The 57,671-nt window shown below is 36.9% G+C and carries 45 protein-coding genes, 2 rRNA genes and 1 pseudogene (1 of these 48 running past the window's edge); 27 read left to right on the plus strand and 21 right to left on the minus strand.

What is annotated here, in order from left to right; translation table 11 throughout:
• The 5 genes and pseudogenes from ND811_RS14185 to ND811_RS14205 form a co-directional block, all read right to left on the minus strand.
• Nucleotides 1–566: pseudogene (locus ND811_RS14185) on the minus strand (apolipoprotein N-acyltransferase); the annotation flags it as partial.
• On the minus strand, nucleotides 535–1,584 hold the full coding sequence (locus tag ND811_RS14190; protein ID WP_265352834.1) for a lipase secretion chaperone: 1,050 nt from the start codon (nucleotides 1,582–1,584) through the stop codon (nucleotides 535–537). The pseudogene ND811_RS14185 and the gene ND811_RS14190, both read right to left, overlap by 32 nt.
• Nucleotides 1,585–1,679: 95 nt before the next feature.
• Nucleotides 1,680–2,609, minus strand: coding sequence for an esterase/lipase family protein (locus tag ND811_RS14195; protein ID WP_265352833.1), 930 nt, complete (start codon nucleotides 2,607–2,609; stop codon nucleotides 1,680–1,682).
• 186 nt (nucleotides 2,610–2,795) lie between these two features.
• Nucleotides 2,796–3,266 carry a GNAT family N-acetyltransferase gene (locus ND811_RS14200; protein ID WP_265352832.1) on the minus strand — a complete coding sequence of 157 codons (471 nt, stop codon included), beginning with the start codon at nucleotides 3,264–3,266 and terminating at the stop codon, nucleotides 2,796–2,798.
• A complete protein-coding gene (locus ND811_RS14205; protein WP_265352831.1) occupies nucleotides 3,267–4,667 on the minus strand; it encodes a glycine--tRNA ligase in 1,401 nt (466 codons plus the stop codon). It lies immediately after the preceding gene.
• Nucleotides 4,668–4,730: 63 nt separating this feature from the next.
• Here ND811_RS14205 and ND811_RS14210 point away from each other — a divergent pair, with 63 nt between their 5' ends.
• Entirely contained in the window at nucleotides 4,731–6,539 is a 1,809-nt protein-coding gene (locus ND811_RS14210) for an energy transducer TonB family protein (protein WP_265352830.1), read from the plus strand.
• Nucleotides 6,536–7,312 carry a PrsW family glutamic-type intramembrane protease gene (locus tag ND811_RS14215; protein WP_265352829.1) on the plus strand — a complete coding sequence of 259 codons (777 nt, stop codon included), beginning with the start codon at nucleotides 6,536–6,538 and terminating at the stop codon, nucleotides 7,310–7,312. Before ND811_RS14210 ends, ND811_RS14215 begins: the two co-directional genes overlap by 4 nt.
• A 29-nt stretch (nucleotides 7,313–7,341) precedes the next feature.
• On the opposite strand, the gene ND811_RS14220 is transcribed toward ND811_RS14215, so the two are convergent.
• Nucleotides 7,342–7,806, minus strand: coding sequence for a GyrI-like domain-containing protein (locus tag ND811_RS14220; RefSeq protein ID WP_265352828.1), 465 nt, complete (start codon nucleotides 7,804–7,806; stop codon nucleotides 7,342–7,344).
• Nucleotides 7,807–7,897: 91 nt separating this feature from the next.
• Here ND811_RS14220 and rrf (ND811_RS14225) point away from each other — a divergent pair.
• A 5S ribosomal RNA gene (rrf, locus tag ND811_RS14225) occupies nucleotides 7,898–8,014 on the plus strand.
• 274 nt (nucleotides 8,015–8,288) lie between these two features.
• On the opposite strand, the gene ND811_RS14230 is transcribed toward rrf (ND811_RS14225), so the two are convergent.
• The 3 genes from ND811_RS14230 to ND811_RS14240 all read right to left on the minus strand — a co-directional run bounded on the left by ND811_RS14230 (nucleotide 8,289) and on the right by ND811_RS14240 (nucleotide 10,415).
• A complete protein-coding gene (locus ND811_RS14230) occupies nucleotides 8,289–8,918 on the minus strand; it encodes a hypothetical protein (protein WP_265352827.1) in 630 nt (209 codons plus the stop codon).
• A gap of 97 nt (nucleotides 8,919–9,015) precedes the next feature.
• Nucleotides 9,016–9,492, minus strand: coding sequence for a VOC family protein (locus ND811_RS14235; RefSeq protein WP_265352826.1), 477 nt, complete (start codon nucleotides 9,490–9,492; stop codon nucleotides 9,016–9,018).
• Nucleotides 9,493–9,785: 293 nt separating this feature from the next.
• Entirely contained in the window at nucleotides 9,786–10,415 is a 630-nt protein-coding gene (locus tag ND811_RS14240) for a TetR/AcrR family transcriptional regulator (RefSeq protein WP_265352825.1), read from the minus strand.
• 188 nt (nucleotides 10,416–10,603) lie between these two features.
• On the opposite strand from ND811_RS14240, the gene ND811_RS14245 reads away from it, so the two are divergent.
• From ND811_RS14245 to ND811_RS14300, 12 genes are all read left to right on the plus strand, one after another.
• On the plus strand, nucleotides 10,604–12,109 hold the full coding sequence (locus ND811_RS14245; protein WP_265352824.1) for a phytoene desaturase family protein: 1,506 nt from the start codon (nucleotides 10,604–10,606) through the stop codon (nucleotides 12,107–12,109).
• An 80-nt stretch (nucleotides 12,110–12,189) separates the two neighbouring features.
• Nucleotides 12,190–13,374 carry an FAD-binding oxidoreductase gene (locus ND811_RS14250; protein ID WP_265352823.1) on the plus strand — a complete coding sequence of 395 codons (1,185 nt, stop codon included), beginning with the start codon at nucleotides 12,190–12,192 and terminating at the stop codon, nucleotides 13,372–13,374.
• 266 nt (nucleotides 13,375–13,640) lie between these two features.
• Nucleotides 13,641–14,588: a hypothetical protein gene (locus tag ND811_RS14255; RefSeq protein ID WP_265352822.1), complete on the plus strand. Its 948-nt coding sequence runs from the start codon at nucleotides 13,641–13,643 to the stop codon at nucleotides 14,586–14,588.
• 56 nt (nucleotides 14,589–14,644) lie between these two features.
• A 5S ribosomal RNA gene (gene rrf, locus ND811_RS14260) occupies nucleotides 14,645–14,761 on the plus strand.
• 553 nt (nucleotides 14,762–15,314) lie between these two features.
• Nucleotides 15,315–17,285 carry a PAS domain-containing hybrid sensor histidine kinase/response regulator gene (locus ND811_RS14265; RefSeq protein ID WP_265352821.1) on the plus strand — a complete coding sequence of 657 codons (1,971 nt, stop codon included), beginning with the start codon at nucleotides 15,315–15,317 and terminating at the stop codon, nucleotides 17,283–17,285.
• Between the two features lie 38 nt (nucleotides 17,286–17,323).
• The gene (locus tag ND811_RS14270) at nucleotides 17,324–18,571 is read left to right on the plus strand and encodes an NRAMP family divalent metal transporter (RefSeq protein WP_265352820.1); all 1,248 of its coding nucleotides are present in this window, start codon (nucleotides 17,324–17,326) and stop codon (nucleotides 18,569–18,571) included.
• A gap of 3 nt (nucleotides 18,572–18,574) precedes the next feature.
• Nucleotides 18,575–19,954: a Na+/H+ antiporter NhaC family protein gene (locus ND811_RS14275; RefSeq protein WP_265352819.1), complete on the plus strand. Its 1,380-nt coding sequence runs from the start codon at nucleotides 18,575–18,577 to the stop codon at nucleotides 19,952–19,954.
• A 90-nt stretch (nucleotides 19,955–20,044) separates the two neighbouring features.
• Entirely contained in the window at nucleotides 20,045–20,863 is an 819-nt protein-coding gene (locus ND811_RS14280) for an RNA polymerase subunit sigma-70 (protein ID WP_265352818.1), read from the plus strand.
• 63 nt (nucleotides 20,864–20,926) lie between these two features.
• Nucleotides 20,927–21,268 (plus strand): STAS domain-containing protein, encoded by a 342-nt coding sequence (locus tag ND811_RS14285; protein WP_002989181.1) that lies wholly within the window; start codon nucleotides 20,927–20,929, stop codon nucleotides 21,266–21,268.
• Between the two features lie 21 nt (nucleotides 21,269–21,289).
• Complete coding sequence (locus ND811_RS14290; RefSeq protein WP_265352817.1) at nucleotides 21,290–24,322, plus strand: LIC_11026 family protein; 3,033 nt, start codon at nucleotides 21,290–21,292, stop codon at nucleotides 24,320–24,322.
• Nucleotides 24,323–24,329: 7 nt separating this feature from the next.
• Nucleotides 24,330–24,917, plus strand: a complete 588-nt coding sequence (locus ND811_RS14295; RefSeq protein ID WP_265352816.1) for a DUF1318 domain-containing protein — start codon at nucleotides 24,330–24,332, stop codon at nucleotides 24,915–24,917.
• Between the two features lie 83 nt (nucleotides 24,918–25,000).
• Complete coding sequence (locus ND811_RS14300; protein ID WP_265352846.1) at nucleotides 25,001–32,860, plus strand: biopolymer transporter TolR; 7,860 nt, start codon at nucleotides 25,001–25,003, stop codon at nucleotides 32,858–32,860.
• On the opposite strand, the gene ND811_RS14305 is transcribed toward ND811_RS14300, so the two are convergent.
• Nucleotides 32,857–33,942 carry an aminopeptidase gene (locus tag ND811_RS14305; RefSeq protein WP_265352815.1) on the minus strand — a complete coding sequence of 362 codons (1,086 nt, stop codon included), beginning with the start codon at nucleotides 33,940–33,942 and terminating at the stop codon, nucleotides 32,857–32,859. The genes ND811_RS14300 and ND811_RS14305 overlap by 4 nt on opposite strands.
• Before the next feature lie 3 nt (nucleotides 33,943–33,945).
• Here ND811_RS14305 and ND811_RS14310 point away from each other — a divergent pair, with 3 nt between their 5' ends.
• The 4 genes from ND811_RS14310 to purM are packed head-to-tail and all read left to right on the plus strand — an operon-like array spanning nucleotide 33,946 to nucleotide 38,208.
• Entirely contained in the window at nucleotides 33,946–35,073 is a 1,128-nt protein-coding gene (locus ND811_RS14310) for a S1C family serine protease (RefSeq protein WP_265352814.1), read from the plus strand.
• Between the two features lie 5 nt (nucleotides 35,074–35,078).
• Entirely contained in the window at nucleotides 35,079–36,380 is a 1,302-nt protein-coding gene (locus ND811_RS14315; protein ID WP_265352813.1) for a pyridoxal phosphate-dependent aminotransferase, read from the plus strand.
• Nucleotides 36,381–37,190, plus strand: coding sequence for a glutamate racemase (gene murI, locus ND811_RS14320; RefSeq protein WP_265352812.1), 810 nt, complete (start codon nucleotides 36,381–36,383; stop codon nucleotides 37,188–37,190).
• Entirely contained in the window at nucleotides 37,183–38,208 is a 1,026-nt protein-coding gene (purM, locus tag ND811_RS14325) for a phosphoribosylformylglycinamidine cyclo-ligase (RefSeq protein ID WP_265352811.1), read from the plus strand. Before murI ends, purM begins: the two co-directional genes overlap by 8 nt.
• Here purM and ND811_RS14330 read toward each other — a convergent pair.
• The 11 genes from ND811_RS14330 to ND811_RS14380 all read right to left on the minus strand — a co-directional run bounded on the left by ND811_RS14330 (nucleotide 38,201) and on the right by ND811_RS14380 (nucleotide 50,227).
• Nucleotides 38,201–40,687 (minus strand): PAS domain-containing sensor histidine kinase, encoded by a 2,487-nt coding sequence (locus ND811_RS14330; protein ID WP_265352810.1) that lies wholly within the window; start codon nucleotides 40,685–40,687, stop codon nucleotides 38,201–38,203. The genes purM and ND811_RS14330 overlap by 8 nt on opposite strands.
• Nucleotides 40,674–41,054, minus strand: coding sequence for a response regulator (locus ND811_RS14335; RefSeq protein WP_265352809.1), 381 nt, complete (start codon nucleotides 41,052–41,054; stop codon nucleotides 40,674–40,676). The genes ND811_RS14330 and ND811_RS14335 overlap by 14 nt, the downstream gene beginning before the upstream one ends.
• Before the next feature lies 1 nt (nucleotide 41,055).
• Entirely contained in the window at nucleotides 41,056–41,421 is a 366-nt protein-coding gene (locus tag ND811_RS14340) for a response regulator (protein WP_265352808.1), read from the minus strand.
• 2 nt (nucleotides 41,422–41,423) lie between these two features.
• Nucleotides 41,424–42,680: a hybrid sensor histidine kinase/response regulator gene (locus ND811_RS14345; RefSeq protein WP_265352807.1), complete on the minus strand. Its 1,257-nt coding sequence runs from the start codon at nucleotides 42,678–42,680 to the stop codon at nucleotides 41,424–41,426.
• Nucleotides 42,677–43,720, minus strand: coding sequence for a protein-glutamate methylesterase/protein-glutamine glutaminase (locus tag ND811_RS14350; RefSeq protein ID WP_265352806.1), 1,044 nt, complete (start codon nucleotides 43,718–43,720; stop codon nucleotides 42,677–42,679). Before ND811_RS14350 ends, ND811_RS14345 begins: the two co-directional genes overlap by 4 nt.
• Nucleotides 43,717–45,549, minus strand: a complete 1,833-nt coding sequence (locus ND811_RS14355) for a chemotaxis protein CheA (RefSeq protein ID WP_265352805.1) — start codon at nucleotides 45,547–45,549, stop codon at nucleotides 43,717–43,719. The genes ND811_RS14350 and ND811_RS14355 overlap by 4 nt, the downstream gene beginning before the upstream one ends.
• A 3-nt stretch (nucleotides 45,550–45,552) precedes the next feature.
• Nucleotides 45,553–46,056 (minus strand): chemotaxis protein CheW, encoded by a 504-nt coding sequence (locus tag ND811_RS14360; RefSeq protein WP_265352804.1) that lies wholly within the window; start codon nucleotides 46,054–46,056, stop codon nucleotides 45,553–45,555.
• Between the two features lie 7 nt (nucleotides 46,057–46,063).
• A complete protein-coding gene (locus ND811_RS14365; protein WP_265352803.1) occupies nucleotides 46,064–47,020 on the minus strand; it encodes a methyl-accepting chemotaxis protein in 957 nt (318 codons plus the stop codon).
• A complete protein-coding gene (locus ND811_RS14370) occupies nucleotides 46,992–47,813 on the minus strand; it encodes an MCP four helix bundle domain-containing protein (protein WP_265352802.1) in 822 nt (273 codons plus the stop codon). Before ND811_RS14370 ends, ND811_RS14365 begins: the two co-directional genes overlap by 29 nt.
• Nucleotides 47,814–47,913: 100 nt before the next feature.
• Nucleotides 47,914–49,242, minus strand: a complete 1,329-nt coding sequence (locus ND811_RS14375; protein ID WP_265352801.1) for a hypothetical protein — start codon at nucleotides 49,240–49,242, stop codon at nucleotides 47,914–47,916.
• The gene (locus ND811_RS14380; protein ID WP_265352800.1) at nucleotides 49,202–50,227 is read right to left on the minus strand and encodes a hypothetical protein; all 1,026 of its coding nucleotides are present in this window, start codon (nucleotides 50,225–50,227) and stop codon (nucleotides 49,202–49,204) included. The genes ND811_RS14375 and ND811_RS14380 overlap by 41 nt, the downstream gene beginning before the upstream one ends.
• Before the next feature lie 19 nt (nucleotides 50,228–50,246).
• Between ND811_RS14380 and ND811_RS14385 the strand changes: the two genes are divergently transcribed.
• The 8 genes in view from ND811_RS14385 to ND811_RS14420 are tightly spaced (at most 52 nt apart) and all read left to right on the plus strand, a layout consistent with a single transcriptional unit that may run on beyond the window.
• Nucleotides 50,247–50,588, plus strand: coding sequence for a hypothetical protein (locus ND811_RS14385; RefSeq protein WP_265352799.1), 342 nt, complete (start codon nucleotides 50,247–50,249; stop codon nucleotides 50,586–50,588).
• The gene (locus tag ND811_RS14390) at nucleotides 50,589–51,956 is read left to right on the plus strand and encodes a PP2C family protein-serine/threonine phosphatase (protein WP_265352798.1); all 1,368 of its coding nucleotides are present in this window, start codon (nucleotides 50,589–50,591) and stop codon (nucleotides 51,954–51,956) included.
• Nucleotides 51,957–51,961: 5 nt separating this feature from the next.
• On the plus strand, nucleotides 51,962–52,738 hold the full coding sequence (locus ND811_RS14395) for an enoyl-CoA hydratase-related protein (RefSeq protein WP_407658912.1): 777 nt from the start codon (nucleotides 51,962–51,964) through the stop codon (nucleotides 52,736–52,738).
• A 3-nt stretch (nucleotides 52,739–52,741) separates the two neighbouring features.
• Entirely contained in the window at nucleotides 52,742–53,206 is a 465-nt protein-coding gene (locus ND811_RS14400; RefSeq protein WP_265352796.1) for a DUF192 domain-containing protein, read from the plus strand.
• Between the two features lie 52 nt (nucleotides 53,207–53,258).
• A complete protein-coding gene (locus ND811_RS14405) occupies nucleotides 53,259–55,772 on the plus strand; it encodes a glycogen/starch/alpha-glucan phosphorylase (RefSeq protein WP_265368951.1) in 2,514 nt (837 codons plus the stop codon).
• Between the two features lie 49 nt (nucleotides 55,773–55,821).
• Nucleotides 55,822–56,289, plus strand: coding sequence for a response regulator (locus tag ND811_RS14410; protein WP_265352794.1), 468 nt, complete (start codon nucleotides 55,822–55,824; stop codon nucleotides 56,287–56,289).
• Between the two features lie 22 nt (nucleotides 56,290–56,311).
• Nucleotides 56,312–57,349, plus strand: coding sequence for a HEAT repeat domain-containing protein (locus ND811_RS14415; RefSeq protein WP_265352793.1), 1,038 nt, complete (start codon nucleotides 56,312–56,314; stop codon nucleotides 57,347–57,349).
• Nucleotides 57,346–57,671 carry the 5' portion of an LIC_11959 family protein gene (locus ND811_RS14420; protein WP_265352792.1) on the plus strand. It continues 172 nt past the right edge of the window, so 326 of the gene's 498 nt are visible here — the first part of the coding sequence; its start codon is at nucleotides 57,346–57,348; the stop codon falls past the right edge of the window. Before ND811_RS14415 ends, ND811_RS14420 begins: the two co-directional genes overlap by 4 nt.

The following is a 57,671-nucleotide window of genomic DNA, read 5'->3' on the forward strand; positions in this document are numbered from 1 at the left end:
ATTAAATATAAAAGTGAGGTAGAGAAAATCGAAACAAATCCTAATACTTCAACGCCAAATCTTGCCATTTGACGCCAAAGGATCTGGTTTCGAAATAAATCTCCCCAATATACGGGAAAGATCATTGGGCAAATCCAATCTGAAATTAAAAAAAGAGAAGGGATTACTAATAAAAAAAAATAGGAATCTTTTACGTTTCTTTGTTTGGTGAGAAAAACAGAACCAAAAAAAATAATCCCAATTTTATAAAATGAAAGAAGGGCATATACGATAAAAAGCAAAAAGGAAATGACAAGTCCGTGGCCAGATATGTTTCTTATCGCGTTCCATATCCAATAGAAACTGGTCAAAGTCACAAGTCCTGAAAATAATACGGTCGCGACGATCGTTTGTTTCCAGTTAGATAAGATGGTAAGTTGTTTAGTAAGATAGAGTAGTAAAAAAAAACAAAGGAACCCAGCGGATGAGAATCCGAAGGGCTCTAGTGCCAAAGCAAAAAAGATTGCTACTGGAAAAATTAAAAGAACGGGATATTTAATTTTCGGAATTTTTGAGTGTTTTCTCATATTCCATTCTTCTTGTATATTCCTCGGCTAATTCCTTACTTCCTAAGGTTTGGATTCTAAGTTCCATTATTTTTTTTTCGCGCTCTGATTCAGAAAGATTGGGATAGTTTTTTAGTAGGTTTTTTTCTGCTACTTGAAGTTTAGAAATCTTTTCCTCTTCTTCTTTCATTTCTTTGAGAACCTTTTCCATTCGATCATTTCCATCTTTCCCAAAGTAACGAATTCGAACTTCTTTTTCTTTTGATTCTCTCTCTAATCCAGATAACTTTGAAAGTTCAGCCTGCCGTAAATCCATTTCATTTTCAAACTTATCATATAATGGTTCTCTTGCGACTACAGCGTTGTAAAAGTTTCCAAAAGATTTTTTTCGATAGTCTTCATACAATCTCAGTCTTTCGTCTGCTTTTAGATTTTTAGTTTCATCGAGGAAATTTTTTCTGTTAAAACTAAAATCAGCAGTAGCTTCTTCCAATCCGAAGATGAGTTCTGCATCTTCTTTGGAAAAATACTTTCTACGTAGCTGTTTGATTTGTTCGTATCTTTCTTGGTTTGAGTAGGATTTGCTGGATGGATCTAATTGAACCATTGCCTCCTCGTATTTTAAATAGTTGGAAAGCATGTTGATCAGTCTTTTGGCATCATCTCCACTATATTCGTTTTTAAGAAACGCTTTGATATATTCATGACATTGTTCTCTAGTGCTTCCTTCTGGACATTGCCTGCGCAAATTCCAAAGTTCGGAAACTAAATTGAGTTCACCTGATTTAGCTCGTCCCAATATTTCATCGAAACGAAGGAATCGTCCGTCAGCAGAAAAGATTGTTTTTGCTGATTCTAGGTAGAATGGATCCACGGAGAATCCATCACTTTGCGTTCTAAAATAAGATTCGGCAATGTCATTTGGATTCTCCTCATTCGTAGTTTCCAATGTGTTTGGATTAATGATTCGATATACAATATAAATAAGGAGTAGGGCACCAAAGGCCATACTTAGATAACGGAAATTTTTAAAGTTCATAGGAGATGGTTCGTAGTAAAGGATGGATTGATACTTCTGGAAACAAAAAAACCCAAGCGAGTGCTTGGGTTTTTTAAAAAAACATCAGGAGTGAACTATTGGTTTGCCTTCATGTTAGAAGCCATATTCAAATAAAAACCTTCCACATCGTACCAAAGACTTCCAGAGCGGAGAGTGTTTGATACTTGTAAGTGATCGATTCCTGTTGTCAAGATTCCATAAGATGGGCCACCTTTCCAAGTTCCCCATTTTTGAGAAGAAAGTGGAACAAGTCCATCGTTAGTAAATCCTTGTCCTTGGAAAAGTCCACCAGCGCCACAAGCGGGATGAAGGATGCCCATAAGAGGGTGTTGGATGAGGTCTGGAATTGTGATCGAAGATCCGTATGAGAAATACTTCACTGCAGAATTGTTAGGAGTATAGGCATTGAAAGAACTAAGTCCTTCTTTACTTAGAGAAGAGAGTGCAGCAAGGGCATTTTGTTGGTTGGTTCCACCGTATACAATTTTTACGAGTGTTTCGACGATACTTGCAACAAATGGTTGGATCCAACTAGGAAGGACAGTCTTTACAATATCAGCAATTGGTGATCCGTAGTGCGGAGTGTTTAGAGTTGTGAGCGTAGCAGTGCGACCAGCAAGTCCTAAGTTAGAAACCATATAACGGCTATCTAGTCCACCCTGGGAATGGCCAAGGATGTGAAATTTACCGTTGTAGTTTGTTGCAGCTGCATAAGTAAGAATGGCTGCTTTTAGTTCCTGAGCACGCACTTCATTGGAGTTAGCCGCTGTTTTAGTTGGAGCAAAAACAGTTGCCCCTTGGCTTCTGAGGTAATCATCGGTTCCGCCCCAATAGTTGACGATGCTGATGATGCCACCAGAGTTTTCGCCCCAACCAAAAAGACCATGTGAAAGGATAATGGGATAAGTGCCTGCAAGCGGTTTGGAGGAAGAACCAGAACTAGCTTGGACGGAAGTTGCCATAACGGCTGTTACAAAAAAGGCTAAAAGACTTTTTCGGATCATAAATATTTCACCTCTGAATTTTCTAAGATAAAACTGTGTCAAAATGACTTATTTGAGGCAAGGATATTTTCACTACAAATTAAAAAAAAATGGGTAAATCCTGTATATAGGGAGACTCTTGAATTTAGATAGGGCTGTTAAGGAAGTTTGTGGTCAGCGGCAGACTGGTAGAAAATCGGTAGGAACTTAGTCGCCCACTCGCTTGCGGTACCGAATGTAAAACCTTTCAAAGGAGGATTTGTCCCAGAATTTTACGGCTTCTTCGTTTTGTAAGATCGCCCGGAGTTCGATCGAAGGAATCGAAGTTTCTTTGCACCAAAGATCGACATCTTTTAAAAGGGCAGACATATAGCCTTTTTTCTTTTTACCGAGTTTGGTGACAGCAAGATCGATAAATAGGCTTCTTTCTTCTTCGAGATGTGGTTTTTCCTCCACCCGTCCAATCAGTAAGGATACAAGCTCCTTCTCTTCAAAGTAACCACGCATATAGACTTTTCCAGTTCCAATGAGTTTGAAATATATGTCGGTGAACTTTGTGGCAGCGCGGGGGCGTATGCGAAACAAACCATCTAACTCGAGTTCGTTTACTTTGCGGTAAAACTGATTTACAAGTTCGATGGTTTGGTTTCTATCGGATTCTGTTAATTCTCGAATCACCTATACTATTCGATTGATGAGGTAACTTTTTAGCTCTGTTACTGGGATTCGTTCTTGTTTCATAGAATCTCTTTCCCTAACCGTCACTGTTCCATCATTCATGGTATCGTAATCTACAGTGACACAGAATGGAGTTCCAATTTCATCATGACGACGATACCTTTTCCCAATGGCTCCACTATCATCGTAGTCTACATACCAGTGATTGCGAAGGTCAGCATAAATTTCTTTGGCTTTGGAATCGAGTCCGTCTTTTTTCATCAAAGGGAAAATGGCCACTTTCATAGGGCTCACTCTTTTTCCAAAACGTAATATGGTTCGTACTTCGTCTTTTTCCAACTTTTCTTCTTCGTAAGCATCACATAAAACTGCTAAAAACAGTCGGTTAAGACCAAGTGCAGGCTCTACTACATAAGGAAGGTATTTTTTCTTTCCATCCAAATCATGATACTTAAGATCTTCGGAAGAAAATTTTTCATGTTGGGTGAGGTCATAATCGGTTCTGGAAGCAACACCCCAAAGTTCGCCCCATCCAAAAGGGTATTTGTATTCGATATCGCTTGTGGAATCACTATAAAAAGAAAGTTCTTCCTTGGCATGTTCTCTCACACGTAGGTTTTCTTTTTTTAGTCCTACCACATTGACAAGCCAGTCCATACAATAGTCCACCCAATACTTGAACCATTCTTTTTGAGTGCCTGGTTCACAGAAAAATTCCATTTCCATTTGTTCGAATTCACGGGTTCGAAATATAAATTGGCGGGCCATAATTTCGTTACGGAATGATTTTCCCACTTGGGCAATGCCAAAGGGAACTTTTTTCCGAGCAATTTGAGTTACGTTTTTAAAGTTAATAAAAATACCTTGGGCTGTTTCCGGGCGAAGGTAAATGTCTGTGGCTCCTTCTTCCGATGCGCCGTGAGATGTTTTAAACATTAAATTAAACTGACGAGCATCAGTGAAACTACCTACAGTTCCACAAGTGGGGCAGGCGTAGGCTTTATCTCGAATGATACTAGTCAGTTCTTCTAAACTTTTGCCTGTGGCTGCTCCGTCCCCTTCTTTATCCTCCAAAAACTTATCCACTCGCACCCGAGTTTTACATTTTTTACAATCCATTAAAGGATCATTAAAGTTGGAGATATGGCCTGAAGCTTCCCAAACGCGAGGGTGGAGGAGAATTGAGGAATCAAGGCCCAAAACATCGTCACGTCTATGCACAAAGTATTCCCACCAAAGCCGTTTTAGATTGTTTAATACTTCAATTCCATTTGGGCCATAGTCAAAGGTATTGGAGAGGCCTCCGTAAATTTCGGAACCTGGGAAAACAAATCCCCTTCTTTTGGAGACTGCGACGATGGGTTTTAGCGACTGTTCTTCTTTCTCTTTCGGCTGTGCCATATCCGCCAAATTTTTTGTTTTCCACGAAAATTCAAAGTATTTTCCTTGAGATAAGACTAAAGAATGGATTCGGCAAACTTAAAATCACTCTCTCCTTGGGCTAAAAAATCCTTAACCTTCTTTCTTTGGATGTCCCCTCTATTTTCTCTTGGACCATTTTTGGCTTTGGGTGTTCTTTTTGCATTCCCTGGAGAATTTCGTCTCCGACTTCGGGCTTTAGCAGTAATGGCTGTTTATATCCTTTCTTGGGTTATTTTTTATCCAATAGAACTTCTGCACAGGTCGGGGTTGGAATGGGAAGCAGTGATCAACGAATTTTTGGCAAAGGATGCAAGAAGTCTTCAGCTAAAAATTGGATTTGTATTAGTTTGTTTTTTCCTCCTGTTTGCCAACTACATTCATAGCCGAAAACGAAACAGAAAAAGAGAATCGATAAGATCGGCACGATTACAAACGAAAAATCCTTATGATACAATCCGGACAGATATGCGGATTCGTGATGCTAAGTTTGATACAATATTACTTGTTTTGTTTCTTGCTCTTTTACTAAATTTTGGATTTCAGATCCTTTCAGAAAAATTACATCCTAATAAATCTCTTTCGCCACTGGCACCACTTGTGGATGTATACCAATTTGTATTTAATTATTCTATTTCTTTGTGTATTTTGCTTTTGAATTTCAATCGAAACAAAATCCCTTCTCTTGTTGCAGGAGCTTACTTGCGTTATATGGAGGGAATTCGTATTCGCGAACGTTGGAAAAAAGCGGTAACTTCCCAGACAAGATTCCCATTCCGTTTAGAACTTGTTGTAAAAGAAAAAGCAAAATTTCGTGACCGTATCCTTCCTGGTTTTGGACATGTTTACGTTTATGAATACTGGCGAGGATTTCCGATTTTATTTTTGACCTTACTTTTGTTTTTATTCTCTGCTGTTTGGGTCTTTTCTTACCTAAGCCCCATTTTTGGGATTCAGTTTTTGGCTGGATTTGGATTAAAACCCGGAGTTCCCGATAAAGATTTTTTTATCTCCTCACAAAACATTGCCTATGCGGTATTTTCGGTTTCAGCACTTATTGGAATTTATTTTTATTCTTCTTACCTTCTAGAAAAGTCGTTTAGTTTAGAAAACTTAGGAGTGAAAGAAGATAAAGTTGGTGATTCCGAACCTTTTTTTAAACCAGGTTTACGAAAAGGCTTTCGAAATATATTACCACTCTCTTTACTCTTCCATTTGATTCTAATTTGTCTTGTTTTTCTAATTCCAATCACACTCCAGCGGACCAAAAAGAAAGACCAGTCTTCACAAAAAAATAACCACTTCCAACCAGAAAAAATGGAATTCTATTTCATCGATCCCAATGTCCCAGAGGATACAAAGGGATTAAACGGGGGAATCGTTACTGGAAACGAAACGGAAAACAAAGAAAAAGGGGAAAAAATCTCCAATGAAAAAGTGGCCGATAGTGGCCCGGTCAAAGGATATATCAAAAAAATTCGGGGTAAAAAAGTTCCTCCTACTTACTCAAATTATATTTCTGCAAAGATGCGTATCCCTGAAAGTTATATGGATTATTGGGCTAAGGCACCACATCCATATTCATCTGTGGTTGCTTATACCATTACCCAAGATGGGGATGTGATCGATGTGGAAATTGTGGAAGCTTCGGATTATCCAGACCAAGATTTACGGACTTTGCAGCTTGTAGAAAGTTTAGGACCACTCATGCCACCACCAGGAACTAAAAACGACATTCGTGTGACGGAACTGTTTTGGAATGGTCCTATCGACCCAGAATTTGTTCCCACACCTTTGCAAAAAGAAATGATCAACTTATTTGACGGCCGTTATATGGAAGAGTTACCAGAATGAAAGAAGTGGATATATTCGATTATTTCATTGGATCTTTGACAGTTGTTCCTTGGGCCATTGTGATTTGGAAAGCGTACAAACCGAAAAAGGGATGGCAGGAAATTTTAGGTATTTTTTTAGCTTTGTTCTTTGGTTGGCTTTCGACTGATTTAATCTTAAGACTTCACCCGATCCTTTGGCCTGAAACAGATTTTATGCCAAAAAAAAAGGTAAGTATGTTAACACAAACTGCACATTTGGCTTTTATACAAGCAGGGATAATGGAGGAGACATTTAAAATCTTTTTTATTATGATTTTGTCTTTCCTATTCGGTTATGACAAAAAGTCAAAATTGTTTTCTCCCGCAGTTGTTTTGTTTGGTGCTTTTGTTGCAATGGGATTTTCTTTTATCGAAAATACTCATTATATAGCTAGGGAACCTGAAGAAAAGAAATTAGATCTATTTTTTGCAAGAACGATTCATTCCTCAAATATACACTTACTGATCAATCTTTGTTTTTCATTATTCCTTTTAAAGAGTAATACTAAAACGGATAAAACGATGAAAAAACTATATATTGGTTTCGGATTTGTATTAGCCGTATGGCAACATGGGGTCGTAGATTTCCTTTTAATTCCTGGTTCCACGATCGGTCTTTGGATTGCTACCTCACTTTTTGTCGGAATTTGGGTTTGGGTTGTAAATGATTGGCGGGAACAAGTTTTGGAAAAAAAAGTAGAGGTTTCAAAACTAGAGGAAGATTCAAAAGATTCTGTTATCAATACAATTTAACAATTGTCCTAAAAAAACCTTTCGTTAATTTATTTTGTCGAAAGAAAAACTCGAATCCCCGCTTCTGAATATTCTTCCCAATCCATTTGGTAGGTTCTAATTTTGGGAATTTCCGGATGGTTCCAAATTTCTGCCCAGAATTTAGGAACTACTTCTTCTGGTGCTCCTGGTTGGATTTGAAAATAACGACCGTTTTGTGGAACTATTTCTACCTTCTCCATTCCTGGTAGCGGATTTGCATCCGGTTCCACGGCATAACCTAACAAAAAATCGTAAGCCCCATTTTCATCCGATGCATAATTGAAATACACACCAAAAAGGGGATCAAATTTTCTTAAAACTTCCATTTGTTTCGGTATGTCTTCTTTATAAAACCTGGAATACACGGCTGGTATTTTAACATCGGCATCACCAGCAACGTTGGAAGTCCGAATCCGAATTCCCATTACCGTGAAAGTCTTCGTTTTTACTAGTGGTTCTGTCAGTTCCGACATAAAGAAAAAGTTTCAGTTTGCTAAAAAAACGCAACCTTTTCTTAAAGAAGAGTTTGACTAACCGAAGCTCTCTGTACACATGGTAATTACTCCTGGTGATTATGGAGAGAAGGCCATACCCGTTCCCATTCCGAACACGGAAGTCAAGCTTCTCATCGCCGATGGTACTATTGGGTTCGCTCAATGGGAGAGTAGGACATTGCCGGGTTAGCACTTATAATCCTTTAAAAAGCGTTTGCGAAAGTGAGCGCTTTTTTTATTTGTAGAGCGTTGTGTGAGCCGGCTAATGTCCGCGACTCGCAGTAGCGGTCGCTACCTCAAATATAGAGCAAGGTGTCTTGCTCTATTTTTTCCGGCATGATTGCCGGGTGAATCTGTTCTTTTTATTAAATATTTTTATAAAGCCCAATAGTACGACGAGTATAAACTGTTCGCGAAATGACAGACTTGCGGCCCATAGGGAGCAAGGTTTTCGAATCTTGTTAGGTGGCACTAGATAATTCTATCGAATACTTAATGTTTTTTTGTGATTTTATTTTGAAGTTAATTTTTCTAGTATGGGTTGGATTACATGATGGATCGAAATAAATTAGGATACGTTTTCTCGGAAGTTCTGTGATTTCGACGTTAGCCATTCTCGGTTGAAATTCCAATTGGTATTTTTCTTCAGGTAATTTTGGATAAATATTTTCTCTTTTCCCTCGCAGTAGGACGAATTTGATATAATCGTAACGATAAATTTCATATTTGGTCGCTGTACAATCGGGATTATCAATTTCGATTTCATTTAGCCTGTTTAAATCTTCTAATCCGTTTTCTGCGAAGACTTCGATGATGAATGCGAAGTTGGATATTTTAATATCTTTCGAAATCTCTACCAAGTTTTTATTAAAGTTTGGATTTAGTGAGGAAAAGTTATTTATATCAAACAAAGCTAATTCTAAATTTTCATCACTCAGTTTAAAAACATATAATTTATATTTACTATTGTCAGTTGGATTTTTGGTCTCATTGATTGTGACGGCTAAATCTGAGTTGATGCCAGGTGAAAGTATATATCGAGTGCAATTTGAAAATAAAACAAGAAACAATATTGGATATGTAAGTTTCATAGTTGTAGTGATCCCCGATTATCATTATTCAATATCTCTTATCGCGAACTATGCAAGAAATAGTCTGGAATTATGATTTGATAAGAATTGATTCCATTTAGTTTTCTAATAAATCTGTAGCTGTTTGGGTTCCAATTTGTTCGGCAAGTCCAATGAGGATTCCTTCCACTCCCCGAATGTAACAGAGTTTGTATATATTTTCAAATAATACAACTTCTCCTACTACTGTGGTACCGTGTTTCTTGAGTCGTGTTATTAATTCTTCTAGGTTGTCCACTCTAAACATGATCCGAAGATAACCAAGCGAATTGACAGGAGCGGTTCTGTGGTCTGCGATTGTTTTCGGGGAAATAAATTGAGAGAGTTCAATGCGAGTGTGTCCATCTGGGGTAACCATCATGGCAATCTCTACTTCCTGATCCTTAAGTCCTGTGACTTTCCCTGCCCACTCGCCAGCAACGACCATACGGCCTTCCAGTGTTAACCCGATTTCTTGGAAAAAAGAAATGGCATTGTCGAGTGATTCAACAACAATACCGACATTATGCATTTCTAGTAGTTTGCTTTTTGCCATGACTTCCTTTTTGTCTGAAGTCTAAAAAGGTCAAGATGATTTATATCTGTCGCGATTTTAATAATGAATCCCTTTCAATCTCAGGGATTTAAATCTAAAGGATAAGTTTTTATGAGTGGAATTGACTAAAAAAGATTCAAGATAATGGAGGTGAGCCCTTAATTACTTTTGTTTTGAAAGGGAATAGTGACGGTTCGATTAGTAAATCGAATTTTGGAGAATAGAAAAAATGTTCAATATTGCTATTCTTTACAATTATATTTATGAATGGGTATAGATTAAGGTCAACTTTTTTACTCTATCTCCAGAGAGGAACTAACAGTTGCTTTGAAAAGTTGAATGACATCCATTCCTTCCGGAAGGACTAAGTGTCCATCGATGGCAAGAGAGGCGATTCCATGTACAGTGGCCCAAGCACCAAGTGCTCTTGCATGAGCTATTTTTTTACTAACCTTTTCATTCGCAAAAGCAGCAAACAACAAACGAAAGGGGCGCTGAGAACTCACCCATATCTCTCTTTCATTTGTCTCGGAACCCTTTTTTTTTCCCAAATCAATTTGGTTCATCATCAAACGGTAAAGGTTGGGGCTTGCGATGGCAAAATGGATGTATTCCACACCATAATGATAAGCCATCATGCGACCATGAACATTCGGATGTTTTTTTTGGGCCTTCAGCATATTGGCTGCCAGTTCATCATACCCAGATGCGGCAACTGACTGGAGTAGTTCTTGTTTCCCTTTAAAATGTGCATAGGGGGCCATATGTGTGACACCAATTGCGGAGGCTATGGACCGTAAAGAAAGGGCATCGGCCCCTTGTTTTTGTAATAAACTTCGTGCGGCAGAGATGAGGGCAGGGCGAAGGTCTCCGTGATGGTAGGAAGTCGTTTGTTTGTCTATTTTCTCTTTTTTCCCGGCCATTACAACCTAGTAGGCTCCCATGCTTCACTGGTAAAGCCTTTTCGGTAAAGGTTTAAAAGATAAGTAATTCGAGCCTGTTTTTAATGGGTGGGAGATTTTTTTAAAAAAGGGATCAGAAAAACGTTTGCAATCTTTACAGTGTAAAGATTGGGTGTTCTTCATAAGGATTACCTTGGGGAGAATGAAAAATGCTTCATTATGACACTGTTGTAATTGGTGCCGGTAACGCCGGTTTAATGGCAGCCACTCGATTGCAGCGAGAAGGTTCAAAAACTTTGTTACTGGAAAGGCATAATGTCCCTGGCGGGTGTGCCACTTCCTTTGTGAGAGGGGATTTTGAATTTGAAGTGGCTCTTCACCAACTGAGTGGGGTTGGAACGGAATCAAATCCTTTCATCATGCGTCGTGTATTTGAAGAACTTGGTGTTCTGGATAAGATAGATCTAGTTCAAGAAGAAGAACTTTATCGTATCATAATCCCTGGAAAATTAGATGTTACATTACCTGCCGACTGGGAAGAATTAAAAAACCATCTAAAGAGTCTTTTTCCAGAAGAAGGGAATTCGGTTGATCGTTTTTTTGCTCTTAGTGAAGCCGTTGTCAATGAATATTATTTTGTTTTACCAAGGGTCAGATTATCTAATGATCAAGAAAAAATTCGAACAAGGTGTCCAAATTTTTCAGCTTATGGACTTCGTTCTACAACTGATGTTCTAAATGAATTTTTTAAAAATGAAGACTTAATCAGTGTAATCACACCTTATTGGAGTTATGTTGGAATACCTACGACGGATTTGGTGTTTGCTGAATTCATCGGTATGGTATATTTTTATTGTGTTTATAAACCTTGGCATATCAAAGGTGGCTCCCAAATGCTTTCGAGTGCACTTCTTACTTCCTTTGAAGAAGCAGGTGGAGAAGTTCGCTTCCATTGTGCGGCGGAAAAAATCCTTACGGAACATGGTGCAGTGCGAGGGGTTCTTTTGGAAACAGGGGAAACTGTCAGTTGTGATGCCGTAGTTTCCAATGCGAGTCCTCTCCTCACTTATCATGAAATGTTGGATTTAGAAACGCCTCCTTCTGTTTTAAAAGATTTCCAATCAAGACGGATGGGTGTTTCGGCAGTTTGTTTATATTTGGGTTTGGACTGTACTCCTGAAGAATTAGGATTCACAACTGCTTCGACCTTTGTGATGACAACAGCTAACTCAAAAGTCACAGAAGACCGCATGTATACTTTGGATGCTCCCGATTGGGGGATGGTCACTTGTTATAATTATATCGATGAGGAATTGGCCCCAAAAGGAAAATCAGTCGTCACTCTTGTTGCCTTACAATATGGAGAGGCTTGGAAGGACGTACAACCGGAACAATATATTTCCACAAAATATGAGTTTGGTGATAAACTTATCAAACTTGTTGAGATGGCATACCCTAAAATCAGAGCACATATTGAAAAAGCAGAAGTGGCCACACCAATGACGATGATGCGTTATTTAAATACACCAGGTGGAGCCATTTATGGGTTCAAACAAAATTTACAAGATGGTCATCTATTCCGTGAACCTTTGGATGCGATTGATGGACTTTATTCAGCCAGCAGTTGGACAAGTATGGGTGGCTTCCAACCAACATATTTGAATGGTTACAATACGGCTCGGAAGATTATGAAACGGTCGAAGATTCTTCGTTAACCAAATACAACTGCTTCCACTCAATGAACAAATTAGGATTCGAATGAATCGATCGACTTTGATGGATAGGAAATAGGAATATGTTAGATAACAACAAAAAATTAGAAACAAACATTTTGAACTCTGTGGTTGGGTTTAAGGAAGCAGTTTTAAAAAAAGAGGAGCTTGAAACTAATGGCTCAAACTTTAAAGAAGAGAAAGGCCTTGTTCGAGAAAAAATAAATAGCCTTCATCCAAAACGGATAAAACTACGTGTAGAAGAAATTCGAGTGGATACTCCTTTCACAAAAACCTTAAAAATGGTCTCTGTCGGTGGTAAAAAATTGCCTCCCTTCCAAGCCGGACAGTACATCAATTTATTTGTTTCTCTTTCGGGTGTATTGACAGCGAGACCTTATTCGATTTCTTCTTCACCAAAAGATCTAAACTCGTATGAATTGACCATCAAACGAAAAGAAGGTGGTTTTGTGAGTCCTTATTTATTAGATGAAGTTAAGATTGGCCAAGAATTTGAATCTACAGGACCAATGGGTTCTTTTCATCACAATCCTCTTTTTCATGGTTTGGATCTGGTATTCCTTGCTGGTGGATCAGGGATTGCACCTGCGATGAGTATGTTAAAATCGTTTTTATCTTCGGACGAAAACTTTCGATTCCATATTATCTACTCTAATAGTTATGAAGATGATGTTATTTTTATTGAGGAACTTCGTAACTTAGCTGCTGCCCATCCAAACTTTACTTTGACCGAGTTCCTTTCCCGGGAAGTCAGTCCTAATTTTAAAGGATACCGTGGTCGATTGGATTATAAAACATTACAAACCTTACTGCAAAATCCTCCCTCTAAGATGTATTATGTCTGTGGCCCCACTCCTTTTAATGAACATGTAGCAAAACTTCTTTCTGAACTTGGAGTAAGATCAGGACGGATCTTAATCGAAAGTAATGGCCCACCTGCAAGACCCGATACAATGGATGGTTGGCCGAATTCCGTTCTTCCAACGAAGGAAGTGAAGATCAAAGTAGGAAACAACCAAGCTTTCCAGGCGAAAGTTGGGGAGCCACTCCTGAATAGTTTAGAAAGGAATGGATATTTTACAGAAAATGCCTGTCGATCGGGCGAATGTAGTTTGTGCAGAGTGAAACTGAAATCAGGAGAAGTATTCAGTCCCCCAGAAGCCAAAATTCGCAAGTCCGATAAAAAGTTTGGATGGATTCACTCTTGTATTGCCTTTCCTGTTACCGATATAGAGATTCAACTATAAAAAATGCAATGAATTAGGAGAAAGAATTTCATGTTTCGTTGGATTTTCGTTTTTGACCATCTCAAATAAAAGTGAATAAAAATCTTTTATTCGAGAGTATGTGATTATAGTTTTGCGAAAATCATAATTTTAGAAGTTTTTTGTGATACGTTATTCCATTTTGCGCTTTACATGCCGTTAGAGTTTTAAGTTTTCACTTTTTTTAATAATTTTTCCTTGAGTCAACCCTCTCTCATTTGTTATTGGATGGTAGAGGTATTCAATTCATGAAACGTAGTCTCGTTTTTTCTCTGATCGTCATCTTGCTTTTTACTGGATCCGTTTTTGCTCAAGGTAAAGTTGAAGGAAATGCGTTGCGTATCAAAGGTGCATCCTTTTTAGGAAGCCTTCGCACAGACCTTGAAAAAAGAAATTTTTACGGTGATATTGTTGGATTGGAATACAATCAAGATTGGCAAGGCAATCGTGGAACTTCACTCATTAATGATTTTGGTTTTGATTATTTTCATTCGTTGAATGCAGGAATCTTGAGTAATGTTTTTCTCGGTTTGCATTTGAATCGATTTACTCGAGGTTATGAATGGAATTCCTATTATGCTACGGGACTCGGAATTAAAGAGGGCGATTATCGTTTACTCTATTCTGATATCAACTTAGGAATTACGCTTTCTCCTAGTTCTAATTTTAGAATTCTTCCCAAATATGTCATTCGGAGTATGAGTCAATCTTTTGAAGGGAACTATTTAGGCATTGGTGGGCCATCTTATTTAGGGCAGGATACAAAAACCACCTCAGGTACTTCGGGGCTCGTAGGTGTTGGTTTCGAATTTGATCTTAACGATAGGGCTACACTATTCGCAGATTTTCTGCTCTTCGGACCTTTTCTCTTAAATTCTTCCGGAACCTATAACTCAGAACAGTTTAGAGTTTATAACAATGGTTTTGGATTTAATTTTGCTAATGGTGGTTATACTTTCTATTCTGAAAAAATTAGTGTGGGAGGAAGTATCATGATCCTTCCAAAACTTCGACTATTTTTGAGTTTTGAAAGAGAAAACATGACTGCTAAAGCAAAGAGTCCTGTCGCTCTCAGTTTTTATGGTGATACATTGGACCGAGTGGGCACATTAATGGAGTTTGTATCTGCTACAGCGGACCATCAAATTGCTATGTCCGGTATAAAAATTGGTGTCACTTACGATTTAAATTTGTAACTTTTCTTTTAAAAGTACTTGCAAATCCAGTCCGCTTGGAAGTAATGGTAATTACTCCTGGTGATTATGGAGAGAAGGCCATACCCGTTCCCATTCCGAACACGGAAGTCAAGCTTCTCATCGCCGATGGTACTATTGGGTTCGCTCAATGGGAGAGTAGGACATTGCCGGGTTAGCACTTATAATCCTTTAGAAAGCGTTCGCGAAAGTGAGCGCTTTTTTTATTTGTAGAGCGTTGTGTGAGCCGGCCAATGTCCGCGACTCGCAGTAGCGGTCGCTGCCTCAAAAATAGAGCAAGGTGTCTTGCTCTATTTTTTCCGGCATGATTGCCGGGTGAATCTGTTCTTTTTATTAAATTTTTTTAAAACCCAATCATATAGTCAGTAATGAATTATTTGCCAAATGGGTGAGGCTTCTGTCCGAATTGTTTTTTAATTCATTGTGCGAACCATATAGTATGCCTAAAGGTATCTTTTTTTTAGAGGCAGTAAATTAGAAATTAATGATATGTTGATGCAGTAGATTCTTAGATTCTAATTTGTTTATTTTCCTCTTCCGTTATTAGATTCATTTAGATTGAATGGAAATTTCAAATCTATTTAAGTAGAATTACTAAATTTGGCAACGAAGGGGGGTAATTACAGGTATTGATTTTTTTGAATCTTCCATTTTCGATTCGGTATTCGCTTGCACTTTTTTTTAAGGCTATTTTAGTATTGGGAAGTAATGCAAAATTTGATTCCTAGTGAAGTATATTCTTCGCTGATTCTTCAATACTTATATGATGCAGTTATAGTTACGGATCTTGAATTTCGAATCACAAATTGGAATTTAGCTGCGGAACGTATTTATGGTTTCAAAGCTGAAGAAGTAATCGGGAAATCTACAGTTGCTATTTTAAAAACAGAACAGTTGCACTCAACAAGAGACAATCGTATATCAGAATTAAAGAATAAAGGGATTTGGCAAGGGGAAGTTTTTCAATACAACAAAGAAGATAAAAAACTAAAAATCCGTTCTGCTGCCAGTCTTTTGAAAGATAAATTAGGAAACACAATCGGTATCATTGCGATCAATCGCGATATCACAGAAGAAAACAAAATTAAAGAAGAACTCGTCGATAGCGAAGAAAGATTTCGAATGAGTTTTGATAACGCAGGCGTTGGCGTTTGTATTTTAGATTTAAATGGAAGATTTCTACGAGTCAATAAAAAACTAAGAACTATGTTAGGTTATGAGGAAACGGAGCTCATTGGCAAAAGAACAAACGAGTTTGCATATGAGGATGACAAAATTTTATTTGATTCGTTTCGAGATTTGGCACTTAGCGGTTCGAAAGAAAATATGATATATGAAAAAAGATTTTTTTCAAAAGATAAAAATATCCTTTGGTTTGAAATCTCAAATTCTTTAGTAAAAAATAGAGACGGCGATCCATCTTATTTTGTTGTTCATATGAATGATATTTCTGGTCGCAAAAATGCAGAATTCCATTTAAGAAGCGCGATCAAAGAAGCGGAAAGAGCAAATCAGGCAAAGTCAGAATTTGTTGCCAATATGAGCCATGAGATTCGAACTCCGCTCAACGGAGTTATTGGTTTTAATGAATTGTTATTAACTACCAACTTGGACATAGACCAAAGAGAATTTGTCCGAAATGCAATTAGCAGTGCACATGGTCTTCTTGGTATTATTAACGATGTACTTGATATCTCCAAAATCGAAGCAGGGAAATTGGTTTTAAATGAAGTGATTTCCAATCTAAAGCAAATTATTAATGATTCGTTAGGTGTTTTGCGATGGAAGGCAAATGAAAAGGGAATCGATTTAAGGTTGGAAGAGGGTCCTGAAATACCAGAAATCATTTTAATTGATGCAACCAGATTACGTCAAGTTCTGATTAACTTGTTAGGAAATGCAGTGAAATTCACTGAAGTAGGCGGCGTCATACTAAAGGTAAATGCGAAAGAGATTTCATCACAAAGAACTAAATTAGAATTCGTAATTAAAGATACGGGAATCGGAATTTCAGAAGAACAGAAGACTCACTTATTTCAATCTTTTTGGCAAGGAGAAACAAACTCTAAGAGAAGGTATGGAGGATCTGGACTTGGTCTTAAGATCACAAAATCTTTGTTAGATCTTATGGGGGGAGAGATAGAGGTTATATCGGAGGTTGGCGTAGGAACAGAGTTTCGCTTCTGTATCGAATGTAGTTTTGGCAAGGAAAATTTAGACCAAGATGCAAGAGATAAGAATGAAATAAAAAAGGAAGAGTTGGTTCATTACAACCAAGCAGTTTTGTCTGATATATCTCCTAGTATTTTAGTCGTAGAAGATAATGAAATGAATCGCGAACTTCTCAAACGAATGATTCAAAAATACATTCCTAAAGCTATAATCATTGAGGCTGTGGATGGTTTGGAGGGAGTTAAGTTCTTTCGCGAATCCTTACCAAATTTGGTATTTATGGATGTCCAAATGCCTAACATGGACGGATTGGAAGCGGTAACGGAGATCCGTAAACAGCCCTCAGGTTCGAAGGTCCCAATCATTGCTCTGACTGCCGGTGCCTTGTATGAGGAAAGGAAAAAATGTTTTGATGTTGGAATGGATCAATTTTTGACCAAACCGATTGATATCTTAGCACTTAATGAAATTCTATTCCATTATTTGAATCGGTCCACACTCGAATAGAGTAGCAAAAAATTTCGAACTGCTTCAATTTGTCCAAAATGAGACGATTTCCCTTTTTAGCTTATCTTGGTCCTGGACTTTTATATGCAGGTGCCGCCGTTGGTGTTTCTCATCTTGTGCAGTCGACTCGTGCAGGAGCTGTCTACGGTTATGGACTCCTATTCATTGTAATCTTTGCCAATTTGATTAAGTATCCGTTTTTTGTTGTTGGAACCAGATATACAATTATTACAGGAAAATCGTTGTTAGATGGATATGAAGCTTTGGGTCGTTTGCCCGTTTGGATTTTTTTCTTCATATCGATTGGAACTATGTGTATTATAGTCGCGACTGTTACATTAGTTACATCAGGATTGTTTTCTAATCTCCTCGGCATTTCTTTAGAGCCCTGGTTATTATGTGCGATCATTTTGCTATTTTGTTTTTTATTACTTGCGATTGGTAAATTTGCGGCCCTCGACGGCCTAATGAAGTGGATTGTAGTTCTTCTCACCATCTCTACCATTGTCGCGATGGTTTTGTCTTTTTATGCAGCCATTCCCAAATTAGAAACCCAAGGAAAAACATTTTCCATTTCTGATTTAGGAGATGTTGCTTTCCTGATTGCACTCATGGGTTGGATGCCAATCCCCATCGAAGCTGCAGTATGGCAATCCGATTGGACACTTGCAAAAAAAACTCCGGACGGGAAACTTCCGCCAATGAAATATGCCATGATCGATTTTAATATTGGTTATATTGGGACAACTTTGTTAGCTGTTTGTTTTTTGGCATTAGGTTCCAATATGATGTACAATACTGGCGCTGAGTTTTCTTCTCAAGCCGTGAGTTTTGCTTCCGAATTAGTTAAATTATATACAACGGCAATTGGATCTTGGTCTTACCCAATCATCCTTATCGCCGCTTTTTTCACGATGTTTTCCACTACGCTTACCTGTTTTGATGCATACCCGCGAGTGGTATCAAATGCAAGTAGTCGTTTATTCAAACCACTAGAAAAAATTCCTACAGAAAAACTTTACTGGTATTGGATCACCATCGTGGGTGTGGGTTCTATTTTAATTCTAATGTTTTTTAGAACAAATATGAAGAGTTTGGTGGATTTTGCTACTACAGTTTCCTTTTTGAATGCACCAGTTCTTGCTCTGATACACCATTTGATTCTATTCGGAAAAGAAATTCCAAAAGAAGAAAGACCAAACCCTTGGATGAATTTATTATCTTGGTTCGGGATTTTATTTCTTTTTGGTTTTTCGATCTATTATATTAATATTACCTTTCTTTAAAGTATGGAGAGAGAAAAAACGCATTCGATTTTTTTCTCTCTTTCTCCGCTTCTTTATTTAATTCTTTCCATTCTATTCTTTCGGTTTATTTGGCAAATACCATACCCACATCCTATGGCTTTGTTTGTTGCGGGGTTTTTATCTTTTTTGCAAAGGCGGGATAGAAAACTCCTTTTTTTGAAGTCTGCCTTTCGTAAAAATTTTCTCTCTGTATTGCCGGCAATGGAAATTCTTTTTTTTGTAGGAATGCTCATTGCATCGTGGGCTTATGCAGGTGTGTTACTCGTTATGATCCAAGCAGGAATACTATTTTTACAGCCAGATTATTTTCTTCCATCCTTGGCAATCGTTGCAGCAATCGCAGCAATGGTTTCTGGTTCCTCATGGACCACGGCGGGAACACTTGGCGTAGCACTTATGGGTGTAGCAGAAGTGATTTCTTTTCCTCCCTCAATGGCTGCTGGTGCTATTGTGAGCGGATGTTATTTTGGAGATAAACTTTCTCCCTTATCTGATACAACTAATTTGGCTTCTAGTTTAACGCATGTTCCTATTTGGTCACACATAAGGCATATGCTAAAGACAACTTGTATTAGTTTTGCGATCGCAATTTTTTGTTTTTATATTTTGAATTTATTTGTTTGGGATCTCAATCAATTCCAAAATTCAACATTACAATCAAATCAATTTTTATTGGACACCACGAAACAAATTTCTTGGTTAAAATTCATTCCGGTAGTATTAGTTTTTGGTTCTGCCCTTTTAAAAATACACATTCGAATATCACTAGCACTAGGGATTGTTTCTGCCATTGCTTTTAGTGTTAAAGAGTTTGGATTGCCTTTTGATATCATAAAGACGTTGGTTTACGGATTTGAATCCCATTCAGGCAACGTTGTTTTAGATCGTTTTTTGAGTGGAGGAGGAGTCGTTGCTATTTTACCCACAGAAATATTGATCCTCGCCGCTGTTTGGTTTGGCGCCGTTGTGGAAGGCTACGGATACCTTGCAGAAATATTAATACAAATCAAAAACTGGGCAAACGACAGGTGGGATATTTTGTTATCTACGATGGGAACTTCCTTTCTTTTGAATATGGTAACGGCCGACCAATATTTATCATTAGTAGTTCCTGCAAGGGCTTTTCGTAGTCTTGCGGAAGAAAAAGGAATTCCAGAGAAGGATATCTCTCGCGCCTTGGAGGATTCTGGAACCATAACTTCGCCACTCATTCCTTGGAATAGTTGCGGTGCCTTTATGTCTACATCGCTTGGAGTTTCAGTCATTTCTTTTTTACCATTTGTATTCTTTAACTTAATTCATATCATTCTATCTGTATCTGTCTTACTCATAGGGAAAAAAAATATAAAAGTTCATAGTTGAACTTTCGAAGTTCACATAACAGAAAATCTACGCTCCTATTGGGAAGAAATCTGGTTTCAATATTTTGTGGGTGCATTATAAATTCCTCCCATGTTGCCAAAAATATTAGATGAAAAGATTTTGCCACTTATCGAGAAGGCTCGTTTTACAAACGATCCCAATATTGTAAAAACCGATTTACCTATCTGGATGGTTGATCGGTTGGCCAAAAAGAGAAAAATTACCGAAGACGAGAGTTGTGAAATGGTGGTCACAATTTTAGAAGTATTCACAAAAATGTGGGACTTAAGCCTAAATTATCATATCACTAATGTTCTTGGTTTTTTTGTGACTTATGCTTTTAACCAATATCGGAATCGGTTTCGTAAAACAGAGATTACGGATACTGGAGAACTATATTTACAATTGTGGAACTATGACCAACCTGCCAATGAGGAAGTTCCTTCGGAAAATTGGGAAGAATCCCATCCCGTAAAAGCTGAATTAGAAAAACTTCCAACGTTAACAGCATTGGTTCTGTCCTTACAGTTTGATTTGCCGATGAAACAGAACTTAAACCAACTTCTTCTTTGGAAGTTACGCGAAACCAATCATGATGTGGAAATTTTCTTTCGAGAATTAGAAGAGAAACGTTTTCGCCAACGCCAACTGTTAACTCGTCTTTCTGGAATGATCACTCGGTATACCAGAAAACTTTACGAAGTGACCGATTCAAATCGCAGAAATTGGTATATAAAACAAAAGAAAATCTGGATTCTCAGACGCACAAGAGCCTGTGATCGTAGTTTTTTATCCGAACGTGAGATAGCAAAGTTGTTAGGCCTTTCTAGAAAGGCAGTTCGCAATCATTTGTCACAGGGAAAACATGAACTTCGAAAAGCCGGTAAAGAATTATTACACTATGCATAAAAATTTGCTTTACATTCGGTAAAATCGAAGGAATTTAATGGCAACACCACCTTCCGAAGGGTTATGAAAATCAAAGTTACTAGCAAAAACGACGTGCACATCATTAAAATTGAAGGTGCCATCAAAGCCGGAAATGAGTTTGAACTGTCTGAAAAGATTGAACAGTACATCAAAAAAGGCCAAGTCCCAAAATTTATCATCGATTTGAAAAAGGTTCCTTTTATCAATTCCGCTGGTTTAGGGACATTTCTCAATATTTACAAACATATTGATGGCCTGAATGGTAGACTTGTATTTGCGAACTTAAATTCCGATATCGAGAATCTCATGGAAATCACGAAACTTTCTAGTGTTTTCGAGATCTATAAAACTCTGGAAGAGGCCGAAGACTCCTTCGAATATTAATCGCTAGAGGCGATTCTACTAATGAATCCAATCCTGAAGGTAAGTTTAGGAGTCGCCAAAACAAAAACCTTTCGCGGGTTTCTCGTTCTTTTCCTCCTCTACAAGTCTATATTCAATGTCTTTACCGCAGACCTGTTGGTTCCTAAACTTTTTTCCCATTTCACTATGGGAAAAATGGAAGGAGATTTCCGTTGTTTCTCACTTTTCTTTGGAATTGAGATCGATCACTTTCGCCTATACCCAGGGCTTCCTTTTGAAAATACTCCTTTGGCAGAAGCTCGGCGGATTCGCCTTCGTTACAATCTTCCTCTTCTTATATTGGGAAAAATTAAAATTACAGAAATTGGACTTCAAGATGCCAAGATTTATATAGAAGAGCGATTGGGGAAATGGAACATTGCCTCCCTAGTTAAACCTTCTGTATCTCTCCCAGAAGAACCTCCTTTAGAATCCAAACCACCATTAACGGAAATCAAAACCTATCTTCCGTTACAGGCCAGCGCGTATCTCAATTTGGATACGGTTGCATTCCAGTTGAAACGTGATACGGGTAGTTTACATTTTTTTTCCGTCGATGATCTTTCACTACAAACGGAATTGGTGACCAATCGATTTACTTCGATCCCTTTTGATCTTTCGCTACTTAATCAGATCGATCATATCTTATTATCTCTCAATACAGCCAAACCAATACCATTAAATTTAGATTCAGAGGAACTTAAATGGAAACAAACCATTCCCCTTTCTTTGCGATTTGAATGGGATCGAACTGTTTCACCTGAGATGTTTTTGTTTACAACTGATATTGGGAAGGATGATCTTTTACTCGAAGTAAGAGGAAAACCTGTGCCATTCGGATTACGTCTGTTATCTGATATTCATTATGACAATCAACTAGACCAAGTAGGGATCAACCAGTTTGATCTAAAAGTTTTAGGACAATCATGGGTAAGTTTGTCTGGTTCTGTCAAAGAGGTTTCTAATGAAACTCCCAAAGTAGATATTGTTGTTGGAAAATCTAATGTGCAGCTAACTTCCATTCAGAAGTCAATTGACCAACTGAAAGGTATCGTTCCTGAAATGAAATTGTCGGGAGAACTTTCTTTGGAAGGTACGGGGATTCGCGGCGATTGGAAAAATGCATTTGCAAATTTAAAATTAAGAACATCCCAGTTAAATTTAAAAATAGGAAAGGCGAAGTCTCACTCTCTACCATCCGTATTTTTAGATATCAGTTCGCAAATGAATTTTGCAGACACAAGACCTTTATCTGCAGCAAAACCATTTCCTTACATAAAATCTTTAAAGATTTCACCTTCTCATATTGATTATAATGGCGCTTTTTTATCATTATCTGGTGAATATTCTGAATCTGCAGGTTTGGATTTTAAAGTAGGTGTCGATAAATTACAGTTAGGTGAATATGCTTCAGGACTCGGTGGTAAACTTCAAATGGATCTTGGAGTTACTGGTGAGTCTTTTGTATCCTTACTCGTTCATGACAAAGCAAAAATAGAAGGTTTCCGATACCAACTGGATCGTTCTAGATCTCCTTCTTCTTATCTAGGATTAGATTTAAATGCGACTTTAGTATTTGATCGTCCTTTTGGTCTTTCAGAAGTAAAAATTTCCGATTTAAAGTTAGAACAAAAAACAATTACAGGGAATAAGGCTTTAGAGTTAGATATAAAAGGAAATATACATACAGGTCCTAACCTAGTTGCAAGTATACAGCCGTTAGGTTTGCATGTTTATACACCGAATTTACTTCTGATACTTCCGTTAGTTTTAAAGGAAAAAGTTTCGCCAATTCAGAATCTTCTAGGAAATCATCCAATCTTAAAACTGAGTGCACGTTATTCTGCATCGGGCTCTACAAAAAAAATAAATGCGGACTTACGCGCCGAGTTACCAGGTTTGGAAATTAAAGATCTAAAATTAACTACAGATCTTTCTTTAGTTGGTGCAGATACAAACGAAATTATCATAAACACTTTTAGAATGAATGCATTTGGTGGCATCTTTAACTTAGCAGTAAATGGAAAGTTGAATAAAACTTCGAAACCAAAACCACCGTTAGGTCCTTATTTTGGGAATTTGGATTTAAATTTTGGTTTAATGTCCCAAAGCCAACAATATTTAGCCAAGGGTCTTAGTTTTCAAGGTGATTTAGGGTTAAATTTATCAATTCGAGATTATGACATTAATGGTGAATTTCATTCAAAAGTTCCTCTTCTTTCTTATACCAACCAAAAGTGTCCTGGAGAAAATTGTAAGGCTTATGTATTAGAGGATGTCGCTGCAAAAATACCGATTCAACATAATTTGGCGAGAAGTAATGAAGATAGTTTGATCGTTGGAGATAAATCAATATTTATTAAAAATTATGGCCGAAGCAATACGCCCAACTTAACCATTCGGCAGGTTCTAGGAACACACCCAAACATTCCTAATTTACCGTTTGAATATGTTAAAAGACAGAAAGATGGTCCGGGACTTTCAGCATTTATTGAATATAAAGAAAATTATGCAAACATAGAATCTTTGAGATCCTATTCATTGGATGGATTGGTTTTAGGAAAAAACATAATTTTTAATTTAGGTAATTTAGATCCTAAATCTATGGAATTTCGTGGAAACTTCCTGATTAGAGACATTGATTTAAAACAATTGATGGCTCCCAAGGTGCGAGATAAAATTGATGATGGAAAATTAAAGGCAGATCTTAATATATCTTTGAGAGACTTGAGTGAGCCAGTTGCAAATTTGGATTTATTTTTTTCAATCTTTCAGATAGGCCGAGATTTTGGTAAAAGTGCATTAAATGTTATTTCTCCGCAGAATTTCCTTATCGATCGTATAACGGATAGTTATTCAATCAATAAGATTGATGTTTCTCTTTCTAAGGGTTTGGTATATGCAGATGTATACTTTAATCGATCCTTATTGTCTTTGTTAATTAATCTTGAAGATGGTAAAATTTCTCAACAGCGAATGCCACTCGCAAACTTTTTGAAACGTGCGCAAAGCGAAATCCAAACATACCAAGAGTGAGGTATTTATGAAGCGTATTATTTTTTTATTTTTAATGATAGGGTGTAAGTCCATTGTTGATTTAAAAGTTCCGCCGATCACCATTACCAACGCCCAAACTGCGGCCGAAAAACAAATGGTGGGAGAAGATCGTGAGTTGGAGAAAGAAGGTTGGTTAATAGCATCCATTCAATCATCATCTAACGGTAGGTCTAATCGTGAAAAATCTGCCGGTGACGATACTGATCCAGAGATTAGGGCGCATAGAATACGTTTAAATTACTTGTTGCCTGAAGTTAAACAATACAAATTGCACGGTATAGTTGGAGAAACTCCATCTGGTTTTATTAAATTGAATCCGTTGGGTTTGAGTTTACCCACCTATTCTCAATATGAAATCCCTGCAAAACGCAAACGGGTAGAAGATGTGATTGTTTATTTGAATGAATCTAGGAAGGCAATCTGGGAAAAAGAAGTATTGAATCAAAAGAAAAAAGGCAAAAAGGAAGAAGAATTACTGAAATATAAACAGTCCTTAGTTGAAGAATATTATAAATCAGTGACTGCAGGTGAATATTTTGAAACTGCTTCTGGTAGATGGGAGAAATTGCAATGAAACCTAGCAGGCGGTTTCCCTTTTTCGCTCTTTTTTTTTCCTTCACTTTCTTTCAATGTATTTTATTTCAAAAAAGTGTAAAGATGACGAATGTCGATTTTGACTATTCGGCTATTTCGAAAAACTATTTTTCTCCGACTCAATCCAAACCTTTCCCGCTAACGGTTCAACGCGGAAATAATATTTATAATTCGACCACTAAAGATGGAAGATATTTATTTTATGCTACAGATCAAAAAGGAAATTTTGATATTTGGTTTCGAGATCTGAAGAGTTCTGTCGTTGTACCTGTAACAAATCACCCATTCTCGGAAACTAAACCTTCCATCTCTCCAAATGGCAAATATTTGGTATTTGTTTCTGAAGAGTTTGATTCAGAAGGAGATTTGATTCTTTTGCCGATGGACATTGAAGAATGGACTCGGGAATTACTCAAAGGCAATCGATTCATAGATGATAACTTTATTAACCTAACAAACAAAGCAGATAATAAAGGAGAATTTACAAAAGGTATAATCGATACCGATCCTGTTTGGTCTTCTGACGGGAAGACGATTTACTTTGTTTCGGATAGATTTACTCCTGGTTTACCAAACCTTTGTGCATTGAAAGTCGAAAAACCTGATCAAATATCACAGATAACTTCTCAAGGCGCAAGTTCTCCGTATGTTTCCTCTGATGGAAACACAATTTATTTTATTTCTTACTTCGAAGATCCAAAGGGAGAAATATATAGTTTTAATCTAAGTAATTCTGTCATTGAAAGGATCACAACAAATGCTTATCTTGATTATTCTCCCACAGTAGATTCTAAATCTAAAAATTTATATTACGCTTCTATCAGAAAAGATACAAATCAGAACGGGAAACTTGATGAAAGGGATCACAGTGTCCTTGTGATAATGAATTTAGAGACGAAAGAAGAAAGGATATTATCTTCTGGTGAAACTTCCAATTTTGACGTTCGTTACTCAAATTTCAATGGAGGTTCTATTTTATTTTCTGCTTCCTACTTTAACGCGATCAACATCTATTTTATTCCAGAAAATGGCGCCATTCCAAAACAACAAAACATCACCGAACAATACCAATATGCAAAAACCTTTACAAGTGGACAAAGTTTAGAAGCTTACTTTTTAGCATTAGATTCTGTGGAATTGTTTTATTCGGATGATATTCTTTTTCCGATTTATTCTGCAAGAATTGCAGTTTTGAAGTATTTCTCGTTACTTAGGGTTGGAAAAAAAGAAGAGGCAAAAATTTTTTTTGAGTCGTATCGAAACAAACTAAAATCGGAGCCTAACAGAAATTATTTTGCTCAGTTGCTTTTGCAATGGGAAGAATCAAATCGTTCGGATAAAAAATTTAACCTAATTCACGAAATGCAAGCTGTTCCACAAACAAAATGGACTAAGGATGCACAAGCAACTTTGTATCATTTATATGCCGATGAGTTGGAAAAAGAAAAAAAAGGGATCCTCGCTTTTGATGTTTTGAAGTTGATTTATGAAAGATTTCCGGATTACCATCAGATAGATGAAATTAAGCGAAGGTTAGGCGGTCATGAATTTAAGCCAAATTCGTTAAAGTTGTCTTCGTTATATCATGAAATGATTCTGGAATGGGAAAAAGAAAAAAGTCGTTATTTGGCAAGTCCTTCTATTCCCTTTTCTAATGATAAAAAAAGAGACCTTCGTTACCTTTTGGAAGATGTGATTCAGAAGTTATCAGAAAATCGAAATAGCGAAACACTAATTTCTCATTTGAACTTGCTTCTTTCTGAACCGGAAGCAAAAAATATATCTCAGTACATGATTACTTTACTGTATCTGAAAGCAAAAGCACTTTCTGATTTACGTAAGTATAATGAATCTAACGATATTCTGGATTCGATCATACCTATCCCAGTGAATATTGATTTGGAGCCTCCAGGCAAACCATCAGTTTTTGAAACTCCTTCGTTTGTCGCTGAATATAAAACTCCGATTCTATTGCGCGCCAATTTACTGAAATACTATAACCAAAAAGCTGCGGGTAATACTACAGATGCACTTCGCAATTTAAAAATATATTTAGAGTTTTATGATCCGATTTTGGGTGTTGATTTAGGAGAAGAAGATATACAGAGTGCTTTCTTCTATTTCGAAAATAAGGCAGTTGAGTTTGAAAGAATAGGGGATTTATTGCAGTCTTCTTTTCATTATTTTTTCAACAATCAAAACATGTTTCTAGTAAAAACGAGAAACTTATATCTTGATTCGCTTTATAAGGAATATGCAATTTACTACCAGCGTAAGATGGTTGATACTATCTTTCGTTTTGGAAAAAAGATTCGTGAAGAAGAAGAAAGAGCCATTTTAAATCAATTAAATATCCTAAGTAAGGATAAATTGAATGTTGTTGGAAATCTATCAGGTGTTACTTCTATTCTCACCGACAATGAACTTCTTCGTGGTGTTGTCGATATTAAAGATTTCGAAAAAATAGAAGTATTATCCGAAAAAGCACTGAGTTGGACAGAATTATACTATAAACAGGCTGTTCCTCGGGCAAGACCTTATTTAGATTTAGCGACTCTCTACGGTTATTCATATTATCTAATTAATAAATATGTTACTTTTGAGTCGTATTATTATTCCACAGGAACAATGACAGATGTTCGTAAAACGGAAATTTTAGAAAATTTCAAACGGGCTGAGTTGGAGCTTCGTTGGATTATTTATGCAGATCCAACACATTATGATGCATATCAGTTGCTTGGATGGTTGTATCAATATGTTGATTTGATTAAAATGCAGAAAAATGTAAAATCAGGAAAAATTGATTCTGAAGTTTATGAAAATCTTTATAAAAAATATTTTCCTGATAAAAATTTAGAAGCAAATATTGAACTTTATAACCAAATTTTAGTTTTTCTTGGGGAAGATTACAGAGATCGTAAAGTTATTTCCGATCTAAATTTGAATTTGGGTAATAATTATTTTTTATTAAGTAACTTCCCTAAAGCAAATGAAAGTTATAGAAAAGTGGAAGATGTTTCCCTTTTTCTATCTGTTAAAAATCAATTTGAAGGATATAAACAAGAAGCTATATATCGTTTTAATTATGGTAAATCTTTGATTTACCAAGGCCAATATAAAAAGGCTTCTGAACAATTTTCAAAATCAATTGATATTTATTTTAAAAATGAGTATTACCAAGCAATCAATGAACATGCGTCTGACCCAAATTCGATTACTTTAGGCAAGTTAAATTCAATTCGCTCCAAATTAGCTTTGTTGTTCTCGCTAAAGGGGCTTTCTGAATTAGAATCAACTAATTTTGAAGATGCCATTGTTTCTTTTCAAACAGCTATAGCTTATAATAAAGATGTAAAGTTCATTAACCCCGTTAATTTAGCTAATTATTTAGCGATAGCATTCCAGAAAAGTGGTCGTTTTCGTGACTCCTATCAAATGTTAGGCGTAGCGGAATTCGAATACAAATCAAATCAAGAGTCTATTCTGCAGCGATACAAAAATTGGAGTTTTTGGAATGTTATTTTCGGTGATAATTTAAGAGTGATTGGGGATGGAAGATTTCCTGGAGAATTTCCTAATGATTTTAAATATCTTCTTACATTGGGAATTCGAATTGAAAATCACATTGAACAGGAAGAATATTCGGCCGCTTTATCAGAGATAAAAGTCAGAAATGATCTGATTACTTCTAAGGATTTGGATGATACCATCATAGGGAAAAATATTCTCGCTAAATCTAGACAAGTTGAGGCGCAAATTTATCAAAGAAGTGAACTACAAGAAGAAGCAATACATCATTATAAAGAATTGGCTGATATCCTTTTAGGAAATCCTACAAGTAAAGGTCTAGAGAAAGTATTTCAAAACTATGCATCTTCCGTATTTGCACTTCAAGAATCTTCTGTCTATCCTTTGGAAACAAAACGAAAACTCTTAAATCAGTTTTTGTTACAGATGGAGTCCTGGAAAGAAAAGGAAATGGTCGACTGTTCTGATGCCCCCTTTGTTTGTTCCAATCGTTTTAGAATGGATACTCCTAAATTCGATATAGTTTATGGAACTGCCCTTTATTATGATTCCCTTCTTTTAGAAAAGGAAGGAAAAGACTATCACACAACTTTAGCAAAAGCTGCTGAAATACTGGAAAGTCCAGGCCTTGTAGATCCTAAAATCATTGGACTTTCAAATGATCCAGTTTCTCGCCAATCTAGAGTTCGTATTCAACTAAATTTATATACCATTTACATGAAGTTAGGTGATAAATTCCTTGCGGAAAAAAAATGGAAAGAAGCATCTGAACTCGCATACGAATTTCGATTGGATGAAGAAATGTTTTGGGCCAACGCTCAGAGATTCAAATGGGAACAGTCCCAAAGTATTTCAGAAAGAAATACAAATTACTTATCATATGGGAAAGAGGCTATCCAAACCTATCAAACAAATCTAAGTGTTCGGCTGTTTTCTCCAAAATATAGGTTGGTTGATTTTTTAGAAACTTATTCAGAATCTCAATTGGAAACTCAACAGACCAAAAACATAGTCAATCATTGGGAAAATTTTAGAAGCCTGGAGCTATTTAGAGATTTAATATCAGCTCAATTTGAATTTGAGGATTCCAAATCGAATTTATATTATCAAGATTTAATCAAATGGATGAAAGGGTATCGTAAACTTACGAATTTGATTTCTGAAAAAGCTTTGAAGCGTGAGCCAGTTTTAAATTCACTAAAACAACAAACAGCAGAAATTCAGAATTTAGATAGGATCATAGAGAAACTTAAAAATGTATCACCAGAACGTTCTGCTTTTCTAGAACCTAAACGATTAGGGAAAGAAGAATTTTTCGACGGATGGGTTGGTATTTATCCAACTAACGAATCTTTATACTTTTTCCAAGCCCAACAAGGGAAGTTACAAACTTCCATTTGTAAATCTATTTCCGATATTAGTGAATGTATTCCGAATAGAAATGGATTTACACCCAAAATACAAATCATAGGCCAGAAGGCCAATGGGGCATTGATTCGAAATATAGTAAAACAATATCATAAGGTTAATTCTTATCCGGTAATTTTATTCGATCGAAGCCATAATGACTTGTTTGCAGAAAGGAATGAACGTCGATTAAAATGGGTTACGATTTATGGTGACGTAGAGAAAAACAAAGAGGGTAAGAATGTTAGGAGTCTTTCTTCTGGAAGTTTAGGCGTATACTTATTTGACACCGATTATTTAGTAAGCAAACGATCTATTGAAAAACAATCAAGTTTATTTGGTGATGAAAAATCGCATGTTTTTCCTTTGAGAGAAATTTTTCAAGGGAGTGGAACTGAAATTTCTGTTATAGGACTTGATGACTCTAACTTCAATACGCAAAAACAGTGGAATTTGCTTAGCAAGTTGTATGAAGTTTTACGCTCCAAACGAATTCAGAATATAGTGTCTTATCCACCTTTACAAGGCGAAGATTACTCTTCGATGAGATTAGACAATTTTGCAAAAGATTCAAATCGTCTTCTAATTGGAAATTGGAAGGAGTTTGCTATTTCTAAGGATGGATTAGATGAAAAAGCGAAAGAGTTTATACGTTTAGGATTCCAAAAAGAAAAGACCAAAGAATTTACAGATTCATATGAAAGTTATTATACGGCATCAACATTGTTAGATGACGATGATATGGTGTTGCCTTCGCTTGAGTTGAAGTTGGCAAAACTAAAAACTGAAATATTCCCAAATGTTCCAAGAATTTCTATTTTTAAACCGCTTTGGCTAAAGTATGCCAAATCTTCTTTTCAGAACCAAATTCGCTATGAGTATTTAGTTTCCTGTTTATCCTCGAAGGATAGAGAAGATTGTAAATATAGTTCTTCAGATTTTATCGGTAAGGATAAAGATTCATATTTGGGTGCATTGGAGTTTTATAACCAACTTCGAAGTGGGAATGTTAAGGATATTTCCCAAAAAAATGACCTTAGATCCAAAATGGAAACAACGGAAGATCCTTTTTTGCAGGCTTATCGATTGGGAACATTATATATCCAAAACTATATGTTTTATGAAGCTGAATCAGAAACGAATAAACTTTCCCAGTTAGCAAAAACTGCCAAAGAAAAATCCGTTGTTAAAAATCGTATTTTAGAAATATACTTTCATAAGGGATTTTTGTTAGGTGATAAGAGTATTTACCTGACACCACTCACTTCCACTTCAGCATATAATTATGGATTTAAAAAGGATTGGAAAAATTTTGATGAAAAAATCCTGTCCCGAGATTTTACGAAATTTGGATACTCAGATTCCATTTATGATTCTTATCGATTGAAATTATATTCTGCTTGGAAAGAACAACTTCAGAATGGTTATTTTGAAGCCATGTCGTTAACTCCTGAATATTTAACGAGTGGAGAATCTGTTCTTACAAAACTTTCACACTTAAATAGGACATTATTTTTTCATTTACTTTTGAGTTCAGTTCCTTTTCAAAAAAATAAGGAAGTGAATTCTTTGGTGGAACTTTTGGTTTCTGAAGAATTAAAGGAAGGACGCAGTTACCGTACTTTATTTTTTCGATTGGAGCTGGCAAAAGCTTTGTTACTTCGCGGTGAATGGGAAATGGCAGATTTACTCATATCGAAAATTCAATCCTTGGACAAAGACCTAGGCGCAGGAAATCAATTTTGGCAGGAAAGATGGAGTGACCTCCAATGGAAACGCGATTTTATTAAGAACCAATCATCAATTGTTTCACTTCCCAGTCCATTTTTGAAATTTTTTCAGGAAGCTAAATCGAAAAAGCCAGAAGAGTATATTTCTTTGTTAAATGAGTTTAATAAAAAAAATAGAGGAGAGTATTTAAGCCCTGAACTCCGAGAAGAGTATGAGTTTTTATTCTATTTCCTGCTGCAACAGAGTTTAGAAAAAAATAGTTCTGAGAGCTTTTTTGATTTAGCGGTTGCTCGCGAAATCTTTCGATTCACTTCCAATCATTTTTCGAACAACGAACTATACGTGAAACACATTCCGTATTTCGAAAGTTATTCGGAACGTCTCAAAAAGAAAATGGTCGGAAAACAAGAGTTCCACGGAATTTTTGATCTTGGTAAAAAAACATATTTATTGAGCTTTGCATCTGGAAAATCACTAGGTAGAGAGATGTTTTCTGACAATAAATCCATCTATAGAGAGTCTGTAAAATATTTCCGTTCTGCAGAATCAGATAGCCAAGAAGTTATATTGAGAGAGTCCCTTGCTGATAAATACAGAACTAGTTTGCGGTTAAATAAGGTTAATCGGCATTATATTTATAGTTCGAGTCTACATGCGGTTGTTCCGATGATTTTGCCTGATACAGAATTTTATTCAGTCGCTTCTGTTTCCGATTTTCTTTCTAATCCTGCATTGAAGTATAATTCGATTTCCCCTAAAAAACCGGACGTATCGGTGTTAGGGTGGAAATCTTCCCTTGAGAATGAAATTAATGCCGGCCTTACATTATGGGAGACAAATGGGAAAAAAGATGGTTCTTCACCGTTTAATGTTGATTTTGCGGAGATTGGTTGGTGTCAAAACAACTATCTTTGTATTTCCGAAAGCCCGCTATTTGATGCCACAAGCAGGAATGTAAATACTGCTAGGATCTATGCAAATCAAAGAGTTGGTAATTCTGCGCAATATACAAATGATTTTAGTGGCGTGGCATATTATTTAGCCAAAGAAAATCCCGGTTTATTTGTCTTACATTCGGGAATTCAAACAGGGGTTCACAACTTGTTTTTTCTAAAAGAATTCTTGAAAGCCGATGATTTGCCAAAACCATTACATATTCGATTAACAGAAGGCAAAGACGCTGCTCGAAATTCTGCTATCGATGATCGCTATTGGATTGGCTATAAGTTGTATACATCGGCTATGATTGAAGACTAACGAATTTTGTTGAGGAATTGTTTGCGGTTTTCTTCCGGTAATTCGAAGAGTTTTTTTACTTCTTTATGAAATTGACGGAAGTTTTCGCCAGATTCTATAAACAAAGATTCAAAACTTACTTCTCCTGAGTGGTAACGTAAAGCACCTAAAAAATCTTCATTATTCCATTCTCGTGTTAAAAACTCTTTGGCCTTTTCTTCTGGAACCAACTTTTTTTGGATCACTTCTTCTTTGAACTTAACCATGATAGATCGCTTTTGAATCCATTTATTTTCACTATCTAATTCGGATGCATAAAGCGTTTTTAATTCGTTGGCATATTTTTGTAAAAGTTTGATGGTAACTTCCCTTCGTAGTTTCTCTTTTTTAAATTTCTGTAAGTTGGTGCTACTTTTTCCTTCTTTTATTGTGTAATATCTTTCTATTCCTTTTTCTTCCACATAACTTGCATAAGATTCATTTAAAGTAGAATCTCCAGGTAAATAAACTGTCGCATGAGCCATCTCATGGAAAACTAGGCCTACCAGTCTATGATCTGGCCAACTAAGTTGTGGGGATAATACGGGATCAGAAAACCAACCAAGTGTCGAGTAACCGCCTATAGCTCGTATACGGGTATCGTATCCTTCGGATTGTAACTCTTTTTCTAGTTTGAGTGCCATTTGTTTGTCAAAGAAACCTTTGTAGGGCACGGTTCCGGCGATGGGAAACCACCATGTATAGGATTTAAGTTCTAAAGCTTCAGAAGCACTCACATTCCAACCGATTTCTTCTCTATTTAATTTAGTATAGTATTCGAAACCTCCTTTTTCATTTAGCGCTAGTTCCCCGATGGCAAAATTTCTGGCTTCCTGAATTAAATTTAATTTTTGTTTTGTTTTTAAATCCAATCCTGGCAGTTTTAGAATATCTTCTATTTTTTCACGACCTAAGATGATGGAAGATTGTTCCTTTCCTAAGTGAAATAAATACGGTAAACACCCAGAAAGAAAAATGGGGAAGAGTGAAATCGTAAATATTCTTCGAATCTTTTTGGTTCGACAAGGAAGGGGAATCGACAAAAGTGGAAGGGGTTTTGGCATTCTATGGAAAGAAAAACTTCGATTCCGCCAGTCGTCTACATTAACTTTGCCTTAGTTTTTGTACTTTTGTTCGCCATTTTCTTTCCCGAAATTCGGATGGCGGTAACAAAACTTTTTGCATCCCCAAAACCTATTTCCTCTAGCAAACAAAGCCAGGCCATTCAAATTCAAACTAGTTTTCGCAACGTCTACAGGGAGGCCCAACAATTTGTTGTCTCCATTCGGACAAAAAAAACTGAGATGATTTTTCATCCGTATGCCTTTGGAGAGAGTAGGGAAGATCGAATATCCTCTATTGGTAGTGGGTTTATTATTGATGAGAGAGGGTTTGTTGTCACAAATTACCACGTCATTAAAAATGCGGAGATCATAGAAATCATCATGTCCGATGGTCGCATTTTTCCTGCTCGGTATGTAGGAAGCCATGAAAGGGCAGATATTGCATTATTAAAAATCCCAAGTAACGACCGTTTTACTCCCGCTTTTCTTGGTAATTCCGATGAAATCGAAGTGGGGGACTGGGCCATTGCCGTGGGTTCGCCTTATGGACTCGAAAAAACATTTACTGTTGGCGTTGTCTCAGCCAAGTCTCGTGAGGATTTGGACGAAACGGGACAGACCCATATCCAGACAGACACTGCGATCAACCCTGGGTCCAGTGGTGGCCCCCTCCTCAATATCTATGGAGAAGTTGTTGGGATCAACCGTATGATTCGTTCTTCTTCCGGTGCCAGTGCAGGCATAGGATTTGCCATCCCCATCAATTATGCCAAACGAGTGCTTCGTCAAATCGAACAAAACGTAGGACAAAATATTCGGCCAGCTACGCTTGGAGTTATGGCAACCGCTCCGCTCCCTGACCATAGGAAATCGCTTGGAATTCCTGGGGATACAGTCGGCGTTTTGGTCTACGATATCGAGCCGAATTCTTCTGCAGAGAAAGGGGGGCTTCGGCGTTATGACTTTATTGAGGGCGCAAACGGTCTCCAAATCCGTCATATCAATGATTTACGCGAACAAGTGGGACTTGTGGGTCTCGGAGGCGTCTTACGGTTGAAGATATTACGGGATACCCAAGAGATGGAATTATCGATCCCTTTGGTCGAGGCAGCCTATCAAAAAGGCCAGTAAATTTTATGAGAAGAAATATAGTCCACTCGGGTGCTGATGCACTCATTTATGAAATCCGCCAGATTGTTGCCCTTGCTAAACAAATTGAAGCAATGGGAGTCAACATCACCTGGGAAAATATTGGAGATCCGATTCAAAAGGGCGAATCAGTCCCTACTTGGATGAAGGACATTGTCAGTGGACTTGTCGCCCAAAATAAATCTTGGGCCTACACAGCAACACAAGGGGACGAAACTACACGTAAATTTTTAGCCTCAAAAGTGAATGAACGAGGTGGGGCACAAATCACATCTGAGGACATTCTGTTTTTTAATGGTCTAGGGGATGCGGTTGCAAAAATTTTCGGATTTATGAGACGAGAGGCAAGGATTCTTGGTCCATCTCCCGCCTATTCTACATTATCCTCTGCGGAAGCAGCACATTCAGGATATGAACATCTTACATATGAATTAAATCCAGATAATGATTGGATGCCTGATTTAGAAGACATTGAAAACAAAGTAAAATACAATGATTCGATTGCAGGGATTTTACTCATCAATCCTGACAACCCAACGGGAGCTGTGTATCCGAAGGAAGTAATGCGAGAGATTGTTAAAATCTGCGAAAAGTATGATATCATCTTAATTTGCGATGAAACTTATGCACATGTAAACTATTCAGAATGGGGAAGTATCCATTTATCTGAAGTAATTGGTGATAAAGTTTGTGGGTTTGCGCTCAGGTCTATTTCTAAAGAATTTCCTTGGCCAGGTGCTCGTTGCGGTTGGTTAGAAGTTTTTAATCGTAAAAATGATCCAACATTCGAAAGATATATCAAATCATTATTAGATGCAAAGATGTTGGAAGTTTGTTCGACAACTCTCCCACAACTTTCGATACCACTTGTTTATTCCCATCCAGAATTTTTAAACCATCTGAAATTCAGAAATCAAAAGTTTAAAAAGAAAGCAGAGAAAGCAACGAACATCCTTACTGGGATTCCAGGTGTGAAAGTCATTCAACCCAAGGGTGCGTTTTATTTAACCGTTCTCTTTGAAGATGGTGCATTGAAGCCACACATGACACTTCCAATTGAAAATACAAAGGTAAGAGATTTTGTTTCTCCATTAATGGAGAAAGCGGCCCTGGATCGAAGATTTGTTTTACATCTGTTAGCTTCTGCTGGAATTTGTGTCGTTCCACTCAGTTCCTTTTGTTGTAATCGGAATGGATTTCGAGTCACATTGTTAGAAGAAGATGATACAAAGTTTGAATGGATTTATAAAACTCTCGCTGAAAATATCAGGAAGTATTTAGCATCTTAAATGAATTCTCGCGGAAGATATAAAATTGGGATTTTTGATTCCGGTCTTGGGGGACTTTCTGTACTTCGAACACTCTGGAAAGAAACTTCACATATTGATTATATCTACTTTGGCGATTTAGTAAATTCTCCTTATGGTCAAAAATCGAAAGCAGAAGTTTTAGAACTTTCCAAAAATGCTTTTGAATATTTATTAGAAAAAGATTGTGATGCAATTTTGTTTGCTTGTAATACAGCAACATCAGCTGCAGCAGATTTTTTACGTGCTAAACATTCCATCCCTATATTTGGAATGGAACCTGCTTTGAAGCCTGCGGTAAACCAAAACCCTGGTGTTAAAATTGCAGTATTTGCTACGGAGCTTACTTTAAAAGAAGATAAATTTAAAACATTAGTTTCTGGGTTTCCTGTTGGCACGGAGATTCTACCTGTCGCCTGTGAAGGTTTGGCAAAACTCATCGATAAAGATCTTTGGGAAGAAGCTTGGGATTTATTTGATTCAAAAATTAAAACTGTGATCAAAGATTGTAATGTTTTCGTTTTGGGTTGTACTCACTATGTTTTTTTAAAAGAGAGGATCCTTTATAATTATCCTCTGGTAAAAGTATACGATGGAAATTTAGGGACAGCATTACATATAAAGAGAGTTCTGAATTTGCCTGATTGCCAAGAGAATAAAAACCAATTAGATATTTTGTTAAATACTTCAGATTCTGATTATGTACATTTGGCGGGAAGAATTGCCAAAACAATCACACCTAATCATACTCTATCCCTAATCAATACTACTATAGGAAAACTCCATGTCTAATTCGAATAAAGTAACTTACAAAGAAGCTGGTGTTGATACCGAAAAAGGGCAAGAGTTTGTCAAAAGAATCAAAGCAAATGTCGCTTCTACACATAATAAAAATGTATTAGGTGGGTTAGGTGGGTTTGCTGCCTGTTATGACGTTAGTTTTTTAAAGTCTTACCAAGAACCGATTTTACTTTCTGGTACTGATGGAGTAGGCACTAAATTGCAAATTGCAAGGCTTCTCGATATTCATGACACGGTTGGTATAGACTTAGTTGCCATGTGTGTTAATGATATTCTTGTGAATGGCGGTAAACCATTGTTTTTCCAAGATTATATTGCCTGTGGTAAACTTTTTCTCCCTAGAATGGAAGCTATTGTTTCTGGAATTGTTTCAGGTTGTAAGCTTGCGGATTGTTCACTGGTTGGTGGGGAAACTGCAGAACATCCAGGGGTAATGCCTGATGACGAATATGATTTAGCTGGTTTTGTCGTTGGTGTTGTGGAAAAACAGAAAATGATCGATGGTCGCACAATAAAACCTGGAGATTCCATTATCGGACTAGGTTCTTCTGGCCCACATAGCAATGGTTTTTCGCTCATCAGAAAGTTGTTGTTAAGTGGCGGTAAGTTACCAACAAATTCTGCTGAACTGGATTTTTTAAAAGATCATATTTTTAAGCCAACAAAAATTTATGTTAAAACAATATTATCTTTAATCGATAAGTTTTCTATCAAAGGTATGGTTCATATTACAGGTGGTGGATTCTACGAAAATATACCCCGAGTATTACCAACAGGAATTGGCGCAGAAATAAATTCTCTTCCAGAAAGTTATATATTTTCCAAATTAGAAAAAGACCATTCACTCGATCGAAATGATATGTATGGTACGTTTAATATGGGCATTGGCTATATATTGGTTGTCGACTCATCTCATGTTGAGGTAATTATGTCTGAACTAAAAATTCTAGGTGAAGATGCCTATTTGATTGGTAAAACAGATTCTACTGGAAAGATTACCATTAAGTAGTTAAAGGGAAACTGACTTTAAAAACAGTCCTGCCTTGTTTAGATTCAAAATCAACATTTGCATTGTGTCGATTTGCAATTTCTTTCACGAGATACAATCCTAAACCTAACCCGTCACCCGTTGTTTTTGTTGAAAAAAATGGCATAAAGATCTTCGTATGGTTGTCTGTTGGTATTCCCGCACCGGAATCTTCAATCTCTACATAAACCATATCCATTTTTTTAAAACTTCGAATTTGAATTGTGCCTTTAGAATCTACAGCCTGAATGGAATTCCAAATAATTTGGCTCCAAAGTTGTACTAGGTCTCCTTGAATGCAGCGAATATTTCCTTGGTATTCTAAGTTAAGTAATAGGTTGATGTCTCGTAAAAAATGTTCTTTATAAAGTGAAATGGCTGAGTGGATTGTGTCGTTTAATGAATAGTCGCTAAGTTCTAAATTGGATTGTAATCCGGCAAAGTTCTTTAGTGTATAGGTGATTTTCGAAAGTCTTCTTACTGAATACAGAATATGTTCAGAGGATTGTTTTACTAAAAGAAGTTTTCTTAAGGTTTTGAAGTCTACTCTGTTTTTTATCAATGATTTGATTCTATTAATGTTTGTTGCTGATAAATTACGTATACCTGAATCAACAAGAAGCTCGGCAAGTTCTTCTGCAAAAGTAATTCCATGTTGATTTAATGTATCTGTTAGAGATTTACGGGCTTGCCTATTGGATAAACCCGTTAGAATTCGAAGGCCATTAGTATCCGAATCAAGAATTGATTGGACGAGTTCATTGATGAGTGAACTGGAATCCCGGTCATTCCCTTCCTGCCACTCAGATACTAATGTTTCTACCGAAGATTTAATCATCCCGATGGGGTTGTTGATTTCATGCGAGAGTCCAGAAACCAACTGTCCAAGAGAAACCATTTTTTCATTTTGTATCAACTTTTGTTGTGCCTCTCGTAAGGCATAAAGGGCAGAGTTCAATTCAAAATTACTTGATTGAAGTTCTTTGGTTCTCGCTTTTACTTTTTCTTCCAAAGATTTGTTTAACTCTTTGAGTTCAATTTCTGCAGCTCGTTTGGAAGTTTGGTCTATCCCAATCCATATAATTTTAGAAGGTTCGTTTTTATTGTCACGGATGATTCCAAGTCTCCACTCCAAAAACAATGTTTGGTTTGAATTTGTTACGCAGCGTAAGATTAAACTTTCAGCTATGTTTTGAATTTCATTAACATCATCTAACACATCTTTTAAATATTCTCTGTCTTCAGGCAGAAGGATCACATCTTGAATGTAGTTTCCAATTACGTCATTTTTTTTGATACCTAGGATAGTTTGAGCAGCTGAGTTTATGTTTTCAACGAGGCCATGTGCATTTGTTAATAATATTAAATTAGCAGCATTATCAAAAACTGTATTATTTAGATTCTTTTCCTGTAAGAGCGAAATTTCAGTTTTTTTTGATTTCGTTATGTCCAATGCAACCACGTCGATTCGTTTCTCAATTCCTAAAATGTCAAAAGATACATTCACATAATGTTCTGTCCAAATAAGCGAACCATTGGCGTGGATCATACGAAGTATAATCGGAGATTGCCCTGCATATAAATCTGTAATTTTATGTTGATCGTCGGGTATGACTATATCTTTGAAAAAATCTGGATTCTCATAAAAAAAATTCAATCCGTATCCGGTTATTTCTTCCATTTTGGGACTTATATAAGAAGTTCTGGGTTCAGGTAAAAATTCAATATTATAGATAATTGCCGGAAGTTGGTTATACATAATGAGAAGGCGAACGTTTACATCTTTGATTGTTTTCTGCAATAATTCTAGTTCCTCGAGCGATAGATTTAATTTCTTGGTTTGAACGTTGAAGTTGAATAGTATACATCCCACCCCAAATAAAAACATAAACAGAGTGTTGATGATATATCCTATAGGCCTATACCACTCTAAACTAAAAAGATATGGAAAGGAAACTCTCTGGAAAGCGATGATCAAACAAATTGCAAAAAAGAAAAATCGGAAAGCTTTTGGAAAAGTATTTAATTTGAATACAATGAGTCCAAATAAGAAAAGGACTCCCGCATTAAAAATAGAAGATGGTAAGGCAGTCCAAAAAAAACTAATATCGATTAACAGAAGCGAACTAAAAAAAACATACACAAAAATAGAAATAAAATAGAGATACGATAGACTAATTTTTTTTGTTAAAATTGGTGCAACGGCTGCAATTAAAAGATATGAACCTAAGATTGAGAAACTTTCTGAAATAAAAAAATAGATTTTTTCGTTACTTTCGCCAAAAAGAAAAAGGGAAAAGTTTCTGAAAACTAGAACAGTTAGGAAGATTGAAGTGTAAACTAATTTTACCTCTGATTTGGAGTGTTTAGAAAGAAAGTAAATGATGAATGCCATTGAAGTATTAAATACTACGGAAATGACAGTCACTGCGAAAATTACATTTACTTCAAAGGGAAGCATCTTTCTCGATAAGCTCCGTAACCTGTTTAATTAATTGTTCATTGTTAAATGGTTTCATCATCCATGCATCAGCTCCATTAACTAAAGCTCTGGAGATAATTTCTGGTTTGTTTTCTACAGAAAGAACTAGGAATTTGAAAGCCTTTTGGTTTCTAATTTTTTTTGTCTCAAGAATTAATTCGATTCCACTTATGCCAGGCATATTAAAGTCAAAGATGCCTAACTGAATAGAAGCATCAGATTTTAATATTTCTAATGCTTTTTCTCCTGTATCGCAAGTTATTACTTTATGGCCTTGACTACTTAAAGCCAACCTAACAATCTTTAGGACAGCAGCAGAGTCGTCTACTACAAGTATAGTGGCCATTTTACATTGCTACTAGCTGTGAGATTAGTTTTATCAGTGATTCGTTTGCAAATGGTTTCACAAGCCAACCTACTGCTCCTGCGGCCCTTCCTTTGTTCTTCATTTCTTCGCTAGATTCAGTGGTTAACATGACAATCTTCATAGATTTTCCATTTTCTGTTTTTAACGTTTTTTCCGTTAACTCGATCCCTGTCATTCCTGGCATATTGACATCAAAAATCCCAATATCAAAACTGGAGCTTTCGATTTTTTGAAGTGCTTCGGTGCCGTTTGTCGCAGAGGTAACCTCGTGCCCTTCTGTTGTTAATACCAGGTTTAAAATTTTTAAAACTGCTGGTGCATCGTCGACTGTTAGAATTTTTGCCATTTTTATTTCTCCTCATCAAACAATGGAAATCGTATTGTTAAACAAATATCTTTTGTATTTTCATTTCTAAAGTTATTTTCTATATTATAAATTTGTACATTAGCTTGGTGTTGGTCCATTATCTTTTTTACAAGTGGTAATCCGAGTCCAAACCTGAAATGTTCAAATTTAGCATAGCTATCATCAACCACAGATGAAATTCTGAAAAAAGGTTCAAAAACAAATGATTCAAATTTTTCTGGAATGCCGGTTGAGCCGTCATCATTTTGGTAAGCAGGATTGATCACTTTTAATTCGAGGAAATTCTCTTTTTGAAAGAAAATTAAGTAAATGATGTCTTTCTCTTTTGAATATTTGATTGCGTTTATTAAAACTTCCCGAATTACGTAAGAGAGTTTTGTTTCATCTAATCTTATTTTTTTTCCTGATGCGGAAATCGGCATCTGGCTAAAGTTAACTTTTTGGTTTTTTATACTTAGCGCTTCGGTTAAGATTTCAATCTCCTTCTCTATGATTGGAAGAAGTTTTGAAGGTGATAACTTTTTTGTCACTAATTCTTCATCGTCGATAATTGATTGAGAAATAGACATGCTATCAAACATACTTTTAGCAGCTTCATAGTTTTCTGAAAGTAAATCCATCACTGGTTTTTGTATTGAGTAGGATTTTTCATCCTGGTCTAATTTGCTTTTTGAAATTAGAATGCTAACCACGCTCATTAGAGTTCCAATACCACTCCCCTGAAATAAGTTAATGTTCATTTGGTGGATGATGTCTGCTGCTATGTTTTCGTTTTCTTTGTTTGAGATAGATTTTTTCCAGTCAAAGATTTCCACCATTCGTTTGTATAAATTGTTTTCAGCGTCATTTATAAATTGGGATTTTAGTTTGGTCAATAGATATTGAAAAGAGCGGTCTAAAGTAAATTTGAGGTGATCTAAATCAACAGGCGTTTGAATGAAATCATAAACGGAATGTCTTTTTAGGAGAGATGCTGTTAAGTCCCATTGGGAAGTATCGGTGATTAATATAATTAACGTGTGTGGAAAGTCGGTCGTGAATTCCGAAAGTTTTTTTTGCTCAATTTTGTTTTCTAAATCGTTAACATGAAAGATAAGAAAATGGAATTTTCCTTCATCCAACTTTTGTGCAATGTCTTCAAAGTCATTCACTCTTTCGAATGTGTAACCAATTTCTTTAAGTATTTCCACTACCTGTTTTGTGTTTTCGTTTTCTAGTAGTAAGCAGTGTGGAATCATTGTGCTGCGATTTCCTTAATTTTATCTACCATATCATCTAAAGGAACTTGGTAGAGTACGGCCCCTAATTCATAGGCGACCTTTGGCATTCCGTAGACCACACATGTTTCCTTGTTTTGGCCAATGGTAAGGCAACCCTGGTTTTTTAACTTTAAAAGACCACTTGCTCCATCGCTACCCATACCTGTCAGTATAATTGCTATGCTATTTCCGGCTATTTCTTGTTCTGCGGCGGATTCAAATAATACATCTACTGACGGTCTGTGTCCGTTCTTTTTATCGGTTTGTAAAATGCGTGTAAAGTATTCGGAACCAAGTTTTTGAATTCCTAAATGGTAGTTTCCTGGTGCGATGTAAACAGTTCCTATTTGTAATAACTCTTTATCTTTTGCTTCTTTCACATGCACCTTTAAATCAGAATTGAGTCTTTGTGCAAATAATGTGGTAAAGTTTTCTGGCATATGTTGTGCAATGAGTATTGGTGGGAAAGTTTCATCTACGTCATTTAATAATTTTCTTATTGCGGTGGTCCCGCCTGTAGAAGAACCAACCAGTATCAATTTTCTCTTAAAGATTGTTTTAGAATTTGTTTTGTTGGATAAAGGTAATGTTTTTTGTTTGAAGTTACTCGAATGACTGGAATTATAATTTAAACTTTCATAAAGTTTTGAAAGTAAATCTTCTTTAGCTTCTATCAAACTTTCTGGAGTTCCTGTTGGTTTTGTTACGTAATCAAAAGCACCAGCTTCCAAAGCTTCTAATGTAATTCCTGCTCCTTCTGTAGTGGAAGAGCTAAACATGATAACTGGCATTGGATATTGCGGTAGGAGTTTTTTTAAAAAAACAATTCCATCCATTCCGGGCATATGAACATCTAAGGTCATTACCTCTGGTTGTTTTTCTACTATTAAATCTCTTGCTTCGTATGGATTGGCCGCTTCGCCTATCACTTCCCAGTTCGCATCAGATTCAATCCAGCGTTTGATCATACTTCTTACTGACTTTTGATCATCTACAACAATGACAGTGTGTTTTTTCATATAGTCACCGAGGATAAATGTTGGCTGATGAGTTTTCGTACATCCAAAATGAGTCCTGCATGACCATTACCAAGAATGGTGCAGCCGGCAAGTCCGTTGATGTTTCTAAAAATAGGAGATATTGGTTTGATCACTATAGATTGGCTACCGAGAATCTCATCGAATACAATCCCCATTTGTTTTTCATGAGATTCTGTAACAATTAAGTATTTTTCTTTAAGAGATCTTTGGTTGTTTAAATCTGAATCTTTACCAAATAATAGATTTATATCCACAATAGAAATTTGATTGGTTCGGTATTGTATGCTGTGATTGTTTTTGTATAACTCGTTAATTGGCTCATCGCCAATATAGATAGTTTCTTTTACATCAATAGAAGGTAAAATGAAGTATGTATCGGATTTACGAACGACCAATCCTTCGATAATAGCAAGTGTTAGTGGAACTCTAATGAGAAAGGTTGTACCTTGGCCATAAATAGAAAATACATCCACGAATCCTTTCAGAGTTGTTACATTTTTTCTAACTACATCCAAACCAACTCCTCTTCCTGAAAGGTCGGTTATTTCTTTTGCTGTAGAAAAGCCGGGATGAAATAAAAATTCCCAAACATCTTTATCTTCAAGATTTTCTGCATCAGAACGGCCAAGTAGACCTAGGGAAATTGCTTTATTTAAGATTTTTTCTCGACTAAGACCTTTCCCATCATCTTTTACTTCAATCCAGACCTCTTTGCCTGACTGAGTTGCTGTTAGTTGAATTATACCTTGCGGTTGTTTTCCGGCTTCTTTTCTTTCTTCTGGAGTTTCTAATCCATGATCAATAGCATTTCTTAAAATATGGACTAAAGGATCATACATTTCTTCAATGATGGATTTATCGATCTCAGTATCCTCTCCCGAGATAACAAGTCTCACTTGTTTGCCAGTTTTTTTAGCTGTATCTCTCACAAGGCGTTCCATACGAGAAAAGATTCCTGCAATTGGGACCATCCGAAGGCTCAAAGTAATTTCTTGTAGGTTTCTAATTAATTTTTTTAATTGGAGAGCTGTTTTTTGAAAGTTCTCTAATTTCAGTTTTGCGATATCGGGATGATCCGTTACCATTGGCTCGGTGATGACAATTTCTCCAACAATATCAAGTAGGGAATCTAACTTATCGGTATCAATTCGAATGTCTTTTTTATTGATAAACTTCTTTTCCGATTTAGGGCTTTCTTCTGATTTTGGAATTGTATCTATTGTGATCGTGGAATCACTGTTTGTGAATAAACCAAATTCTTCTTTTCGCGATTGATCGGAGTCCTCTGTAAATAATCCAAATTCTTTACTAACCTCAGGTTTTGAACTTTCTATAAACAATCCAAACTCAGGTTTATTGTGTTTGGACTCTGGGGTTTCAAGTGTGCTTGTTTGTCTTACTCGGATATCATTATTTTTTTCGTTTAATTTCTCTAAAAAATGAATTTGCGATTCATTGAAAAAATCTCCACCCGAAGGTGAATTTTCTTCGTGTTCCACAAGTTCGTTTAGGTGGTCGAGGGTAGTGATTAGCAATTCTAAAGTGTCTTTATCTTGGGCTTCTGGATGGTTGCGCAAATAATCCAGGAGATTTTCTGCCGCATGTGCCATTTTTACAATGGCAGATAATCCAAAAAAACCAGAACTCCCTTTGATGGTATGGAAATGTCGAAATAATGTATCAAGCAGTTCTCTTTCTACTAGGCTACCATCTAACGTTGATTTCTCGAATTGGAGCAGTTCCTTTTCGATGTTTTCCAGTGTTTCCCGTGCTTCGTGTAAATATTCTAATACATCATCTCTATCCATGAATTAGTTTCCCGGAATGTCCTTAATCAAAACGGTTTCTTCTTCAGTCAGTAGTCTTTGTAAGTTTATTAGAATTTTTACCGAATCGTTAACTCTACCCGTAGCATAAATAAATCGAGATGATTTTGATTCACCAATTTTAGGTGCTAAATCGATATTTTCAGTAGGAATCCGCAAAACATCATTTACAGAATCAACAATTAATCCAAGGGGTAGACCATCTAATTCCACAAGTAATACACATGTTCTTTCGTGATATGGTTTGAATTGCATATCAAAACGTAAGCGAACATCCATTACAGGGATGATTTTTCCGCGGATATTGATCACCCCTTTTAAGAAAGGAGCAGTCCCCGGAATGGTTGTGATTGCTGGAAGGGCAAGAATCTCTGTTAAGTGTCGTACTTCAAATGCATAGTCTCTATCTTCCAAACTAAAGCAAAGATACAAATCCTTCATGGTATCTTCTTCTGCATTCATATCCCATGATTTTAGGTTTTGACTCATGACTTACCTACAAAACAATTTTTGGTCTTTCTACCCGCGTAAGGGCAGTTGATTTCGATGTATCTTCTTTTAATTTAAAACTCATTATGATAGACCGCATAATTTCGACTTGTCGTTTTAAGGTTTCACTTGAGGCTGCAACCTCCTCAGCGGAGGCTGCTGTTGTTGATGTTACGGTTGTTACCTGGTCTATACCTTGGGTGATTTGTAACACAGCTGATTTTTGCTCGTGAATAGATAATGCTAATTCTTTTGTAAGGTTACTTACGTTCTCGGCACTATCTGAAATTTGACCAAGAACTTCGGCTGTTTTTTCTGTTGCATCGTTTCCAAGTTTGACTTTTTTCATCGATGATTCTATTAGGAGGGTAGTTTCATCTGCAGCGTTGGCACTTTTTTGTGCCAAGTTTCTTACTTCTTCCGCAACCACTGCAAAACCTTTCCCATGTTGACCTGCTCTTGCTGCCTCTACCGCAGCATTGAGTGCTAGGATATTGGTTTGGAAAGCAATATCATTAATAACTTTGTTGATTTTGGAGATTTGTTCAAAGGAGTTACTTATTTCTCCCATTGCAGAAACCAAATCCTTCATTTTTGAATTTCCATCTAGCGCCTGTTTTGCGGTTGATTCGGAAAATTCTGTCATCCTTTCCGCATTTTCTGCATTTGATAGAAAACTGTTACTAATTTCTGTGAGAGTAGCTGAAATTTCTTCTACTGCACTTGCTTGTTCACTTGCTGCCTCAGAGAGTGAGGTACTGGCATCAGCCAATTGTTGAGCCCCTAAGTCCACTTCCTGTGAGGAAAAATATAGTTTTTCTACTACATCGGATAGGTTGATGAGCATACGACGTAAACTCAAACCCAGTTGGTCTCGTTCTGATTTGAGTGTGACATCAGCACTGAGATCAGAATTGGCAATCCTTTCTAAATGTTCAGCTCGTTCTTTTGATAAAAGAAACAAGCTCCATAAAGGCTTGCGAAAGTTGTTGGACTTCATTTCCTTCTAAGTGTTTTGCATTGGAATGAGTTTTATGTTTTGTTTCTAAATCAACATCAAGATCTCCAATAGAAACAGTCTGTGCTACTTCTACGATTTTTTTCATCGGAGCTGCGATGGAGTCAGAGAAAAAAATGGCAATGAGGAAAACCAACACAAAAGCCACTACAACAACTGTGATCACAACGGCTAAAGAACTTTCAAACTGAGCTTCTGATCTATGATATTCTTCTTTTGCAACCTTCAATTGAACTCGAATTAAATCATCTAAGTGGTGAGTGAGAGGTTCGAAGATGGGATACATATCTACGGTGACAAACTTTTCTAATTCTGCATCGTTTCTAGTTTCCAATAGGATACGAAGTTGTTTGACTCCTGCTTTGAGTGGGGGAAATTCTTTTTCCATCTGATCTATGATCGCTTTTTCTTTGGGAACAAGATAGGTTCCGAGATAAACTTTCCATATTTCATCTGCTTTCGTTTCTGATTCTCTTATGGATTCGAGTGCTTCTTCGACGGTGATTTTTTTTGCACGAACCTTATTGGCTGAATCCACTATTCCAATCAAATAGGCATCCGAAACTTCTTTGATTTGGCTAATCGGAACAACTCTGTCTTCAAAAACAGTATGAAGTGAAGCTAAAATTTGACGTGCCGAATAAAAGCTGGCGCCTGCGACAACAATCATCAACAGAATGGTTACCATAAAAGCCAAAAGTAATTTGACTCGAATTTTAAGATCGTGTATCCATTTCATAATTTTTCCCTAGAGGTGGACGGAATTCTAGTTCATGAATTAGGTTAGTCAAGCGTTTCCTAATATTAAATTTTAAAAAACAGAAATAACTAAAAAAGAACTAAAATGTTTTGGAATATCCTAAGCTAACATAGAATAAATGAGAAGGAATCTTTTGTAAAGTATAAGATTCTCTGAGCCAGGTTTTCGCCATTGTATCAGTAAGGGAATTCCCAGTATTGATTTGTTCGATTGCATTTAGAATTGAGGTGTTGTACGCACCATAAATACGGGAAGGGTTTGCTACTTTTCCATCTTCGGAACTACGGTTCCAATTTGCTTTGTTTGGATCTCCTCCTGCATAACCATAATAATTATTTGTATCCCAAAGATAGAGGTCGGGGCGAAAGATATGTGCGAGTTTAACAAACAAATCTCCAAAGAAAAAAGTAGTAGAGGTTGTGATATCTTGGATTCCGTTACGATTGTCAACGGCATTATTGCTCATGGCATAACCCAGATTGACATGAGGCATAATTCTAAAAAAATTTTCTTCCCTGAAAGTATAAGAGGCACTGAAAGATAGATAGTTTTTGCCCGCAAGTAGTCCTCCATTCTCTGTAGAATATTGAGTGTAATAGGAAAGAGCAGGCTTTACTATTTTTAGGAAAGGAAGTTTCCATTGAACAAAATACTCGTGCCAAACAAGTCTTGTGATGGCGTCAGGATTGTTCGTATTATATTTGTTATTTGGTCCTCCTGAGACGTAAGGATTTTCTTTTTGTGTGTTGGGAGAAAGAAGAGAGTTTGGTGTTTTTTGGAAAGTGTTATAAAACCAAATTCCCACTGCAAAATCACCAAAACGACTTGGATCAAAATGGTAACTCATGGAAAAAAACATTCCATCAGATCTTTTATTTCCGTTTGGTTCTTTTTTCGGACCATAACCTCCATTGGGACTGTATCCCATGCAGGGATCGGTTCCTTCTCCGCCACTGGAGACTCTTTCTTGGATGGAACGAACACATGGGTCCTGTCCATAAGGATCAAAGAATTTTGTTTCTTCTCCTAAGTAAGAAGGGCCAACTCCACCCGGTTTTGATTGAAAAATACGTTTGTCAGAGTCTCTGTCGTCTCTATTTGTTAGTTGAAAGTTTCCAAAAAGGGACCATTGGAATTTTTTTTCTGGTGACCAAATGTTGATAGATGGTTGGAGAGCCGGTGCGTATGTAAAACTTTGATAACTTGCGCCATTTCTTCTGTTTTCGGCTTCACCTGCGAATGAATTCCCTCGCCAAAGGAAGTCCGATACAATTTCTGTATTGGTTTCTATGAGGAGAGGTTTGTTATCATTCGATATAGTTTCTGATCGAAGAGAAACTGAAACTATGAAAATCAAAAAAAGAAAACTATAGACTTTGATTTGCAAAAATAGTCTGGAATGTTTCACGAAACCTTCTCCCTCCTTCTTTTCGAATCGGATCGACTAGTACTGTTTCCGAAATTCCATTGGAAGTCAGGATGACTTTGTATTCATTTTTATATAAAAAAACATGTACATATTGTGCAAAAGCTTCCGCATAAGTATCATCTGCATTTGTGGCTGCATATAAAGAAACAAAACCTGTGTTGTTGAGTTTTTTATAAATCAATTTTCCTTCAGGGAATAATGATAGAGTTGGAGTATTTTGGTAAAATTTGATTTTGTTTCTTTCGGGAAAAAAAGTGGCTTCGTATGGAGAGTAAGTTTCCGACCACCAAATTCCATCGAAGAGTGAAAAATTTCTAAAGTCTCTTTGGGTTTCTGAAAAGTCTGGTGCATGACCTTGGACGATCGATAAAATATGACCTAATTCGTGTAAGATGATGAAGCGTAATGCAATTTGTTTGGAATTGGAATGATCCAAGTGGACTTGGATGAAATGTTCTTGATTCGGGAAAAAAGCTGAGGTCTCTTTTTTGGTTGCCCAGTCGTTGCAACCATCCATTAGTAAATTAGAATCTAAAAAAATAATACCACCAATAGGTTGACCTTCTTCGTTTCTCACAATCCCTGTGAGACCGGTAGAACCTAAATCAGTGACAAAGTAAATTCCATACAAGAGAGAGTTGGTAAGAGAATTCAGTTCTTTTGGCATTGATTGGAAGATTTGGTTTAATTCCATTTTCCAGGGGGATAAATCTTTTGTAGGTTTAGGAATGTCTGTGATTTCGTCGATGGCATTTATGGAGATAAGTGTGTCCAATCGTTTGGAATCCAAAGGATAAACTCTTTTATTCCAGGTTCCTTGTAAGGGAGGAAGGTTTGTTGATTTTAATCCAATATTATCTTTTGCCCAATTGGCGTAAGGGTTTTGGGGAAGAGAAAACGTAGTAGGCGCACAGAGCCAAAAAAGGAAAGGAACTAAGGATATGAGGTAAGGATTTGATCGCATTTGCCGATTGTATTTCTATATGAAAGGATTTCTTGGTCTATGCTTTTTTTTGCCCGGAATTCTTTTCGCTGAAATCAATCCGTGGAATTTACGACCTGATGTTCGGATTTTAACTAGAAAAGAAGTGTCCCATATCGTAATGGAAAAGAGGCCTGACCATTATCGGGTGACACTCATTGTTTCCGAACGATTCCCCTACAATTACAAAGCATTGTCCCATCCCTTTTTCTTTCGAATGGAAGATGAGAAAAAAGCATTCGAACTTGCGAATCAAATGGACAAGTATTTGGATTCTGGAAATCCTTTCACCATCACCTTGAATGGATCTGAAATCCAAACTTTGGTATGGGGAGAACCCTGATTGACACGTTCATTTTATTTATACTTTAAAGAAATCTTTCGTAAACCTACAAGATCCGAATGGGAAATTTTAAAGTTAGTAGAAGCCCGTTATGATAAAGAATATACATTTTATATTTTTATCACTCATCTCATAGTTTATTCTCTACTCATAGCTCCGCCATTTTCTGAAATCAAAATGCAGATTTTGCCTTACCTACTTGGTGTATCAATCGCTAGACTTATTTTACTATTACAATTTTATACAAAGAGTATCCCCATCCAAAGAGTGATTTACTTTAGCGGATTTGTTGGTGATGGCCTTGTTTATATTGTTTTTATGTTGGGAATTCATTCGTTTCCATCTCTTGGGAGTTTTTATTTATTAAATGCTTATCTAATGTCTTTTATTTTCCCAATTCTTTTATACAGTACAAGGCTTGACCCCAAGGCATGTATTTTAAGCGCATCTTATTTTTCTATATTACATATTGTTTATATTTATAATTTACCTAATTCTGTTTCCGATCAGTTTTCTTTTTTTAGTAAATACTTTTTGATTTTAGTGTATTGGGGAAGCGCTACACTTGGGACAGTTTTTGTTCTAAATAAACGAAAAGACACAACAGACATGTATAATCTTTCGGAAGAAAGAAGGTTCATGTTACACGAGTTAGAACTTGCAAAAAAAGTACAAGATGCACTCTTTCCTGGGAATATCAAAATTCCGAGTTTAGCCTTTACCTATTATAGAAAAAGCCCCAATGTCATTGGCGGTGACTTTTTTGATTTTGTTCAACTCCGGGAAGGAAACGTTGGAGTATTTTTAACAGATGTGGCAGGTCATGGAATTTCTTCTGCAATGGTAGCATCCATTATGAAGGTCCTTGTATCCACCATTCCCTATCGTTTCAAAACAGCACCAGCCAAACTGATGGATTATTTAGATGATCGTTTGGCTCATGACTTAAATAAATACCACGCCTCGGCCATTTATTTATTTTTTGATTTTATCGAAAAAAAACTAACTCTAGGAAATGCGGGCCATCCTTATTTGATTCTGGCGCATAAGGGAGAGGAGTTTCAAGAGTTAGAAACTGAAGGTGCTATTCTCGGCTTTAATATTAAAATTCCACCGATTGCCGAAAAAACATTACCAATCTCGCCTGGGGATCGATTTTTTATTTATACCGATGGACTCATTGAATCCACAGATCCGGATGGAAATTCTTTGGGAACAGAAGGCCTTCTTTCACTTCTCAACCGCCATAGACAGAGTCAAAATATCAAAGAACTGGAGCTTTGCCTGCTTACAGAATTGAAAACCAACTATGGACTTGATAGTTTTTCTGATGACACTATGTTTCTCATATTGGAAGTAGAAGAATAAGGAGAATTCATTTGTCTTTTTTAGATATTCAAATTAAATCCAATTTTGCTCTTGTCACGATCAAAAGGCCAGAGGCCCTAAATGCACTGAACGATGTAGTCATCACTCAAATTGGTGAAATGGTGGAAAAATTGGAATCCGATCAGGCAGTGAGAGGATTTATTCTTACTGGCGAAGGAAAGGCTTTCGTTGCCGGAGCAGACATTGCAAAAATGAAAGAGTTTAATGTACGGGAAGGCCAAGCTTTTTCAGAGCTAGGGCAAACTGTATTTAGAAAGATGGAGTTATCAAGTCTTATCTCTATTGCTGCTATCAATGGATTTTGTTTGGGTGGAGGAATGGAATTAGCTATGGCATGTGACATTCGTTATGCGGCAACTCCTGCTAAATTAGGTTTACCTGAAGTGACACTTGGATTACTACCAGGTTTTGGCGGGTCCCAAAGACTTCCTAGGCTTATTGGAGTCGGAAGAGCAACAGAACTTATTTTATCCGGTGATATGATTTCTGCGGAAGAAGGATATAGACTCGGCCTTATCAATAAAGTCACCGAACCTGCAGAGTTACTAAACGAATCTGAAAAAACTCTTTCTACTATTTTATCACGTGGGCCTAACGCAATCAAGGCGGCAAAAACTGCGATACGCCAAGGATTGGAAACCAATATGGATCGAGGATTGGATTGGGAAAAACAACTTTTTGGTGGAAGGTTTGCCGACGAAGAAACCAAAGAAGGTCTTTCGGCTTTTCTTGAAAAAAGAAAACCAAACTTCAAAGGATAGTCTATGAGAACACGGATTGGAATTCTACTAGTTTTATTGACACTTTCTGTTTGTAAACAAGCAGAATCCTATCCGTCGCAAACCAACACTCCCGAAATTCTCTTTGGTAGTGTTGCTGATCGAGTTTTGAAATTAGAAATTGCGAACACCCCCTCTACTAGGGCGACAGGACTTATGTATCGCACGAAACTGGGAGAGGATGAAGGAATGCTTTTTGTTTTTCCTCGTCCTGATTATCTAAGTTTTTGGATGAAGAACACACTCATCCCTTTATCAATTGGTTACTTTTCAGAAGATATGCGACTTTTAGAATCATTCGATATGAAACCCAACCAAACGGAAGAAGTTTATAACGCGAGAAAACCGGCTATGTATGCTTTGGAAGTCAATCAAGGTTGGTTCGCCAAACATAAAATTGGAAAAGATGCCGTCCTTACTTTGGAAAGAAAGGTCTCCGCGCGCGATTAAATTTTTTCTTTTTACTTGAATCTCTTCCGGCAGTTCCTTACCATCCTTTAGCATGGTTGTCAACAATCCTCGTTTAATTACCCTTTTATCAGAAGAACAAAAAGCCGACTTGGCTTCGATGGAAAAACAATTTGCTCACCATCTGGAATATACCATTGGAAAAAATAGGTTCAATCTTAAAAACGAAGATATATACAAAGCACTTGGCCATACGATTAGAGACTTTTTAATCGACCGGTTGAATGTCACTCATGAACGTTATAGAAATGAAAATCCCAAACGTGTCTTCTATTTTTCTTTAGAATTTTTAATGGGGCGCACTCTAATGAATGCCCTCATCAATCTTGGGTTATACGAAACAATTCAAGTAATGCTTAGAGGCATTGGTTTTGAACTTACAGATGTTTTAGAATTTGAAACTGATGCTGGGCTTGGTAATGGTGGACTTGGTAGGCTTGCAGCTTGTTTTTTAGACTCGATGGCTACTCTGAATGTCCCTGGGTTTGGGTATGGAATTCGTTATGATTATGGGATTTTCAACCAAATCATTGCCAACGGAAGCCAGTTGGAGATGCCTGACCACTGGGATGCAGACGGGGTTCCATATGAGGTGGTAAGGTCTGATATCTCTTTTTCCGTTGGTTTTTTTGGACATACCGAAACAAGGGTTTCTGGGAAAGGAAAACTCCAACATGATTGGGTTCCTGATGAAACAGTACTTGCGTCGGCGCATGATTATCCCATCCCAGGATTTAACACGAGTACGGTGAACTATTTAAGACTTTGGGCTGCAAAATCTTCCGAAGAGTTTAATTTGGATTATTTTAATCACGGTGATTACATGAAAGCCGTACAAGATAAATCCATTTCAGAAAATATTTCTAAAGTATTGTATCCTAATGATACCACCGAACAAGGAAAGGTGCTAAGACTAAAGCAACAATACTTTATGGTTTGTGCCTCTCTCCAAGACATCTTAACTCAATATCGTGAATCTACACAAAATTTGAAAGAACTTCCGAACTACGTTGCCATCCAATTGAATGATACTCATCCAAGTATCGGGATTGCAGAGCTTATGAGAGTTTTTCTGGATAATGAGGAGATGGATTGGGAACCCGCTTGGGAGATCGTCACAAAAGTTTTTTCTTATACTAATCATACAGTTTTGCCAGAAGCTTTGGAAACTTGGCGAGTGGAACTTTTTGAAAAACTTTTACCAAGACATTTAGAAATCATTTATGAAATCAATCATCGTTTTTTGACCGAGGTTCGTAACAAAGGGATTTTGTCAGATGAGGAAATCCAAAGAGTCAGTATCATTGAAGAAGGAAATGAAAAAAGGATACGAATGGCAAACTTGGCTGTCATTGGATCGTACCGGGTCAATGGGGTAGCCGAACTACATTCTGACCTCATTAAAAAAACCATTTTCCAAGCCTTTACCAAGGTATTCCCTGAAAAATTTAATAACAAAACCAATGGAATCACTCCTCGTCGTTGGTTACTCCAATCAAACCCGAGTTTGGCGAATCTAATCTCCAAACGAATCGGAAACGAATTTACAACAGATCTTTCCCACTTAAAGAAACTGGAAACTTTTGTGAATGATGCCGACTTCCAAAATGATTGGAGACTTGTGAAACAAACGGCCAAAGATGAATTGGCCAAACTTATCAAAAGCGAAACTGGAATCACCATCGATCCAAAATCACTCATCGATGTACAAATCAAACGGTTTCACGAATACAAACGCCAACTTCTAAATATCTTGCGAGTGATTGCTTTGTACAGACGAATCAAAGAAAATCCATCTCGTGAAATGACACCACGAACCGTTATTTTTGGTGGGAAGGCTGCCCCCGGTTATTATATGGCCAAACTTATCATCAAACTCATCAACAATGTGGCATGGATCATCAACCGTGACCCTGATGTAGCGGATAGGTTGAAAGTGGTTTTTTTGCCTAACTACCGAGTGAGTTTAGCGGAAAAAATCATCCCAGGTAGTAATCTTTCTGAACAAATTTCGACAGCGGGAACCGAAGCCTCTGGAACTAGTAACATGAAATTTATGTTAAACGGTGCATTGACCATTGGAACTTTGGATGGTGCCAATGTGGAAATTCTCGAAGAAGTGGGGCCTGAAAATATTTATATCTTTGGACTCCATACAGAAGAAGTTTTTCGTTTGAAAGAAGCAGGATACCAACCAGCCGATTACATTCGCAAAAACGATGAACTGCATCGGGTGCTTCTCATGATCCGTGAGAATTTTTTCTCTATGGGAGAACCTGGAATTTTTGGCCCCATTTACGATAGTCTGTATTATACAGACAATTATCTACTTATGGCTGATTTTAATGCCTATGACGAAACCCAAAACCTAGTAGCGAGAGATTATTTGGATGAGACCACTTGGACTAAAAAATCCATCTTAAATGTAGCACGTTCAGGTAAATTTTCTTCAGATAGAACCATCAGAGAGTATGCGAAGGATATCTGGCAGGTCCCGCTCCTTGACACAGTTCCTCCAAAAACTATCTACAAATTGCCACAAAACTGAATCGACATAAAAGAACTAAGGTTGTATTGTTCCAAGGAAAGGGTCCCAAATGAGTAAAGGTTATATTATATGTGTCGATGATGAAGTATCGGTATTGGAAACGCTTGCGGAACAACTCCTGGCTCGATTTGGCGAATCCCATATCATCGAGACTGCCAGTAGTGCCGAAGAAGCTCTTTCTCTCATCGACGAAATCATCAGTAGCAACGACATCGTAGAGTTGATTGTTTCTGACCAAGTGATGCCTGGAATGAAAGGGGATCGATTTTTGGAGCAGGTGCACCACCGCCTTCCCGATGCGATCAAAATCCTTTTGACAGGTCAGGCGGGACTTGATTCTGCCATTTATGCCATTAACAACGGGGGACTCAGTCGGTATGTCGAAAAACCTTGGAACATTGATGAACTATCCAAAGACATCAAAGACCTACTCGATAAGTTCAGACAAAACTTGGAAAACCAACATCTTATCCAAGCTCTTAACCGCCGTATCATCGAATTGGAATCCCAGCAGTAAAAAAAATCTCCTCTTTATACTTTTGATTTTTCTTTCTCTTTCTTCGATTTCGGGGAAGGAGAAAGAGCTCAGTCCAGAACAGTTAGCCAAAAAAAAAGATGTGCTTTCTAAGATGGTTCGTTATGGAACTAGTCAGGAAAGAAAACAAGCATTGGGTGAGCTCACTCGTTTTCCAAAAGAAAGTGCCAGTGAACTTTATACATTAGTTGGTGAACAATTAAAAACAGAAAAAGATATGGGGATGAAAATTGTCCTCTTAAAAACCATTGGTGACTTGGATTTAAAAGAAAACAAAGAAACTATCATTAGTTTGTTTGAAGATGTAAATGAAGATGTAGCCAAACAAGCAGTGACTTCTGCTAAAAAAATGAAATTAGCGGAAGCAACAAGTCCCTTACTCGAAAAAGTAAAAAAGGAAGATTTTACTAAAAATTCTAACTCACTAAGCCTTTATATCAGCGCACTTGGGGAATTGCCAGAGGGAAAGACAGCTGCTCCTTTCTTAGAAACCAAGTTCCGTGAAAAATTTAATAATGCTGATATGCGTGGTCAAATTGCTTTATATTTCGGTTCAGTTTTATATACAGATGCAGAGTCGGCCCTTATGGAAGTTGCCTTTGATGAAATCCAACCAACTACGTTAAGATGTTATTCTATGAATACATTGGGGAAATTAAAATCAGAGACAGCAAAACCAAAGTTATATGAATTACTTGATTCTCTTAAAAAAACAGCAGGAAAGTTGGATGCCAAAAAAGCACAATCCTTAAAGATTTATGCCATTGGTGCCCTTGTTACGATGGGAGACAAAGAAGTATTCCAAGAATTGAATGAATTTGCTCGAGATGATGATAGTATGGTGCGACTTCGGGCCATTGAATTTATGGGAAATCTAAAAGACCCCAAAGCATTGGAATTGTTGGAATACAAAAGGGACCGTGACCCAAGCCCAAAAGTGCAGAAAGCTGCAAAAAAAGCTATCGATCAAATCAATGGAAAAGAAACGTCCCCTGAAGAAGAAAAATCACCGGAAGAAAAATCGGAAGAAGAACCCAAATGAATTGGAAAGTTTTTACTTCTATTTGTATTTTTTTATTGATGATTTCCAAAACCAATCTCTATTCCGAAGATAATGTTCGTTATACGGGTCTAATTTCACATTCAGAGAAAAGAGTTTTGGACGGGAAAGCAGAGTTTCAGAAGTCTGGAACTTTCCCTTTGGAGTGGAAGTTGTTTTATAAAGGAAAACAAGGTGATTTCGTTGTTTTTTATGATCTAAACGGGGACGAAATTCATTACCGGTATAGAAGAAATAAATTCGATTTGGATGCTGAAGTTTTTGTGAAGGATTTGTTTCCAGGAAATCCATACCGAGTGAAAGG

The organism is Leptospira soteropolitanensis, from assembly GCF_026151655.1.
GTDB lineage: Bacteria > Spirochaetota > Leptospiria > Leptospirales > Leptospiraceae > Leptospira_A > Leptospira_A soteropolitanensis.

Excerpts from the sequence above, each read along its gene's own strand:
- ND811_RS14265 (WP_265352821.1), top strand. The coding sequence starts at position 15,315 with ATGCAAAATTTGATTCCTAGTGAAGTATATTCTTCGCTGATTCTTCAA.
- ND811_RS14355 (WP_265352805.1), bottom strand. The coding sequence starts at position 45,549 with ATGGATAGAGATGATGTATTAGAATATTTACACGAAGCACGGGAAACA.
- ND811_RS14295 (WP_265352816.1), top strand. The coding sequence starts at position 24,330 with ATGAAGCGTATTATTTTTTTATTTTTAATGATAGGGTGTAAGTCCATT.
- ND811_RS14315 (WP_265352813.1), top strand. The coding sequence starts at position 35,079 with ATGAGAAGAAATATAGTCCACTCGGGTGCTGATGCACTCATTTATGAA.
- ND811_RS14270 (WP_265352820.1), top strand. The coding sequence starts at position 17,324 with ATGAGACGATTTCCCTTTTTAGCTTATCTTGGTCCTGGACTTTTATAT.
- ND811_RS14335 (WP_265352809.1), bottom strand. The coding sequence starts at position 41,054 with ATGGCCACTATACTTGTAGTAGACGACTCTGCTGCTGTCCTAAAGATT.
- ND811_RS14330 (WP_265352810.1), bottom strand. The coding sequence starts at position 40,687 with ATGCTTCCCTTTGAAGTAAATGTAATTTTCGCAGTGACTGTCATTTCC.
- ND811_RS14250 (WP_265352823.1), top strand. The coding sequence starts at position 12,190 with ATGTTAGATAACAACAAAAAATTAGAAACAAACATTTTGAACTCTGTG.
- ND811_RS14220 (WP_265352828.1), bottom strand. The coding sequence starts at position 7,806 with ATGTCGGAACTGACAGAACCACTAGTAAAAACGAAGACTTTCACGGTA.
- ND811_RS14230 (WP_265352827.1), bottom strand. The coding sequence starts at position 8,918 with ATGAAACTTACATATCCAATATTGTTTCTTGTTTTATTTTCAAATTGC.
- ND811_RS14245 (WP_265352824.1), top strand. The coding sequence starts at position 10,604 with ATGCTTCATTATGACACTGTTGTAATTGGTGCCGGTAACGCCGGTTTA.
- ND811_RS14310 (WP_265352814.1), top strand. The coding sequence starts at position 33,946 with ATGGAAAGAAAAACTTCGATTCCGCCAGTCGTCTACATTAACTTTGCC.
- ND811_RS14350 (WP_265352806.1), bottom strand. The coding sequence starts at position 43,720 with ATGAAAAAACACACTGTCATTGTTGTAGATGATCAAAAGTCAGTAAGA.
- ND811_RS14240 (WP_265352825.1), bottom strand. The coding sequence starts at position 10,415 with ATGGCCGGGAAAAAAGAGAAAATAGACAAACAAACGACTTCCTACCAT.
- ND811_RS14340 (WP_265352808.1), bottom strand. The coding sequence starts at position 41,421 with ATGGCAAAAATTCTAACAGTCGACGATGCACCAGCAGTTTTAAAAATT.
- ND811_RS14380 (WP_265352800.1), bottom strand. The coding sequence starts at position 50,227 with ATGCGATCAAATCCTTACCTCATATCCTTAGTTCCTTTCCTTTTTTGG.
- ND811_RS14235 (WP_265352826.1), bottom strand. The coding sequence starts at position 9,492 with ATGGCAAAAAGCAAACTACTAGAAATGCATAATGTCGGTATTGTTGTT.
- ND811_RS14305 (WP_265352815.1), bottom strand. The coding sequence starts at position 33,942 with ATGCCAAAACCCCTTCCACTTTTGTCGATTCCCCTTCCTTGTCGAACC.
- ND811_RS14195 (WP_265352833.1), bottom strand. The coding sequence starts at position 2,609 with ATGATCCGAAAAAGTCTTTTAGCCTTTTTTGTAACAGCCGTTATGGCA.
- ND811_RS14300 (WP_265352846.1), top strand. The coding sequence starts at position 25,001 with ATGACGAATGTCGATTTTGACTATTCGGCTATTTCGAAAAACTATTTT.
- ND811_RS14275 (WP_265352819.1), top strand. The coding sequence starts at position 18,575 with ATGGAGAGAGAAAAAACGCATTCGATTTTTTTCTCTCTTTCTCCGCTT.
- ND811_RS14360 (WP_265352804.1), bottom strand. The coding sequence starts at position 46,056 with ATGAGTCAAAACCTAAAATCATGGGATATGAATGCAGAAGAAGATACC.
- ND811_RS14205 (WP_265352831.1), bottom strand. The coding sequence starts at position 4,667 with ATGGCACAGCCGAAAGAGAAAGAAGAACAGTCGCTAAAACCCATCGTC.
- ND811_RS14400 (WP_265352796.1), top strand. The coding sequence starts at position 52,742 with ATGAGAACACGGATTGGAATTCTACTAGTTTTATTGACACTTTCTGTT.
- ND811_RS14370 (WP_265352802.1), bottom strand. The coding sequence starts at position 47,813 with ATGAAATGGATACACGATCTTAAAATTCGAGTCAAATTACTTTTGGCT.
- ND811_RS14255 (WP_265352822.1), top strand. The coding sequence starts at position 13,641 with ATGAAACGTAGTCTCGTTTTTTCTCTGATCGTCATCTTGCTTTTTACT.
- purM (WP_265352811.1), top strand. The coding sequence starts at position 37,183 with ATGTCTAATTCGAATAAAGTAACTTACAAAGAAGCTGGTGTTGATACC.
- murI (WP_265352812.1), top strand. The coding sequence starts at position 36,381 with ATGAATTCTCGCGGAAGATATAAAATTGGGATTTTTGATTCCGGTCTT.
- ND811_RS14280 (WP_265352818.1), top strand. The coding sequence starts at position 20,045 with ATGTTGCCAAAAATATTAGATGAAAAGATTTTGCCACTTATCGAGAAG.
- ND811_RS14215 (WP_265352829.1), top strand. The coding sequence starts at position 6,536 with ATGAAAGAAGTGGATATATTCGATTATTTCATTGGATCTTTGACAGTT.
- ND811_RS14345 (WP_265352807.1), bottom strand. The coding sequence starts at position 42,680 with ATGATTCCACACTGCTTACTACTAGAAAACGAAAACACAAAACAGGTA.
- ND811_RS14385 (WP_265352799.1), top strand. The coding sequence starts at position 50,247 with ATGAAAGGATTTCTTGGTCTATGCTTTTTTTTGCCCGGAATTCTTTTC.
- ND811_RS14410 (WP_265352794.1), top strand. The coding sequence starts at position 55,822 with ATGAGTAAAGGTTATATTATATGTGTCGATGATGAAGTATCGGTATTG.
- ND811_RS14285 (WP_002989181.1), top strand. The coding sequence starts at position 20,927 with ATGAAAATCAAAGTTACTAGCAAAAACGACGTGCACATCATTAAAATT.
- ND811_RS14290 (WP_265352817.1), top strand. The coding sequence starts at position 21,290 with ATGAATCCAATCCTGAAGGTAAGTTTAGGAGTCGCCAAAACAAAAACC.
- ND811_RS14190 (WP_265352834.1), bottom strand. The coding sequence starts at position 1,584 with ATGAACTTTAAAAATTTCCGTTATCTAAGTATGGCCTTTGGTGCCCTA.
- ND811_RS14210 (WP_265352830.1), top strand. The coding sequence starts at position 4,731 with ATGGATTCGGCAAACTTAAAATCACTCTCTCCTTGGGCTAAAAAATCC.
- ND811_RS14405 (WP_265368951.1), top strand. The coding sequence starts at position 53,259 with ATGGTTGTCAACAATCCTCGTTTAATTACCCTTTTATCAGAAGAACAA.